The sequence below is a fragment of the Parvibaculum sp. genome, from assembly GCF_049671045.1.
Taxonomy (GTDB): domain Bacteria; phylum Pseudomonadota; class Alphaproteobacteria; order Parvibaculales; family Parvibaculaceae; genus Parvibaculum.
In genome coordinates, this window is the sequence record NZ_JBATUH010000111.1 from 1 (window position 1) to 55,916 (window position 55,916).

Genomic DNA, 55,916 nt, shown 5'->3' on the forward strand with positions numbered 1-55,916 from the left:
CGAATTACCGTGTTGGCCTCGACGGCAATAGCAGAAGGAGAACCTTCCATGTCCGTTCAGCTGGGCGACACCGCCCCCGATTTCGAGGCCGACACGACCGAAGGCCACATCAAATTCCATGACTGGATCGGCGACAAATGGGCAATTCTGTTTTCCCATCCGCGCGACTTCACGCCCGTCTGCACGACCGAGCTTGGCTATGTGGCGCGGCTGAAGCCGGAATTCGACAAGCGCAATGTGAAGGCGATCGGACTTTCGATCGATCCGGTCGACTCGCACAAGAAATGGTCGGAGGATATTCGCGAGACGCAGGGCTCCGCGCTCAACTTCCCCATCATCGCCGACCCCGACCGCAAGGTCGCTGGCCTCTACGGCATGATGCATCCGAAGCATGACGAGGTTTACACCGTCCGCACCGTCTTCGTGATCGATCCGGCAAAGAAGATCCGCCTGACCATCACCTATCCGCAGACGACGGGGAGAAATTTCGATGAGATCCTCCGCGTGATCGACAGCCTTCAGATGACCGACGGTTATGCGGTTGCGACGCCGGTGAACTGGAAGCCGGGCGATGACGTCATCATCGTCAACTCGGTTACCGATGAAGCGGCCAAGACGAAATTTCCGAAAGGCTGGAAGGCGCTGAAGCCCTATCTCAGGCTGACGCCAGATCCGCGCCGCTGAACCCGTCTCGTCGGGCAATCGACAGGGGCCGGCCGCTCGCGCCGGCCCTTTTCTTTCCTCATTCCGGCACGGTGCGCGTCATTATCGATTCAGTGGGCTGCGATAATGCTCTAGTCTCCCGCAAAAGGGACGAACCCTGGCGAAGAAACCGTTGGAGAGGGGCGATGCCGACACCCAAGGATGCCACAGAAGCCACCTGTCGCGCGCATGCGCATGTGCGCGCATCGCTACCCGCAGACACGGGCGCCGATTTTGAAAATTCGAGGCGCGGTTTCATCGACACCATCCCCGATGCGAAGTCGCTCAACGAGGCGGGCTTTCCGGTGTGGGATATGGGGCAGTTCGCCTTCGAGGTGGAAGGAAGCGAAGCGCCCGATACGGTCAATCCGAGCCTCTGGCGGCAGGCGCAGCTCAATTCGATCCACGGCCTCTTCAAGGTGACGGACGGCATCTATCAGGTCAGGAATTTCGATCTTTCGAACATCACTTTCATCGAGGGCGAGAAGGGCATCATCGTCATCGATCCGCTGATCTCGTCGGAGACGGCGCGCTCGAGCCTCGATCTCTATCGCAAGCACAGGGGCGAGAGGCCCGTCACCGCCGTCATCTACACGCATTCCCATGTCGACCATTATGGCGGCGTGAAGGGCGTGCTCACCGACGATGACCTTGCGCGCGGGGACGTGCGCATCATCGCGCCGGAAGGTTTTCTCGAACATGCGGTGAGCGAGAACGTGCTTGCCGGCAACGCGATGGGCCGCCGCGCAACCTATATGTATGGCGCGCTCCTGCCGCGCGGGCCGAAGGGGCATGTCGATGCGGGCCTCGGCAAGACCGTCTCTCTCGGTCAGGTCAGCCTCGTGCCGCCAAACGAGATCATCCGGCGCACGGGCGAGAAGCTCGTCGTCGACGGCGTTGAGATCGTCTTCCAGATGACACCCGACACCGAAGCGCCAGCGGAAATGAATTTCTTCTTCCCCGGCATGAAGGCGCTCTGCATGGCGGAGAACTGCTCCTGCCACCTGCACAACATCTACACGCCGCGCGGCGCGCAGGTGCGCGATGCGAAAAGCTGGAGCTACTACATCAACGAGGCGATCGAGCTTTTCGGTGGCGACACGGATGTGCTCTTCGCCAGCCATCACTGGCCGCGCTGGAGCCGTGGCGAGGTCATCACCTATCTCGAAAAGCAGCGCGATCTCTACAAATACATTCACGACCAGACGCTGCGCCTCGCCAATCACGGCCTGACGCCGCTCGAGATCGCAGAGGAAATCGCCCTGCCGCCGACGCTCGCGAGCGAGTGGTACACGCGCGATTATTACGGAACGCTGAGCCACAATGCGAAGGCCGTCTATCAGCGCTATCTCGGCTGGTTCGATGGCAACCCGGCCCATCTCCGTCCCCTGCCGCCTGTCGAGGCGGCGAACCGCTATGTCGAGTTCATGGGCGGCGCGGATGCGCTTCTTAGCAAGGCGCGGGTCTCCTACGACAAGGGCGACTATCGCTGGGTTGCGGAAGTCGTGAACCATCTGGTCTTCGCCGACCCCGCCAATGCAGAGGCGCGGCACCTTCAGGCCGATGCGCTGGAACAGCTTGGCTATCAGGCGGAGTCGGGTCCCTGGCGCGGTTTCTATCTCACCGCGGCGATGGAGCTTCGCAATCCGCGTCCGCCCTCGCCGACGCCGCGCCCGGGCGCAAGCGGCCAGGTGCGCGCGCTGCCCGCCGAGCAGCTTCTCGACTCGCTCTCCGTCCGCCTCAACGGGCCGAGGGCGGGCGCGAAGCGCTATGTCTTCAATGTGAGCTTCACCGATAGCGGCGAGACCTTTCTCCTTTCGCTCGAAAACGCCGTCCTCCATCACGCCAGGGGCAAGAAGAGCGCGAAGCCCGATGCGAGCCTCAGCATCGCGAAGCCTGCTTTCGCCGAACTCGTCCTCCACGAAAAGAAGCTCGATGCGCTGATCGCGGCGAAGCTTGCAAGCGTGGACGGCGATGCGGCGGCGCTCGCCGATTTCGTCGAGCTGCTCGACATCTTCGACTTCTGGTTTGAAATCGTAATGCCGTAATGGAAAGGCCGAACATGAAGAACGATGTGAACCGCCAATTCCGCCTGAAGTCGCGCCCCTCGGGCAGGATCAAGACTTCGGACTTTGATCTCGTGCGCGAGCCGCTGCCCGAGCCGGGACCGGGCGAGGCGCTGGTGCGGGTCGTCTATCTCAGCCTCGATCCGACGAACCGGATCTGGATGAGCGACATGGATCAGTACATGCCGCCGGTCGAGCTTGGCGAGGTCATGCGCGGCGGCGGCATCGGCGTCGTAGTGAAGTCGAATTCTCCGCGCTACAAGGCCGGCGATCATGTGTCGGGCCTCACCGGCTGGCAGGACTACTGCATCGCCGATGAAGGCGCGCGCGCCATGAGCGTACTCCCTCAGGGCCTGCCCGTGCCGCTGACGGCGATGCTCGGCGCCTGCGGCATGACGGGCCTCACCGCCTATTTCGGCCTGCTTGAGCTTGGCAAGCCGAAGCCGGGCGAAACGGTCGTCGTCTCGGCGGCGGCGGGCGCGGTCGGTTCGGTCGTCGGCCAGATCGCGAAGATCAAGGGCTGCCGCGCGGTCGGTATCGCAGGCGGGCCGGAGAAGTGCCGCTTCATCACCGAGGAACTGGGCTTCGATGCGGCGATCGACTACAAGCGGCCGGACTGGAAGGAGCGGCTCGCCGAGGCGACGCCCAACGGCATCGACGTCAATTTCGAGAATGTCGGCGGCGAGATCATGGAAGCCGTCATGGCACGGATGAACCTCTTCAGCCGCATGCCGCTTTGCGGAATGATCTCCGGCTATAACACCGATCAGCCGATGCGCGCCGACTATTCCCCGATCCTGATGCGCCGCATCACCGTTCGCGGCTTCATCGTCGTCGACTTCATGGAGAAATTCGCGGAAGGCGCGATGCAGCTCGCCCAATGGGTCGCCGAAGGCAAGATCCGGCATCGCGAAACCATTGTCGATGGCCTGGAGGCGGCGCCCACCGCCGTCAACAAGCTTTTCGACGGCGAGAACATCGGCAAGCTCATCGTCAAGGTGGCCGACCCGGCAAGCCTTTGACGAGGCGGCGGCGTCACCTGATCAGAAGACCTGGCCGGTGACGTCGCGCCCCTCGGGCACGATATAGACGACCTCTCCGCTCGCATCCTTCACGGGCACGAGCGAAAGGTCGATCTTGTGCGTTTCGCCGTCCGTCCGGACCTCCGTGGTGTAGCGCACCGTCTCGCCGCGCGCGCAGGCGGCGATCGCAGCCTTGAGGCGCTGGCGGGCGAAGTCGTCGGTCGTGAACTCGCCGCCCGCCCATGGCAGATCCCAGAGCGCCAGACCCTCGAGCCTTGCCGTACCTTCCGTGAGCGCGCGGCCCGCGCGATTGATTTCGAGAACCGTGCCGTCGGGGCTGAGCAGGCCGATGGCCTCGAAGGCGTGATCGAAGATCGCGCGGAAGCGCCTCTCGCTTTCCCGCAGCCGCTCCTGCGCCCTCTTGCGCTCGGTGATGTCGCGCAAATGCGCCGTATAGGTGATGTTGCCGCCGACCGTGACCTTGGTGATCGTGGCCTCGAGCGGAAATTCCTCGCCATTCTTGCGCAGGCCCGTGATCTCACCGCGCTGGTTCATCAGCCGCGACGATATTTTCCCCGCGCCGAAAGTTTCGACCTGCTCGACATGGCGCTGGCGATAGCGCTCGGGCAGCAGCATTTCGAGGGGCTTGTCCAGAACCTCCTCCGCCTTGTAGCCGAATGTCTGCTCGGCCTTGAGGTTGAAGAAGGTGATCTTCTGCTCCGCATCGACGGAGACGATCGCGTCCTCCGCGATCATGAGAATGCGCGAGGCCTTGAGATGCGCTTCCTTGAAGGCGATCTGTTCCTGCCGCCGGGCGGTATTGTCGCGGAAGGTGATGAGAAAGCGCCGCTCGCCGCCGATTTCAGTCTCGGCCACGCGCACATCGACGGGCATTTCGTGGCCGGCCTTCGTCTTGCCGATGAGGTCAAGAAAGCGCGACTGCATATGGTCGGGCTCAGCGGCCCAGCGCGCGAGCCACTTCACCGGATCCGCGCGGCGGCCGGGTTGCTGCGGCACGAGCATGGTGATGGAGCGGCCGACGACTTCGTCCGCGCGATAGCCGAGAAGTTTCTCCGACGCCGGATTGAAATAGGTGATCTCGCCCTCGGGAGTGGCGATGATGATCGCCTCCGGCACATTCGCGACGATAGCGCGGAAGAAAGCGCCGCTCCGCGTATCGTCCATGCTGGTTTCGTTCATATCGGTCATGAGCCTTTCTGCCCGGCAGAAGGGAGATCCCGCCCCGGCGCCCCACCGGGGCGGGATCCGTGCCGTCACTCGGCCGCGGCCGCCTCGCCGGTCGGGTGACCGCCTTCCATGGCGATGAGGACGCGCGGATCGTCGAAGACGGGAATGCCCGCTTCCTCATATTTCTTGAGCACCGTCGGCGTGAGCAGGCCGACACGCGCGATGGCCGGCATCATCAGGTCCTTGAGCGCGTGAACCTGTCCGGGCGGCAGCGTCTGGGCGACGCCTTCGTCGGCCGCTTCCTGCAGGCCCTTGAAGAAGTCGTTCGGGTCGATGCCGCTATTCTCCAGCACCTGCATGAAGCCGGGGTCCACGCGATTGGCGATCGTGCCCGCCGTCTGCGCCTGAACGAGAATGTTGACAGCGTTGAAGGCGAACTCCGCGAGGTCCTCCACATCGTCCTTGTGCAGCTTCTTGATCACCGGTCCGAGGAACACATGGCCGAAGGATACGTGCCGCGACTCGTCGCGCATGACGTTGAAGGTGAGCTGCTTCAGAAGCGGGCAGGTGGTCGAGCGGTACATGTTGTTGAAGGCGCCGAGCGCGAGCCCCTCGACGACCATGTTCATGCCGATCATCACCTTCTCATAGCGGTCCGACTGCAGTGTGGCGTCGATCAGCGCCTTGAGCCAGGGCGACATCGGATAGACCATGGCGATCTTGTCGCAATATTTGGAATAGACCTCGACATGGCGGGCCTCGTCCATGGTCTGCGTCGCCGCATAGAGTTTCGCGCCCGCATCGGGCACCGAATGGGTGACGCAGGCCGCAGTCATCAGCGCGCCCTGTTCGCCATGCAGGAATTGCGAAAGGAGCTGCGCCGTCGAATGCGCGGTGAAGGTTTCCTGCTGCGACTTCGACAGCTTCTTGAAGAAGGGCATCTTGTGATAGATGTCCTGCTCATTGTTGATGAGGGGCTTCGAGGGGTCGACCGGCGTGTCCCAGGGCAGAAGATCGTCCGCATCCCACTGGTTCTGCTTCGCGCGCTTGTAGAGATCGGCGACCTTCTCCTCGCCGAAGATGTAGTCGAAATGCCAGGCGATATCCATGGGATGGCGGTAGATGTCGTCCGGCGTCATCGTGACTTTCCAGTCGCCCTTCCGGACGACCTTCTCTGTCTTCGCGTTCATTGCCTTTCCTCCGCTGTGGGGCCGCTCGTTGACGCGCGGCCGGTGAAGCCTTCTCGGATGCGCGGAGCCTGGGCGTCCGCGCGGAGCGCAACTCAGTACTGGCGGGCAGGCGTGCGCACGACGAGGCCGTCGAGCGTTTCGTCCACCTTGATCTGGCAGGACAGGCGGCTGTTTTCTTTGACGTCGAAGGCGAAATCGAGCATGTCGCGCTCGAGTTCTTCCATGGGCGGAACTTTTCCGGCCCATTCGCCTTCGACATAGACATGGCAGGTGGCGCAGGCACAGGCGCCGCCGCAATCGCCATCGATTCCCGGAATGGTGTAGCGCACGGCGCCTTCCATCACGGAAAGGCCGTTCGGTACATCGACCAGATGTTCGGTGCCGTCGAACTCGATATACTTGATCTTCGTCATGGGGCGCCGTCTTCCCGTCTCGTTCCTTGCCGCCTCTTTTTCGCGACCGTTCTGCCCGGTTGACCGGATCCCGGCGAGGCGGATACCCATGAAAAAACTGTACCTATTCCGGAGAGCCTGCCTCTGCGGCAGAGTGTCCAAAGCGGTTCCGCGGGGTGCGACAGATGGTCCGCGACAGGCGAGGGCCTGCTCGGATTGAATTTCATTCGCAGTCGGGCGGCCGCCTCGCGCCTACGCCGCCATCCTTTTTAATTCGTAAACTGAACAATTGGGGGCGGTTCCGCTTCCGGCCGCGAGGGCGGGAAAGTCACGGGGTGCGGGCAGTGGGTCTGCCGCCGGGGAGGGCCCGCTTGGGTTCGGCCGGATGGCCCGGAAAGTGGTCGAAATGCAACTATACGGGCGCGGCGGGCATTCCTATATTGAGGGCAACGGGTTGCCAGGAAAGGGCGCTGACACATGACATATCGGGTAACGAGGCCCTTGATGGCCATCGGCGCGGCGGCATTTCTGGCGGCCGCAATTGGCACGGCGGCCATGGCGGCGGATGCCGGCGGGTCGAGCCAGGCCCCGGAAAATGCCGCGCCGCAGCAGAGCGGCGATCAGACCTTTGAGATCCACGACGCGCCGGATTCGCCGCCCGTCAACTACCGCTCGAACGAGGACAAGCGCTACGCCACGCCGCAGCAGCACGATGCGGAGATGTATGCCGAACAATACGAGCAGAAGCGTCGCGAGGAAGCGCTTCGCCAGAAGAAGCTGCTGGACAACATGAACCGGATTCAGCCCCGTGGCGGCCGTCTCGACGGCACGAGCGGCGGGCGCGACGAAACCTACCCCTCCCGCTCGCCCTTCTGAGGCCGAAGGACGGCATGAAAAGGCCGGACGGCTTCGGCGCATGGAGAGGCGCTGAGGCCGTTCAGTAATCCCACTTCCAGTTGACGCCGACATCGCCGGAGGCGTCCTGCCCGATCCGGGTGTCGACGCTGATCTGGGGCGTGATCTCGATCTCGACCTTGACCGAGGAATCGCTGGCGAGCGTGCCCTGTTCGACGCCCACATAGACACCCTTCTGGATATATTTGCCCGCGGCGACGGTCGTCGCGCCCGACTGGGCCGTGCCGACCTGAAGCACGTCGAGGCCGAGCGATTTCTGGATCGCGTCGAGCACGCCCACCCCGCCGAGCCCGCCCTTGCCCGAAAGCTGCGCAAGCGTATTGGCGAGCTGCGCGGCTTCCATGGCTGTGAGTTCGCCCGCCCCCTTGTCGAAGAGAATCCGGGAGAGGATTTCGTCGCGCGGCAGATCGGGCGTCGAGGTAAACGCGATTTCCGGCGCCGAGCTTCGCCCGCTGACCGCGATTGTCGCCGTAAGGTCGCTGCGCGCATAGGCGAGGTTCACGTCGATGTCGGGGTCGATGGGCGCGCGGTCGAGAAAGCGCACCGCGCCCTTCTTGAGCGCGAAGCTCTTGCCTGCGAGATCGAAACTGCCGCGCAGGCTCGTGAGCGTGCCGCCTATGCGCGGATTTTCGGCGCGTCCGCCAATGGTGAGATCGCCCGTCCAGAGAGAGTCGAGATTGCGGCCGCTGACCCGGGCCGGGCTTCCAATCTTCACGCCGAGATCGAGCAGGAGCGGCAGCGGCGACGATTTCTCGGACGTTGCGCGTCGCGAGGGCGCGCCATTGATCTCGACGACGTCGATTTCGGCGACGCTGCCGGGCAGCCGATCGGGAATGTGGATTTCTGCCTGCGTCGTCGTCAGCGCGCCTTTGAGCGTGAGCGGCGTCTCCTCCGTCGGTGGAAAGGCGGGCCCCATGAGTTCGAGCTTGCCGTCGAAGGAGATGTCGGCCTCCGCGGTCTGCACGAGCCGCGCCTTGGCGAATGTGGCGTTGATGGAGATGGCCGGGAAGGCGCTCCGGGCGAGGCGCACATCGCCTGCGGCAGAAACGCGCCCCTTGCCGCCGTCGCTCGCCTCGAGCATGAAATGGAGGCTTTCGTCCTCGCGTCCCTCCAGATCGATCGAAAGGTTCCGGAGCATCGTGCCGCTGTCGAAATTCTCATAGACGCCATTGGCGACCGTGGCGCGGCCGCTGACGCGCGGCGCGGAAATGTCGCCGCCCGCGCTGAGCGCGATCTTCGCATCGCCGCTCAGTTGCTGGCCCTGCACATCGGCAAGCGCGACGAGCGAGGCGAGGGGGCCCTCCCAGTCGAGATTGGCCGAGACGGCGCCCTTCTGTGCGAGCATCGGCCATGCGCCCTCGGGATCGCGAATGAGCGGCAGCGACGCCTTCAGGTCGAAGGGCGATGTCGAAACGCCCTCGGCCCGCGCGGCAAGGTCGAGGCGGCCCTTCGCCCAGCTCCCGTCGAGCGTCGCGTTGAAGGCGGGCCGCTCGCGCTCATCGGCGCTTGCAAGCTGCACGCCATCGAAGCGCAGGCTCAATGCGCCCGTGCCCTTGGCGCTGTCGAGGTCCATCCTCCCGGCCGCCGTGCCATGCGCCGCTTGCGAGAGGAAGAGCGGCGTCACCAGCTCGAGTGGAAGATGTTCCGTATCGAGATGAAGCCGAACGGTCCGCGCGCCGAGCGCGATGTCGGCGCGGGTGCGCCCCGCGCCGGAGGGGCCTTTCATGTCGAAGCTCGCGCCGCTGATGGAAAGCCCCTTGCTCACATCGAGCGTGACGGGCTCGGCCAGTACCATCGAACTTTGGCCGATCGAGAAGGCGAGCGTGGAGACCGTGAGCCGGTCCCCGGCCGACGCGAAAAGCGCCGCCGCTTCGAGCGACACCGCTTCCGACTTGAAGCTCTCGCGCGTGCCGGAAACATTGGCCGTGAGTGCGAGCGCGGAGAGCGGCCCCTGAGCCGTCGCGCCGAAGGAGGTGAGCCGCGTCACCCCCGCCTGTCCCGATGCGGCCGCAAGCTTGCCGTCGATCTCGGCCTTGCCGTTGATATCGCTCGCCTTCGCCTTCAGGCTGACGCGATCGAGCGTCAGCATGTCCTCTTCTATCGTCATGCGCGGCGCGTCGAGGCTGAGAGAGATATTCTGCCGGCCCTTGTTCGCTTCGGCGTCGAGCGCCACTGTGCCCGTGCCTGCGAGGCCGAGGCCCGCGAAACGGGAGAGCGCCGCCAGCGGCGCGTTCTCGCCCTTAAGCGCGCCGGTGACGAGCCCGTCCGCGGTCATGGCGACATCGCCCGCGAGCGGAAGGCCGAAGAGATCGGCCCTGAGCGCCTCGAGCCGCGCGCCGCCTTCGGCCGGAAGCGCCAGCGTTGCGTCGAGCGCCGCCTTGCCGTCCGCGCCGTCGAGGCGGAAGGAGAGCGGCCCCGAACCGGCGACGGTCGCCGTCGCATCGAGCGTCGCGAGCTGCGCATCGAAGCCCGCAATGCTGCCCTTCGACAATTCGGCCTTCAGCGCGAGAGAGGGCGCGGCCAGCGTTCCGCCGATCGTCGCATCGGCCTTGAGCGCGCCGGAAACCTCCTCGCCGCCGGGAAGCTTCGTGGCATCGCCGGTTTCAAAATGCGCCTCGCCTGAAAGCATGTCAGTCGGACCACTGGCGAGATTTCCCCGGAGGTGGAAATGTCCCGATGCGGGCGTGACCGTGAAGGAGGGAAGGGCGAACCCGCCCTCCTTCGGCAGGATGATCGAGCCATCGGCGCCGAGCGCATTGCCCGCAAGCCGGTTGAGCGTCTCGTCGGCGAAGTCGAGCGAGCGTCCTTCCAGGGTGAAGTCGCCGGCGAATTCGCCTGCGGGATCGAGCGCAAAGGGAGAGAGCGCGATCTTCGCCTCGCCCGCGAGCTTCTGCCCCGCAAGCGCGCCGAAGGGAGCGAGATCGGAGATTGACGCATCTGCCTTGCCCTTGGCGGTGCTGCCGTCGAGCGCCGCCTCGCCCGAGAGGCGCATCTCACCCGCGGGCGCGCTGATCGTGGCTTCGGCGATGCGGGCGATGTTGGCGCGCATGTCGAGCGTCGCGCCGATGCGCCATGCGAGCGAGGCAAGCGCGGCATTGCCCGGCGCATCGAGAAGCCGGTCGAGACCGGCGAGCGTGCCTTCCGCGCGGAGGTCATGCGGCACGGCGGATGAGGCATTGGCGATGGCGGCCGATCCTTCGAGCCGGAGTTTGCCTGCGGCAACGGCGATATTGTCGAGCTTCAGCCTGTCGTCGCGGCCCCAGCCGATCTTCGCGGCGGCTTCGATGACGCGCGGCCGCCCGAGATCGGCGAGAAGCCGCGCCGCCATCTCGCCCTCCGCCCTGGCGCTCGCCTCGATGTCGAGGGCGCTGTCCCAGCGGCCTTCGGCGCGCGCCTTGATGGCAATGGCCTTGCCGCCGTCGATCCGCGCATTCCCGTTGACTTGGCCGTTCTCGTTTCGCGCAGCGGCATCGATGCTCAGGCGCTCGACGCCTTCGAGTTTCGCGAGCGTCGCGATGAGGCCGGGCTTTCCCGCCGCGCCATCCTCACCCTGCACACGAAGATCGAGCCCGCTATTGCGCCGGTCGAAGAAGATCCGCGCCTCGATCTTTCCGGGCGTGCGGTCCGTTCTCGCGGCGGCAAGCGAAAGATCGATCTGGCTCTGTGTGAGGAGGAGACGGGCATCGGCGTCGAGCGTTGCGAGCGTCCCTCGCGCCTGCGGGTCGGCGAGCGCTTTGCCGAGCGAGAGCTTCTCGAACTTCGCGTCATCTATCTCGATGGCGAAGGGAAGCACGGGCAGGCTGAAGCCGCTCGTCTCTTGCGCGGGTTCCGCGCTCCGGGGCGCGCGCGAAACATCGAGCCCGCTGACGGCAAGCCGCTCGATCCGGAATCTTGCTGCGAGGAGCGCCGCCGGCCGCCAGCGAAGCTCCGCGCTGTCGAGCGAGAGCCATTGGCCTTCGGCATCACTCACCGTGAGCCGTTTCACGAGGAGCGTGGTCGGCCAGCGGCCTTCCAGGTCGCCGATCGAGATCCTGGCGGCGCCGCGATTGACCTCCGCCAGCGCACGTTCGAGCGCGGCGTGGCGGAGCGGCGCGATGTTGAGCGCGGCAAGCGCGAGCGCCACGAACATGAGCGCGAGCGCGCCCGTGCCGAAGAAGACGGCGCCCGCGGCGCGCGCAATGCCGGTCGTGTCGCGAAGATCGGGTGATGCGCGCACTGCCATCAGAAAGCCTGCCCGAGCGAGAAATAGACCTGAAAGGCATCGTCGATGCCGTGCCGCCGGTTCAGCGGCACGCCGACATCGGCGCGTATGGGTCCGATCGGCGTGTAATAACGCAGACCCAGTCCCGCGCCCCATTGAAGCTGCCGGTTGAACTTCGGCGTCAGCGTCGAATAGGCATTGCCGCCGTCGAGAAATGCGACGACGCCGATCTCGCGGGTAATGCGATAGCGCGCCTCGGTGCTCGCCTCGAAAACGGACCTCGCGCCGAGCGGCTTGTTGTTGGCATCGAGCGGGCCGACGAGTTGGTAGGCATAGCCGCGGATGGAGCCGCCGCCGCCCGCGTAGAAGCGCACCGATCCCGGCACGTCGAGCGTCTTCTGCGCCAGCATGGTGCCGTAGCGCCCGCGAAATGCGAGCGTGAGGTCGGGTCGTGTGCCGAAGCTCCAATAGGCCGTGCCCGTCGTCTCGATCTTGGTGAAGGCGACGGGTGTGCCGCTCCGCCCGGCATAGGGCGTCAGCGCAAGCGCGAGGCGCGTTCCCTCCGTCGGGTCGAGAAGATTGTTGCTGCCGTCATATCGCATGGTGAGCGGAAGGCCGAAAAGTTCGTAGGCGTGGTAGCCGGTGCTGTCGTCGGTTCGCTCGATCTCGAAGGAGACGCCCGCGCTCGCATCGAGATTGGGACGCAGCTTCCGCGCAAGGCCGATTGCGGCCTTCACCCTGTTCTCGCGATAGGCGTCGGTGTCCTCATGCGCGATCTCGAAATCAGCGAGAAGGTTCTGATCGTCGCGCAGAAAATGCGGCTTGTTGAAATGAGCGCCCGCAAGCTGCTCGATCTCGGCGATGTTGAGATCGAGATGAAGCTTCTCGCCTGCTCCAAGGACATTCCGGTGCTCCCAGAAGCTGCGCACGCCCGGCCCCTCATTCGACGACCAGGTCGCGCCGACGCCGACCGAGCGGTGGGGGCGCTCGCTGAGCGTGAGCTTCTGGGGCACGGCGTCGCCTACCGCCTCGCCGGTTTCGAGCGAAACCTGATCGAAGAGGCCGGTCTTGCGCAGCGCGGCGACGGTCTCGTCCGCCTTTCTGCGATCATAGGCATCGCCCGGTTTGAACCTGGCGAGCGAGCGGACATAGTCCGGCTTCGTCCGACCCTTGTTCTCGATCTCGATTTCGCCGAAGCGGCGCGGCTCCCCCGCCTCGATGGCGAGCGTGACATCGGCCTCGTTCGCGGCAAGATCGACCACGACCTTGCGTTCCGCGAGTTTCGGGCGCGGATGGCCGCGATTTTCCAGTTGCGCCAGCGCCGCATTGGTGAGGTCGATCACACGTTGCGCGCGCGCGGCCCTGCCGGGTTTCAGTCCGAGCGCCGCCCCGTCATGCGGCAACGACGCCTCGTCCGACGGGTGATCTGGATAGGTGATGGCGAAGCTGCGGATCATGGTGCGCGGGCCGAGCGAGACGCGATAGACGACATCGAAGCGCCCGCCCGCTGCTTCCTGAATCACGGGCTCGGCGGTGCCGTTGTAATAGCTCTCGGACCGCAGGACCTGGATCATGCGATTGGCATCGCCGGTTGCCCGCCGCCGCAACTGGCCGAGCGTCGGCGGAGGCGGCGCCTTCCCCTTGCCGAGCGTGATGGCGTCTTCGAGAAGCGCGCGCAGTTCGTCCGGGATCTTCCTGCCTTCGATCCGCGTCGTGAATTCGAGCTCACCGGAGGGCTTCTCCGCATGCGCCTTTGCCGCCATGGGTTGCGAGCCGGCATGCGAAGGCGCCGCAGCGACGCCGAGCGCGGCGAGGAGGGCGAGGCTCAGCGGCGCGGCGGCGCCCCGCATGGGCGCGAAAGACGATGCGTCAACCCGCGCGTCGAACGCTCCCGCGACCCGTTGGAAGCGCGCCGCGGCCTCCACGAGCGGGTGACGTTGTGCACGGGAAAAACCCGGTTGGAACAGCCGGGAAAAGTTCGTACGAAGCATAAAGAGATCATAAGGTGCTTCGGAGATATGCCGAAGCTCTCTTGACCGGTTTAATGGTGTTCATTAGGTTCGTTGCATGACGACAAAGGATAATGTGGCCACCCGGCGCGGCGATACGCGAACGCGCCTCATCGTCGCTGCCGAGAAGCTTTTCGGCGAGCGCGGCATCCATGGTGTGACCCTGAAGGAGATCAACGCCGCGGCCGGACAGCGCAACGAATCCGCGCTTCACTATCATTTCGGATCGAAGCGCGCGCTCGTCGAAGCGATCATGCGCCACCGCGTAGCGGACGTCGATCTGCGCCGGCAGGAGATGCTCGACGAACTCGTGAAGGCCGGGCAGGAGGCCGATCTGCGCGCCCTGCTGCGCGCGACCTTCATGCCGCTCCTCGAACTTCTCGGTAGCGCGGAGGGCGTGCGCTTCATCCGCTTCATGGCGGAGATCCTTCATTCGTCCGATTTCGACCTGCCGACCGTCGCGCTTCGCAGCGACTTTCCGGGAATTACGCGCGCGAACGCGCTCATCGTCGCCGCTCTTGGCGATCTCGCGCCGGAGATCGCGATCCAGCGCCAGCGCTTCATGGTCGAAATGGCGCTGAGTTCGCTTGCCATCTGGACGCGGCATCACGATGCGGCCCATGAGGTGGCGGCGCGTGACCTTTTTATCGCCAATCTCTTCGACTCGATCGTCGGTTTCCTGACCGCGCCCGTCTCGCCCGAAACGCTCGATGCCTTGAAGCGCATGGCGAACACGCCGCGCAAGCGCGAACGGAAATAGCCGGCGGGCTCAGGGCCCCGGTGCCGCGAGCACCGTCCTGAAGCCGAGATGGCTCGTCGCCAGATCCGCTTCCTGGCCCTGGCGCGATCCGCTGCGGTAGCGCATGCAGTAATTGGGCGCGCAGAGATAGGAGCCGCCCTTGATGACGCGGCGGCTTGCATCGGCCTTTCCGTTCGCATGGTTCTCGCGGTAAGGGTCCGACGTCCACTCCCAGACATTGCCGATCATGTCGTGGAGCCCATAGGCGTTGGGCTCGAAGCATCCGGCAGGCGCAAGGCCGACAAAGCCGTCATCGGCCGTGTTGATGACCGGGAAGAGCCCCTGCCAGGTATTGGCCTGTTTCGGCTGTTCGTGATCGGGCGTGCCTGACCTGCCGCCGCGCGCCGCCCATTCCCATTGCGCCTCGGTCGGAATGCTACGGCCCTTCCAGCGCGCATAGGCTTCGATGTCATCATAGGCGAGCGCGACGACGGGGAAGTTTTCGTAACTCTCGATGGAACTGCCGGGTCCCGCCGGATGGCGCCAGTTCGCGCCCGGAACATATCGCCACCACTGGCTGATATCGCCCCTGCCGTCTATGTCGTTCGGCATGATGAAGACGACCGCGCCCGGCTCGCGCATCTCCGGCGGTAGGCCGGGATGCTTCGCGGGATCGACCGGCCGCTCGGCAACCGTGACATAGCCCGTCGCCGCGACGAAGGCGGCGAACTCGGCATTGGTGACTTCGTGGCGGTCCATCCAGAAGCCCGCAACCTCCGCGCGGCGCGCGGGCCCCTCCTCGGGATAGACATTGTCGCCCATCTCGAAACTTCCGCCCGGCACCCACACCATGCCGGGGTGAGAGCCCGAACGATCCGTGGACAGATCGAGGCAGGCGCGCGGCGCGGCTTCGGCGAGCCGTGCCGCTTCCCTGCCACCCGCGCCCCATATGGCGCCGAGCGCGGCGGCGACCGCGACGGCCGCCACGGCGGCGATAATGAGGCGGGGCCTCGTCATTCGGGGCTCGTCCCCGTTGGTGTTTCGCCCGGCATCAGTTCGCCCAGTAGATATATTCGTCATCGGGCTTCGCGGGCACGCCAAGCGGATGGTCGATGGCGATCGGGCCTTCGAGGAGCGCGGGCCAGATGGGTTTTGCCTGCTCGCTGTCGATGCCGTCGAGAACCTTTTTCAGCTCCGCCGCCTTTTCGGGCTGGCTCTCCGCAAGGTTGGTCTGCTCGGTCGGGTCGGTCTTGAGGTCGAAGAGCCAGATCTTGTCCGGACGCGCCGAGACCTGGAGCTTCCAGTCGCCATCGAGCAGTACCTTGTAGTCGCCGGAGCGCCAGAAGAGCGTCTTGTGCGGCCGCCCCTCGGCCTTGCCTTCGATGAAGGGAAGAAGATTGACACCGTCGAGCACGCGGTCCGTCGGCGTCGCCGCGCCCGCGGCCGCCGCAACGGTCGAGAAGATGTCGACATGGGCCGCCGGCTGCTCGTAGCGCATGCCGCGCGGCAGGCGGGCCGGCCATTTGATGAAATAGGGCACATGGATGCCGCCTTCGAAGAAGGTCGCCTTCCAGCCGCGATAGGGCTTGTTGATATCGGGCAGGCCGATGTAGTGCGCGCCGCCATTGTCGCTGGTGAAGATGACGAGCGTGTTCTCGTCGAGGCCGTTCGCCTTGAGCGCTTCCAGAACCTTGCCGACATTGCGGTCGAGCGAGCGGATCATCGCCGCATAGACGCGCAGCCTGTGATCCTTGATCTGCGGTAGTGCGTCATAGTCGGACTTCAGCGCCTGAAGCGGCGTGTGCGGCGCGTTGAAGGAGAGATACATGAAGAACGGCCGGTTCCTGTTCGCTTCGATGACGCGCACGGCTTCATCGCCGAGATAGTCGGTCATGTAATGCGAGGGCCGGAAGCTCGGGCCGTTATTGTAGGTCACGGAGAAGGGCAGCGCCGTCCAGAGGAAGATGTCGATCGGATCAAAATCCTGCTTGGAGTTCACAACGCTCGGATCGCCGTCGCGGATATATTTCTGCGCGCCGATGAGGAAGCCGAGCCACTCGTCGAAGCCGACATCATTGGGCGTCTTGCCCGGCGTCTCGCCGAGATGCCACTTGCCGAGCATTGTCGTGTGATAGCCCTGTCCCTGCAGCAGCCGGGCGACCGTAATCTCGCTCGAGGGAAGTCCGATCCTGTCGATCGGCGGCACGTCCTTCTCGCGTTCGGCATGATAGATCGGCGCGCGCGGCTGGCCGGGCGAGCGGAAGGTGCCGACGAGCTTCTCGAAGGCGGGATGGGCGGGCGTGAACTCATAGCCGAAGCGCGTCGCATAGCGCCCGGTCATGATCGCCGCGCGCGAGGGCGCGCAGGTCGCATTGCCCGCATAGCCCTGGCTCAGCACCACGCCGTCATGCGCGATGGAGTCGATATAGGGCGTCGGCACGGCGCCGCCCGCGACGCCGCCGCCATTGAAGGTGAGATCGTTGAAGCCGAGATCGTCGGCGAGAATGACGACGACGTTCGGCTTGCGCTCGCTCGCCGCCACCTCGGCCGTCGCCGGCCCCTGCTGCCAGACGACGGGCTGGCTCGGCTTGAGGCGGAAATCGCGCAGGGTCGCGATGACGCGAACCACCAGCAGCGGGTTCGATTTGATGGCGATATAGGCGCCGCCCGCCACGATGACGGCCGCGGCGGCAATGCCGATGGCGAGATTTCTGAGCTTCACGGTTCCCCCCGTTTCGCGATGGCGGCCCGATGGGCGTGCGGGGTCGCAGCCCGGCCGGTCATGGATTAATGGTATACATTAATCCATGACCGCTGAAAAGCCGTCGCGAGGGGGAAGGCGCTCCGGGTGCGGCCTTCTCAGGCGGCGAGGAACTCGTTGGTGAGCGCCATGAATTCCTCGAGCTTGTCGTGGTGGACCCAGTGTCCGGCCCCTTCCACGGCGACGACGCGCGCATTGCGGAAATGGCGCGCCCGGCCGTCGGCGATGGGATCGCTCGCCCAGCTCTCCGTGCCGCGAATGAGCAGCGTCGGGCAGGTGATGCGCGACCAGAGATGCGTCGTCGTCTTCTCGTCGAAGCCCGCGGGCGAGAAGGCGCGGACGTAATTGTCGAACTTCCAGCTATAGCTGCCGTCCTCGTTCTGGTTGATGCCGTGGACGGTGAGATGGCGCGCCCGTTCGGGCGAAAGATGCGGGTTTTCGTCCTGCATGCGCTTCAGCGCCTCGCCGACCGAGGCATAGCGGCGCGGCTGCCGGGCGGCGAGCCCCCGCATCTCCTGAACCCATTTGTCCAGACGCTCCTCGACGCTGCCCTTCATCCGCTCGGCGATCATCTTGGGCGACGGGCCGAGGCCCTCGATGGCGATGATCTTCTTCACCGTTTCCGGATAGAGCCCCGCATAGCGCAGCGCGATGGCGCCGCCCATGGAATGGGCGATGATGGTGAGCGGCGCAAGGCCCCGCTGATGGATGAGCTGGGCGATGTCGTAGAGAAAATCGTTGATGTCATATGTACCGCCCAGCGACCATGCGCTGTCGCCATGGCCGCGCAGGTCGGGCGCGATGACGTGATAGCGGTCCTTGAGCTCGGAGGCGACCCAGTCCCAGTTGCGGCAATGGTCGCGCCCGCCATGGATGAGAAGCAGTGGCGGCGCGCCCTCATTGCCCCAATCGACATAGTGAAGCCTGAGGCGCTGCGAGAAGTAGAATTGCGACGAGGGCCCGGTCGCGCGGGGGTCTGATGGCGACATGAATGGTCCGGCAGGTTTGAGTTGCTGTGTTCGCCAGACTAACGCATCGCTCTCAGGGGCCCAAATCCGTCCGTGTCGCCGGGCGGGCTTATCGGGCCGGTCTTGTCGGGCCGGGCCTATCGTTCGGCCGCCTCGTTCTCCGTGAGGGCGCCGATGCCGGTCCGCCCGCGAAAGAGGATGCTGCCATAGGAGGCGGGCATCAGCCGCTGGATGATGTCGAGGATCTTCGCGTCGGTGCCGATCAGTATGCGGCCCTTGTTCTTCCTGATGCCGGAAATGATGACATCGGCGGCGCGCTCGGGCGTCGTCCGCGCGAGCCGGTCGAAGCCCGTCGCCGCCTCCTCGCGCACCGTCTGCTGCACGCTCTGGAGAAACCGCGCATTGCGCATGATGTTGGTCTTGATGCCGCCCGGATGGACGCAGGAGACGACGATGCCGGAGCCGCGCATTTCATGGCGGAGCGCCTCGGTGAAGCCGCGCACCGCGAATTTGGCGGAATTATAGGCGGCCTGCGTCGGCACGGCGAAAAGGCCGAAAACGCTCGATACATTGACGATATGCCCCTCGCCCTTTGCGCGGAGCTGCGGCAGGAACGCCTTGGTGCCATAGACGACGCCCCAGAAGTCGATGTTCATCAGCCACTCGAAATCCTCGAATGAGAGTTCTTCGACCCGGGCCACCTGCGCCACGCCCGCATTGTTGATGACGATGTCGGCGCCGCCAAAGGCGCTTTCGATCTCCTGGGCGAAGGCATGGACGGCATCGCGCGAGGCGACATCGACGAGATAGGTCGAAACCTGTCCCCCCGCCCTGGCGATCTGCGCCGCCGTCTCGGCAAGCCCCTCGCGGTCGACATCGACGGCGGCGACGCGAGCGCCTTCCCGCGCCAGCGCGAGCGCCGTTGCCCGGCCGATGCCGCTTGCAGCCCCCGTTATCACCGCGGTCTTGCCCCTGATTTCCGTCATTGTTCGACCCTTTGCCAACACTCATGCCGCCGGTCCGCCGGGCTCCGGCTCAAGCGGCATAAACTAAGGCAAATCGGAGGAAAGTCATCAACCGCCCATTGGGGCGTGAGGCTTGCGAACCTTTGGGGCTGGCCCGGCGCTCCCGCCTCGGAGATATTTGGCGAAGAGGGAAATGAGGGAGGAGGACGAAATGCAGGTGCAGCCGATACCGGGACTGGGCGAGGACATCAACGAGATCAGGCTTCGGACCGCGAAGATCGTGTCGGAGGAGATCATTCCCGCCGAGCCGGTTCTCTTCAAGGGCGGCGAGGAGGCGAAGGAAACGCGCCGGCGCATCGCCGCCCTTGTGAAGGAGGACGGGCTCTGGGCGCCGCACCTCCCGGAAGAATATGGCGGCATGGGCATCGGCTTTCTGAAGCATGCCTATATGAACGAGATTCTCGCCTGGTCGCCCTTTTCGGCCCGGCTTTTCGGCGTCGTCGCGCCCAATTCCGGCAATCAGAAGATCCTGCTCAAATACGGCACGCCCGACCAGAAGCGGAAATGGCTCGAGCCGCTCATTCGCGGCGAGATCGAAAGCTGCTTCTCGATGACCGAGCCGAACCAGCCGGGGTCCGATCCTTATGCGATCCAGACCCGCGCCGTGCGGGATGGCGATCATTGGGTCATCAATGGGCACAAATGGTTCACGTCGAACGCGCGCGCGGCCAACTTCGCCATCGTCATGTGCCGCACCGAGGCCTCGGACGGGAAGGGCGGCACCAAGGACAAGATGACCCAGATCATTGTCCCCATGGACACGCCGGGCGTGAACATCATCCGTTCGGTGCCCGTCTGGGGGCATACCGGCGGCGACCACTGCGAGATCAGATATGAGAATGTCCGTGTGCCGCTCGAAAACCAGCTAGGCCGCACCGGGTCGGGCCATCAGGCGGCGCAGGACCGGCTCGGCGAAGGCCGGGTCTTCCACTGCATGAACTCGATCGGCCAGATGTGGCGGGCCTTCGATCTCATGTGCAAGCGCGCCATCACGCGCGAGGTGCATGGCGGCAGGCTTGAGACCAAGCAGTTCGTGCAGGGCTTCATCGCCGACAGCTACATGGACATTCAGGCCGCGCGGCTCATGACCATTCACTGCGCCCACAAGATGGAAGATGGCCAGGACGCGCGCGTCGATATTTCGGCGATCAAGGTTTTCGTGCCGGCAGCCTTCGAGCGCGTCGTCGACCGCGCGATCCAGGTGCATGGCGCGCTCGGCGTCTCGGGCGATACGCCGCTTGCGGGCATGTATATGGGCGCGCGCACGCTCAGGATCGCCGACGGGCCGGACGAGGTTCATCGTATTGTCATCGCGAAGAACATACTTAAATGCTACCACGAAGGCGCAAACTGGGATTTCGGCGTCTAGGCTCAACCGGATTGCGGCGCGGGGACTGCTCCCGCGCCCGGAGGAGGGTGACAGAACAATGACGGCGGCGGATGGAGGGAGCGGTCTCATGAGGCAACGTGCCCTTGGTCTCGTCGATCGCTGGACGGGGACGCGAACTTTCATCATCGCATCCGCCCTCGTCTTTCTCGTCCTGGTGTTCGCGGGCGCGATCGGCGCCCTGCCTGCCATCCTTGCCTTCCTCGCGCTTGCGGGCATCGCCGTGCTGCGGGGCACGCTGACCGGCGAGACGAAGGTCGTCACCCGTGCGCCGATGGCCGAGCCCGTTTCCGCCGCGGCGATCCTCGGCGCTGGCGCGGGCCAGGCCATTCTCAACCAGTTGCCCGACCCCGTCGTCGTGCTCGACGGCACGGGCCGCGTCATTCTGACGAACCGGGCTGCGAACGCGCTCATCGGCGAGGCCGCGCTCGGCAAGCATGTCGCCACCGTGCTGCGCATAGCCCCGCTCATGACAGCGCTCCAGGGCGTGTCGAGGGGAGGGGAAGGCGTTGCGGTCGAATACAGCGTCCCCGTTCCCGTCGAGCGGCATTACAACGCGATCATCCGCCCGATCGAGATCGAGGCCCCCGGCACGGGCCCCGCGGGCGACCCCCTACGCCGCCGCAAGGGCAGCCCCGTGCTTCTGCTCCTGCGCGACATCACCGAGATGCGGCGCGTAGAGGCGATGCGCGTCGATTTCATCGCCAATGCCAGCCACGAGCTGAAAACGCCGCTCGCTTCGCTGTCGGGTTTCATCGAGACGCTGAAGGGCCACGCCAAGGATGATCCGGAGGCGCAGGCGCGCTTCCTCGACATCATGGCCGATCAGGCCGGCCGGATGCGCCGGCTGATCGAGGGCCTGCTCTCGCTCTCGCGCATCGAGCTGCGCGAGCATATGCGTCCGGTCAACGTGGTCGATCTGCATGGCGTGGTGAACGATGTGGTCGACGGGCTGACGCCTCTTGCCGAGAAGAGCGGCGTCGAAATCGCCGTGTCGGCGCCCGAGGGCCTGCCGAGTGTCAGGGGTGACCGCGACGAGCTTGTCCAGGTGGTCCAGAACCTCGTGGACAATGCGCTCCGCTATGGCCGGAGCGGCAAGCGGATCGAGATCGCGCTGGCGCCGGACAGCCGGGCCGGCAAGCCCGCCGTCCGGCTCTCCGTCCGCGATTTCGGCCCCGGCATCGCGCGCGAGGACCTGCCGCGCCTGACCGAGCGCTTCTACCGCGTCGAGGCAACGGCGGGCCGCGTCAGCGGCGGCACCGGGCTCGGGCTCGCCATCGTGAAGCACATCGTGAACCGCCATGAAGGGACGCTCGCCATCGACAGCGAGCTTGGCGTGGGCTCTGTCTTCACGGTCACGCTCCCCGCCATCGCCTGAGCGCAGGCGGACCCTCGCCATGCCCGGCCATGCCGCAGCTCGGGATTGAGCGGATTGCCGGTTTCCGGGTTACTATGGCGACTGTCAGAAAAGTGACACAAAACCGTCACGAACAATTCGCACCCGGGCATTAGCTTCCGCGCGTGATTACGGAAGTGGCCGACGACGCCCCGGAATGGCGAGGCCCGGCGGGCGCCGCCGAGATCAGCGGCACAGCAGAGGCTCTATCAAGGCCAAGAGGAGACCAGGCGTGACCGACCATACAGTTAAGTCCTTCCAGGAAGAACTCGACTCCATTGCCGCGAGCATCGCCCAGATGGGCGGGATGACCGAAGCCCAGCTCACCAATGCGATCGAGGCGGTGTCGCGCCGCGACAGCGGGCTGGCCGAGCGCACGGTCCAGGAGGACCGCCGGATCGACGCGCTCGAAGCCGAGATCGAGGCGCGCGCCATCCGCATCATCGCGCTGCGCCAGCCCATGGCGTCCGACCTGCGCGAAGCCATTTCTGCGATCAAGATTTCGACCGATCTCGAGCGTATCGGCGATCTTGCGAAGAACATCGCGAAGCGCGCCCTCGTCATTCAGGGCGATTTCGATACGCCCGTCCGCCTCATTCAGGGCATCGCCCGCATGGGGCGTCTCGCGCAGCACCAGCTCAAGCTCGTGCTCGACGCCTTCTCGAACCGCGACGCGCACGCGGCGATGGAGGTCTGGCGCGGCGATGAGGAGATCGACGAGATGTACAACTCGGTCTTCCGCGAGCTTCTGACCTACATGATGGAAGATCCGCGCACGATCGGCGTCTGCACGCATCTTCTCTTCATTGCCAAGAATATCGAGCGCATCGGCGACCATGCGACCAACGTCGCCGAGACGGTGACCTATTTCGTGACCGGCGAGCGCGTCGTCGATGACAGGCCGAAGGGCGACAAGACAAGCTCGACGCCCGTTGGCGCCTAGAAGCCGGCGCATGGAAGGATGAGTGTGAGGTTCGGATGGCGATGACTGAAGGGCGCGAGCAGGCCGGTGCGGTCTTCGAGCGCCGCATGAAGCCGACGGTGATGATCGTCGAGGACGAGGAAGCGCTTCTGACGCTCCTCCAGTACAACCTCGAAAAGGAGGGCTATCGCGTCCTTGTCGCCGCCGATGGCGATGAGGCCGCGATGCTGATCCGCGAGGAAACGCCGGACCTCGTGCTTCTCGACTGGATGCTGCCCGGCATTTCCGGCATCGAGCTTTGCCGGCGCCTGCGCGGCCGCTCCGAAACCCGCAACCTTCCGATCATCATGATCACGGCGCGGGGCGAGGAGGCCGATCGCATCCGCGGCCTCGATACGGGCGCCGACGACTATGTGACGAAGCCCTTTTCGATGACGGAGCTTCTCGCGCGCATCCGCGCCGTGATGCGCCGCATCCGCCCCGCGCTTACGGAGGATCTCGTCACTTTCGGCGACATTGTGATCGACCGCGCCGCCCACCGCGTGCGGCGCGGCGCGCGCGAGGTGCATCTCGGCCCGACCGAATACCGCCTGCTCGATCACCTGATCCAGCATCCCGGCCGCGTCTTCAGCCGCGAACAGCTTCTCGACGCCGTCTGGGGCTCGGATGTCTATGTCGAGGCCCGCACCGTGGACGTGCATGTCGGCCGCCTTCGCAAGGCTCTCAACGACAAGGGCGAGAGGGACCCGATCCGCACCGTGCGCTCCGCCGGCTATTCGCTCGACGAGCAGTTCACGGCCTGAGGCGGCTTTAGCTGCCGTAGGGCTTCAGCAATGATTTGAGAGTGGGCGGCTGCGAACGCAGATACTGGTTCGGCGCATGCGCCTGCGCGCCGAGTTCCGCCGCCGCATGCCACGGCCAGCGCGGATCGTAGAGCACGCCGCGGGCGAGCGCGACGAGATCGGCTTTCCCCGAGGCGAGGATCTCCTCGGCCTGCCGCGCTTCGGTGATGAGGCCGACCGCGATGACGGGAAGCTTTGTTTCGCGCTTCAGCCTCTCGGCGAAAGGCACCTGATAGCCCGGCCCCGCGGCGATCTTCTGCGCGGGCGTGAGGCCGCCGCTTGACACGTGGATATAGGCAGCGCCCCGTTCCTCGAGCTTGCGGGTAAGCGCCGCGGTCTGGTCGACGTCCCATCCGCCCTCCGCCCAATCCGTCGCCGAGACGCGGATGCCGACCGGCATCCCGGCCGGAACGGCGGCGCGTATCGCCTCGAAGACCTCCAGCGGAAAGCGCATCCGGTTTTCAAGCGAGCCGCCATAGGCGTCGTCGCGGCGGTTGGAAAGCGGCGAGAGGAACTGGTGGAGCAGATAGCCATGGGCGGCGTGAAGCTCGATGGCGCAGAAGCCGAGGCGGTACGCGCGGACGGCTGAAGCCGCGAAAGCCTCCTTCACCCGCTGAAGCCCCGCGCGGTCGAGGGCCACGGGGGCGTCGTCCGTGGCGGCGAAGGGAAGGGCGCTCGGCGCGACGGTCCGCCAGCCGCCATCGCCGGCAGCGATCTGCTTGCCGCCTTCCCATGGCGCGCGGGTCGATGCCTTGCGGCCCGCATGGGCAAGCTGCAGCGCGATGGGGATGGGCGACCAGTCGCGGACGGCGCGAAGGACGCGGCCCAGCGCTTCCTCCGTCCGGTCAGACCAGAGGCCGAGATCGGCTGGCGAAATGCGTCCCTCGGGCTCCACCGCGGTTGCCTCGACGATGAGAAGCCCCGCGCCCGAAAGCGCCAGATTGCCGAGGTGAATGAGGTGCCAGTCGGTCGCCGCGCCCTCATCGGCCGAATACTGGCACATGGGCGCGATGACGATACGGTTTTCGAGGGTGAGCCCGTCGAGACTGACGGGCTGGAAGAGATGGCTCATCGGCAATCCTCTCGTCGGCAGATCATTGCGAATAGTGGCGAGATTAATGCCGGGACCGCGAAAGTCGAACTGCCACCCGTGCAACAAAAAACCGGCCTACCCGAAAATCGGGTTGCCGGTTTTTGTTCAGGCCCTCGCGATTGTCAGATCGCGTAGCTGTCCTTGCGCAGGCGGTCGCGATTGCGCCGCGGCTGCACGGGCTGGTAGGCGAGCCGTGAGTGTTCCGCGCAATAGGGCGAGTTGGAGTCCGCTCCGCGCCCGCAGAAGTGGAAGCCCGGCCGGCCCGGATCGCCAATCGGCCACTTGCAGGTGTGCTCGGTGAGCGTCAGAACCGTCGCCCTCTTGGCCGGGTCGATCACTTCCTCTGCCTCGACACGGGCGATCTCGGCCCGTTCGATGATCGGCGCCGCGCTGCGGACATCTTCCACCCTGCGCTCCGCGACCAGCGGATCGGGGCGCCCGCGCAGGGGCGGCATGGTCCGCGTGGTCTGCGTCCGGGGCCGTGCCGGGCGGCTCGGCGTCGCGCGGCCGGAAAGGCCCAGACGATGCACCTTGCCGATCACGGCGTTACGCGTCACCCCGCCAAGCTGCTTGGCGACCTGGCTTGCGCTCAGCCCGTCCGCCCAGAGCTTCTTCAACATTTCAACGCGTTCATCGGTCCACATTGAATCACCTTCCCCTCGCCTCGATGCTCATGCCGGCCCGCGTGACTCGCGGGATGCCGATCGAGGCCGATAAGGCGACGCCCGGAAGCGAGTGAGGACGGGACGTCGCAAAGGCCATTTTGCAGCACTAGATTTCGTAGGCCGTGAAAGTAAATATACAAGATGAGGGCATATTTCCGCAACCATGCCGTGCGGGCGTGCTACCCCTTATCCACAGGAATTCAGGCTTTTCCAGACAATTGCCTCCGCCATGCCGACGGCGTAAAGCTCACGGCCCGGCGAGAATAAAGCCCGACGAGAACAGGAAGACGGAGAACGCGATGACCACTGCTTCGGACGAGCCTTCGATCCCGCGCTTCCCCACGCGCGGCGCGCGCCGCTTCGGCGCGGTCAACTGGCTCGGCACCTGGACGCTCTACGTCAAGGAAGTGCGGCGCTTCTGGAAAGTCCTTGTGCAGACGATTGTCGCGCCCGTCATCACGACGCTTCTCTATCTTGCGATTTTCGCCCTTGCGGTCGGGCATCTGCGTCCCGCCGTTCACGGCGTTCCCTTCATCGAGTTTCTGGCGCCGGGCCTCATCATGATGACGATGATCCAGAACGCCTTCGCCAATACTTCTTCCTCCATCCTCATTTCCAAGGTGCAGGGCAATATCGTCGATCTGCTCATGCCCCCCCTTTCGCCCGGCGAACTCAATTTCGGGATCGCCATGGCAGGCGTCACGCGCGGCGTCGTCGTCGGGCTCGTCACGGCTGCGAGCATGCTGCCGTTCGTGGGCCTTCAGGTGGCGCATCTCTGGGCGGTTGTCTTCTTCGCGGTCGGCGCCTCGCTCATGCTCTCGCTTCTCGGCATGATTGGCGGCATCTGGTCGGAGAAGTTCGACCATCTCCAGGCGGTGACGAATTTCATCGTCCTGCCGCTCACCTTCCTGTCGGGCACCTTCTATTCGGTCGAGCAGCTTCCGGGCTTCGCCCGCACGATCACGCATTGGAACCCGGTCTTCTATCTGATCGACGGCTTCCGCTATGGCTTCACCGGGCAGGCGGACAGCTCCATCGAGACCGGCGTCGTCCTCACCATCGCCATCAATGCCGTGCTCTGGATCGTGAGCGACCGGCTCTTCCGGCGTGGCTACCGGCTGAAGGGGTAGGGCTGTAAATTATGGAACATGATGGCGGCGGGCGGATTGACAGCCCCCGCCTCGCTCCGTAATACTCCGATGCTTCTCGGATCGCCGCCCCCATAAGGCGGCTTTTTCTATTGGGCGCATGCCATCGGGCGCGAGAAATGCCCGGCCGCCCGGCGAGGGGACGGAGTGATCGAATGATCCTGAACGGGAAACGACGACGCTGACAGAGAGACCCCCGGCACCGGCGAGGTGCGCGGGAAGCCGCTCTTCGTCGTTTGCAATTCCCACCGTCGCCCGGCCAGCGATGCTCTCCCGGATTTAGAGAGCTCTGCGGCCCAGGAAGAAAAGAGAAGGATTTATCGTGATTACCCCAGTTTTGCCGACCTATGCGCGGGCCGATCTCGAATTCGAGAGGGGCGAAGGGCCCTATCTCTTCACCGCCAAGGGTGAGCGCTATCTCGATTTCGGCGCCGGCATCGCCGTCAATGCGCTCGGCCATGCCCATCCGGCGCTGGTGAAGGCGCTGACCGAGCAGGCGCAGAAGGTCTGGCACGTCTCCAATATCTACAGGATTCCGGGTCAGGAGAAGCTCGCCCGCAAGCTCGTGGATCTCACCTTCGCCGACACCGTCTTCTTCACCAATTCCGGCGCCGAGGCGCTCGAATGCGCGATCAAGATGGCGCGGCGCTATCATTACGCGGGCGGCAACCCCGAGCGGAACGAACTCATCACCTTCGAGGGCGCCTTCCACGGCCGCACGCTCGCCACCATCTCGGCGGGCGGCAACAGGAAATATATGGAAGGCTTCGGCCCCGACATGCCGGGCTTCCAGCACCTGCCTTTCGGCGACATGAAGGCGCTCGAGGCGGCGATCGGCCCGAAGACGGCGGGCATCCTCATCGAGCCGGTTCAGGGCGAGGGCGGCATCCGCGTCCTTCCGGGCGAGCAGCTGCGGCGCATCCGTGCGCTTTGCGACGAGGCGGGAATCCTTCTCGTGCTCGACGAGGTGCAGACGGGCTTCGGCCGCACGGGACGGCTCTTCGCCCATGAGCTTTCCGGCGTCACCCCCGACATCATGGCGGTGGCGAAGGCGCTGGGTGGCGGCTTTCCCGTCGGCGCCTGTCTTGCGACCGAAGCGGCCGCGCGCGGCATGACGGTCGGCACGCATGGCTCGACCTATGGTGGCAATCCGCTTGCCATGGCCGTGGCGGAGGCCGCCGTCGGCATGATGGCGGCGCCCGAATTCCTCGCCCATGTGCGCGCCATTGGCCTCAAGCTGCGCCAGAAGCTCGCCATGCTCGCCGACCGCCATCCGGCGATCATCGAGAGCGTGCGCGGCGAGGCGCTGATGCTCGGCATCAGGACCCATGTGCCCAATACCGATCTCGTTCAGGCGCTGCGCGACGAGCATCTGCTGACGGTCGGCGCGGGTGACAATGTGGTGCGCCTTCTCCCGCCGCTCATCATCGACGAGAGCCATCTCGACGAGGCGGTGGAAAAGATCGAGCGGGCCTGCACCGTGCTCGAAACGCAACTTGCAAAGACGGCAACCGCCGCACAGGGGGCCCAATGAGCGCCGCCAGCACGATGGAACGGCTGCAGCCGAGGCACTTTCTCGATCTGAGCGAGGTCAGGCCCGGCGAAATTCGCGCCATGCTCGACGACGCCACCCGGCGCAAGGCGTCGCGCGAGGGGCGGCCTCATGCGGAGCCCGATGAAGGCAGCCCCCTCAAGGGCAAGCTCCTCGCCATGATCTTCGAGAAGCCCTCGACCCGCACCCGCGTCTCCTTCGACGTCGCCATGCGCCAGCTCGGCGGCGAGACGCTGCTGCTCAACGGCAACGACACCCAGCTCGGCCGCGGCGAGACCATCGCCGACACGGCCCGCGTTCTCTCGCGCTATGTCGATGCGATCATGATCCGCACGACCGATCACAAGCATCTTCTCGATCTTGCGAAATATGCGAGCGTTCCCGTGATCAACGGGCTCACCGACAAGTCGCACCCCTGCCAGCTCATGGCCGATGTGATGACTTTCGAGGAGCACAAGGGGCCAATCAAAGGCCGCCGCATCGCCTGGGTGGGCGACGGCAACAACATGGTCACGTCCTGGATTCACGCGGCGGCCCAGCTCGAATTCGAGTTGCGCCTCGCCTGCCCGCCCGAGCTTGTGCCCGATGCCGAGGTGCTCGCCTGGGCCGAGGGCAAGGGCGCTAGGATCGTGCTCACCGCCGATCCTTTCGAGGCGGTGAAGGACGCCGACTGCGTGACCACCGACACCTGGGTGTCGATGGGAACGCCGGCGGAGAAGGCGCGCCATCGCCACAATCTGCTCGCGCCCTATCAGGTCAATTCCCGCCTCATGGCGGCGGCGAAGAAGGATGCGATCTTCATGCATTGCCTTCCCGCGCATCGCGACGAGGAAATGACGGCGGAAGTGATCGACGGGCCGCAATCGGTCGTCTGGGATGAAGCGGAAAATCGCCTCCATGCGCAGAAGAGCGTGCTTGCCTGGTGCTTTTCCCGATGAGTACCTCTCATGAGTGACACGGAGCCGCGCTCCCTGACCGGCCATTTTGAAATCGGCGCCGACGATCTCGTTCAGCCCTTCCAGATCGAGGGGCTGGGCATTCGCGGCCGCGTCGTGCGCCTCGGGCCGCTGGTCGATCGCGTGTTGACGCGCCATGCCTATCCCGAGCCCGTTTCGCGCCTTCTCGGCGAGGCGATCGCGCTCACCGCGATGATCGGCTCGGCGCTGAAATTCAAGGGACGCTTCACGCTCCAGACGCAGGGCAAGGGCCCCGTCCGCATGCTCGTCGCGGATTACGAGACGGGCGAGGAGGGCGGTGCGGGCCATGTACGCGGTTATGCGCAACTGGACGACGAGCGCCTCGCCGCCAACCTCGCTGACGGTCGCGTTTCTACGGCGGACCTGCTCGGCGAAGGCTATCTCGCCATGACGATCGATCAGGGCGAGGACATGGAGCGCTATCAGGGCATCGTCGCGCTCGACACCGAAGGGCTTTCCCACGCGGCGCATGAGTATTTCGCGAGCTCCGAGCAGGTGGCGACGCGCATCCGGCTCGCCGCCGGGCCGCTCTACCGGCGCGATGCGTCCGGCCATGCGGCGACCTCGTGGCGCGCAGGCGCGATCATGATCCAGCACATTGCGCGCGATGGCGGCCTGACCGGGCATCGCGAGGCCGAGGACCAGAGCCCGCTGAGCGACGAGGAAGAGAACTGGAACCGCGCCTCGATCCTGATCGACACGGTCGAGGATCACGAGCTTCTCGATCCGGAGCTTGCGCCGACCCGGCTTCTCTACCGCCTCTTCCATGAGGATGGCGTTCGCGCCTACGATCCCGCCGACATTTCCTTTGGCTGCCGCTGCTCGCGCGAGCGCATGGGTTCGGTCATCCGTTCCTTCGGACGCGATGAACTCGAGGAACTGGCGACCGAAGGGGTCATCGAGGCGACGTGCGAATTCTGCAGCGAGGTCTACCGCTTTGCGGCCGACGAACTGAAGGAGGGACTGGAATGATCTGGCGAGTGTCGATGCGCGGTGTTGCGGCCGCTATGCTTGTCGCTTCGGCGGCGCTGCTTGGCGCCTGCGCGAACGAACCGGCGCCGGCGCCCAAGGCCGATATCGGCTTCGTCGGCAAACCGGTCAAGCTCTCCGTCTCCTCGGTCGCTGTCGACGACCGCTACAACCCGCCCGGCCGCGCGCCGAATGTGGAACAGCTTCATGCGGTAACGCCCGCCGGTATCGCTCATCGCTGGGCCGATACGCGCCTCGTCGCCGTCGGCCAGCGCGGCATCGCGACGCTGACCATCCTCGATGGTAGCGTGGTCGAGACGAAGCTTCCGGTCAAAGGCGGCGTCGAGGGCTTCTTCGGCGATCAGGTTGACACGAAACTGACGGCGACGCTCAAGGCGAAGCTCAGCGTGGCGATCCAGGGCGACCAGCCGGGCAATTATGCGAACTACTCGGCGAATGTCGTTGCGACGGGCGAGAAGACGATCCTCCAGAGCGCCAATCTCAACGACCGCGATCGCGCCTATTTCGAGCTGATGAACATCATCGCGCAGAAATTCGACACGGCGCTCACCGCCGAGATCAATCGCACCATGTCGCCGGTGCTCGTGCCCTGACGGGCACGCTCGCGGGCGCCTCTATCCGCCCCTATGCGCCCCCGGCAAATTCGGCGAGCCGCATCATGAAGCGGTCGCACTCGGCGAGTTGCGAAAGCTCGATGAATTCGTCGGGCTTGTGCGCCTGGTCGATCGAGCCGGGGCCGCAGACGACGGTTGGAACATCGGCAAGCTGAAAGAGCCCGGCCTCCGTGTTGTAGGAGACGGCCTCGGCCGAATTGCATTGCGCAAGCTTCATCACCAGCGTTTCGGCGGGCGAGCCTTCCTCGGGCGCCAGCCCCGGCGAGCGGGCGCGCACCGACGTTTCGATGCTTGCCTTCGGATAGACGGCCTTCATGCGCGGCAGCACCTCTCGCTCGGCGAAGGCCATGAAGCGCGTGATGATCTCCTCCGGGTCGAGATCGGGAAGAGGCCGGCACTCCCATGCGAAGGTGCAGGAGCGGGGAACGATATTGACCGCGCTGCCGCCCTTGATGGTGCCGACGCTGATCGTCGTATAGGGCGGACGGAAGCGGCCTGTCGCATCGCCCCTTTCGCGCATCTCCTCCGCGAGCTTCATGAGATAGGTGATGAGTTCCGCCGCGTACTGGATGGCGCTCACGCCCTGATGGGTCTGGCTCGAATGGAATTCGAGGCCCGTCACCTTCGTCACATAGGACTGGATGCCCTTATGCGCGTTGACGACCTTCATGCTCGAAGGCTCGCCGACGATCACGACCTGCGGCTTCGGCAGTGTGCGGATGACCGCGTCGATCATCGGCCTGACGCCGAGACAGCCGACCTCCTCGTCATAGGAAAGCGCGAGGTGAACGGGGATCTGCGGCCCGCGCGCCAGAAATTCCGGCACATGGGCGAGCGCCGAGGCGATGAAGCCCTTCATGTCGCTCGTGCCGCGCCCGATGAGTCTGCCCTCGCGCTCGACAATGGCGAAGGGATCGCTCGTCCAGTCCTGCCCGTCTATGGGCACGACATCGGTGTGGCCCGAAAGCACGATGCCGCCCGCCCGGTCGGCCGGGCCGATCGTCGCGAAGAGATTGGCCTTGGTGTCGTCCTCATTGGCGATGAGCCGGCAGGATACGCCATGAGCCGAAAGATAGGTCTCGACGAAGGCGATGAGTTCGAGATTGGAATTGCGGCTCGTCGTGTCGAAGCCGACGAGCCTTTCGAGCATCTCGCGCGTGCTGAGGCGTTTGGCGGGCATTGGGCATCCTCTGCTTAAGGATGCCCAACATAGCCTGCCTCCCCCTTGAGGGGGAGAGCCGAACGAACGCTACCAGTGAAGGCCGCGGGTGAGCGCCGCGAGCGCCACCGCCTCGTTCGAGGCCTGCGCCTCGCTAGGCGCCGGCTTCTCGCCCTTTGCCGCCGCTGAATCCGGGAAGAGGCGGAACGTAGTGTTGAAAAGGATATTGGTGATGTTGGGAGCAAGCGCCCACAGCACCTCGCCGAACGTGCCGAGGCGCGTCGCGATCCGCTTCGGCCGTTCGATGATCCCTTCGCAGATGAGATCGGCGGCATCGTCGGGTGCCAGCGTCGGCACGCTGTCATAGATCTTGGTCGGCGCGATCATCGGCGTCTTCACCAGCGGCATGTAGATATTGGTGAAGGCGATATTGTTGTGATGGAACTCGGGCTGGGCGCAGCGGGCAAAGGCGCCGAGCGCCGCCTTGGACGCGACATAGGCCGAGAAGCGCGGCTGGTTCACCTGCACGCCGATGGAGAGAATGTTGATGATCTGGCCGCGGTTGCGCTCCACCATCGAGGGCAGGAAGCCCATGATGAGCCTGAGTGCGCCGAAATAATTGAGCTGCATCGTGCGCTCGAAATCGTGGAAGCGATCATAGGAGAGATGTACGGAGCGGCGGATCGAGCGGCCCGCATTGTTGACGAGAATGTCGACACCGCCATGATCCTTCAGCACCTGCTGCACGAGCCTGTCGCTGGAGGCCATGTCGGCGATGTCGGCGCTGTAGGTATGCGCCTCGCCGCCGGCGGCCTCGATCTCGGCCTTCGTCGCGGCGAGTTTTTCGACATCGCGCGCGACGATGAGCACCCGGCCGCCCGCCGCCGCGACCTTGAGCGCTGTTGCATGTCCGATGCCCGACGAGGCGCCGGTGATGAGCACGGTCTTCCCTCTGACCGCGCCCGAGAGCGAGCGGTCGCGGAAGAGATCGGGATCGAGGTTGCGCTCCCAGTAATCCCAGAGAAATCCCGCATAGGATTCGAGTGGCGGGCAGGTGATGCCGGAGCCCTTGAGCGCCTTTTCCGCATCGCGGGCGTCGAAGCGCGTCGGGTAGTTGAAGAATTTGAGCGTCGCACGCGGGATGCCGAGATCGCCGAGAACGCTTTCGATGATCGACTTCACCGGCGGCAGCCGCATCAGGCTGTCGCGGAGGCCCTTCGGAATGAAGGCGAACATGCGCGCATCGACGCGCACCGTGAATTGCGGCGCGTTCGCCGCCCGCGCGAACATGTTGAGCACTTGGCCGACGCGCAGATGCTCCGGGTTGGTGAGGTGGAATGTGTGCCCGTCGAGCTTCGGCTTGTGCGCGATGTGATCGAGCGCCCGGGTCACGAAATCGACCGGCACGATGTTGATGTAGCCACCTTCGATGCCGACGAGCGGAACCCAGGGCGGCAGCATGCGGCGCAGTTTCTTGAGCATGCGGAAGAAGACGTAAGGCCCGTCGATCTTGTCGATCTCGCCTGTCTTCGAATGCCCGACCACGATGCCGGGCCGGTAGATGCGCCAGGGCATCTTCGCCTCGTTGCGCACCACGGCTTCGGAGGCATGCTTGGTCGAGAAATAGGGATGCCTGCCGTTCTCCCATTCCTCGAACATGTCCTCGCGCCACCAGCCGGAAAAGAGCCCTGCCGCCGCGATCGAGCTGACATGATGGAAGCATTTGGCGCCGACCGCCTCGGCGAGTTCGAGCGCGTGCCGCGTGCCGTCCACATTGGCGGCCATCTGCGCGGCTTCGTCCTCATTGGCAATGTCGTAGATCGCGGCGAGATGGAAGACGTGATCGACCTTGCCCTTGAGCTTCGCGATCTCGGCAGGGGCGACGCCCATGCGCTTCTTCTCGATGTCGCCGGTCACGGCGACGACGCGCGCGGCCTCGGCCCCCCAGCGCTCGCTCAGGCGCTTCAGCTTTTCCTTCGAGCCCGGCCGCACAAGCACATAGATCGTGCCCTTGCGTTTCACGAGTTCGTCGATGAGGTGACGGCCGAGAAAGCCCGTCCCCCCGGTCACAAGATAGTTCATGGCTCCTCCCCTCGCCGGACCCTGGCGGTCCCGGGCGTTTTCTGCGGGGGGACGAAGCCCGGCCCATGAGACGGGAGGCCCCCCGCCTCCCGCAGTCATGCTACGCGAGATCGGGGAAAAAACGCCAGTTTGGTGAAGGGGGACGCTACGTCAGTTCGGCAGGGCCGTCACATGCGGGCAGTCGAGCGAGAAGGCCGGAATGTCGACGATGAAGGTTTCGCCCCTGTCCGTTTCCATCTGGTAGTTGCCGAACATGATGCCGAAGGGCGTCGCGAGGGGGGTGCCGCTCGTATATTCGAAGCGCTCGCCCGGCTTCAGCACGGGCTGCTCGCCGACGACGCCGGGACCACGCACTTCATGCACATGGCCGCTCGCATCGGTGATCTTCCAGTAGCGCGAGCGAAGCTGCACGGTCTTCTCGCCCCGGTTCTCGATCACGACGTGATAGGCCCAGACATAATAGTCCTGGTCGGGCTCGGACTGATCCTCGAGATAGGTCGGCTCGACCTTGATGTGGATGGAGTTGGTCTGGGAACTGTACATCGTGCTGTCCTTGCGCGAATGCATCATCCGCTGACGTTGAGTGAAGGCGACCTTGCGGGCGCTGCAGGAGATGCGGCCTCTACTTGCGAAAACCTGCACTCGCCCGCCAGGGGGCCTCCGATCGTTCACATTAAAGACAATCCGCTAAGGTTGCATTAACGCCGTGTGTCCGGGCGTCAGCATCGCGCAAGGGCGGGGATCTCAGATCCCCGCCAGCGCCGCGTCGAGGTCCTCCATCAGGTCCTGCGGATCTTCGAGCCCGATGGAAAGCCGCAACATGCCCTCGCTGATGCCGCTTGCCGCCCGCTGCTCGGGCGTGAGGCGCTGATGCGTGGTCGTCGCAGGGTGGGTGATGAGGCTTTTGGCGTCGCCGAGATTGTTTGAAATCTTGATGATTTCGAGCGCATTGGCGAAGCGGAAAGCGCCTTCCTTTCCGCCCTTCACGTCGAAGGCCATGACGTTGCCGCCCATCTCCATCTGGCTCATGGCTAGCTCGTGCTGCGGATGGCTCTTGAGCGCGGGATGGAGAACGCGCGTGACCTTGGGATGGTCTTCGAGAAAGCGGGCAACCGCCTCGCCGTTGCGCGCATGTTCGCGCACACGCAGATCGAGCGTCTCGAGGCTCTTGAGCATCACCCAGGCATTGAAGGGGCTGATCGCGGGGCCCGTCTGGCGCAGGAAATTGGCCAGATGGTCGGCGATCCATTGCTTCGACGACAGCACCACGCCGCCGAGGCAGCGACCCTGTCCGTCAATATGCTTGGTCGCCGAATAGACGACGATATCGGCGCCGAGTTCGAGCGGCCGCTGCAGAATGGGCGTCGCGAACACATTGTCCACGATGAGCAATGCGCCGGCCGCATGCGCGATCTCGGCGACGGCCCTGATGTCGATCACTTCGAGCGTCGGATTGGAGGGCGATTCGAGGAAGACGATCCGCGTATTGGGCCTGATCGCCTTCTTCCACTGGTCGAGATCGCGCCCGTCGACGAGCGTGGAGGAAATGCCGAAGCGTGGCGCCAGCGTCTCGACAATGAAGCGGCAGGAGCCGAAAACCGCCTGCGACGAAAGGATGTGATCGCCCGCCTTCAGCGAACAGAGGATCGCCGCGGTGACGGCCGCCATGCCGCTCGCGGTTGCGCGCGCATCCTCCGCCCCTTCCAGCAGCGCCATGCGTTCCTCGAACATGCGGACCGTCGGGTTCGCAAAGCGGCTATAGATGAAGCCCGGCTCCTCGCCGGTGAAGCGTTTCTCTGCCGCTTCCATGGATTCATAGGTGTAGCCGGAGGTGAGGAAGAGCGCTTCGCTGGTCTCGCCGAACTGGCTCCTGCGCGCACCGCCATGAACGAGGGCGGTACGGGGACGATAGGATTTGGTCATGATGACTTGCCTGCCTGAATGTCGGCCGGCCCGAGGGTCGCCGGAAACGAAAAACCCGACCGGCAGGTGGTCGGGGCTTCGCAAAACCCGACCTGTTTAGCGGGTTGTTTTACGTGGCCGCAAGCCGGTCGGCTAAAATCACCACGGGATTGGCGCGCATTTAATTCCCATTGCCGGGATGCGTCAAGCGCAGCCCTTGCTGCATCTGCGCGCGGCCTGCGGCTCCATTCGGGGATGACGAGCGCGCAAGCCGCGGCCCGAAACCCCGCCGGGCGCGTGGGCACATCATGGGAAAACCGGTACAAACGGGGAACAATTCCCGTTCGGCCTGCACAACGCCCTCGGTGCTTCCCGCTGGCGGCGCCTCGACCTATAACAGCGGGCGGCCCGATGGCCGTTCCTGAGGCAGGGTATGTCGATGACCAGTGCGGTGGACGATCTTTTTCCGAACTATGAAGATGCCGAGCCCCGTCGCGTCGGGCCGGGCCAGGCTTTTGCGACCGGCATTCTGCCGGCGCACGCCATTCAGGCGATGATCCGTGAACGCGAGATCTGGGCGACGCGCGAGATCGAGCGCGAGCAGATTCAGCCCGCAAGTCTCGACCTGCGGCTCGGAACGCAAGCCTACCGGCTGCGCGCGAGTTTCCTCCCCGGTCCCGATCGCGGCGTGATGGAGCGGGTCGAGGAGCTGACCCTCCACAAGATCGACCTTTCCGAAGGGGCGGTGCTCGAGACGGGCTGCGTCTATCTCGTGCCGCTCGTCGAGGCGCTGGCGCTTTCCGAGCGCACCTCGGCCGCCGCCAATCCGAAAAGCTCGACCGGCCGGCTCGATGTCTTCACGCGCGTCATCACGGATTTCTCGACCGAGTTCGATCAGGTGGCGGCGGGCTACAAGGGGCACCTCTATCTCGAAATCTCGCCGCGCAGCTTTCCCATTCTCGTGCGGCCCGGTTCGCGCCTCGCGCAGATCCGCTTTCGCCGCGGAACGGCAACGCATTCCGATGCGGAGATGCGGCGCCTCCATGATGAGGTCGGGCTTGTGGATGGCGACGCCGATATCGATGGCGGCCTCGGCCTCACCGTCAATCTTCAGCCGGAGCAGGAAGGGGGCATCGTCGGCTTTCGCGCCAAGAGTCATTCCGGCGTGATCGATGTCGACCGCCGCGCCGCCTATGACGTTCTCGATTTCTGGGACCCGCTTCACGTGCGCCCGGGCAAGGGACTCATTCTCGACCCGGATGAATTCTATATTCTCGCCTCCCGCGAGGCGGTCCATGTGCCGGCGAGCCATGCCGCCGAGATGGTGCCCTACAATCCGCTGGTGGGCGAGTTCCGCGTGCACTATGCGGGCTTCTTCGATCCCGGTTTCGGCGCGAAGGAGGCTGGCGGCCTCGGAAGCCGCGCGGTCCTCGAGGTCCGCAGCCATGACGTGCCCTTCATCCTGGAGCATGGCCAGATCATCGGCCGCCTCGTCTATGAACGCCTGACGGATCGGCCAGCCGTGCTATACGGCGAGCGCATGGGCTCGAACTATCAGCGTCAGGGGCTGAAGCTCTCGAAACATTTCAAGCCGCTCTGACGACATGCGGGCGCGCGGCGTCATTCCCTATGCGGCGGCCTTTCTCGTGCTCGTGCTCTGCAACTGGGCGGGCGGGCGCGTGGCCGCCCTGCTGCATCTTCCCGTGCCGGGAACGGTCATCGGCATATTGATCCTGCTTGGCGTGTTCGCCTTTCTCGGCCGCGTGCCGCAGCCCTTGCGCCGCATGGCCGAATTTCTGCTCCGGCATCTCAATCTTTTCTATATCCCGGCGGGCGTGGGCGTGATGGCCTATGCGGCGCTGGTGCGCCAGGACCTCCTTCCGATCGTCGTGGCGCTGACGGGCGGCACCTTCATCGCCCTCATTGCGGGCGCGCTCGCCTTTCACTGGGCCGCGCGGCTCACCGGACAACGGGGAAGCGACGAATGACGGCGCAGCATGTCTGGTTCGCCGGAGAGGGAATGCTGTGGCTCTGCGTGACGCTCGCGGCCTATCTGGGCGCGCGCTGGGTGCAGGAAAAACTCAACGGGCACCCGGCCGCCAATCCGGTCTTCATCGCCGCCGCTCCCATCATCGCGCTGCTCGTCTTTTCAGATGTGCCCTACACGGATTATTCGCGCGGCGGGTCGATCCTGCTCTGGCTGCTCGGACCGGCGACGGTGGGGCTTGCCGTTCCCCTCTATCTCAACTTCGCCGAGGTGAGGAGCGCGCTCGTGCCGATGGTGGTGGCGCTTGTCATCGGGTCGTCGGCGGCGGTTCTCTCCGCCGTCCTCATCGGCTATGCGATGGGCGCCGACATCGAGACGATCCGCTCCCTCGCGCCCAAATCGGTGACGACGCCCATCGCCATGGGCATCGCCTCCGAGATCGGCGGCATACCGGCGCTCACCGCCGCCTTCGTCATCATCACGGGCGGCATCGGAGCGATCTTCGGCAGCGCGCTTTTCAACATGGTTCGCGTCCGCGACGAGCGCGCCCGCGGCTTTGCCATGGGTATAGCCGCGCATGGCATGGGCACGGCGCGCGCTTTTCAGGTGAGCTGGCGGGCAGGCACATTCTCGGGCGTGGCCATGGCGCTGAACGGCATCGTCACGGCCATCGTGCTGCCGCTTCTCTGGATCGCCTTCGCGCATTGAAGCTGGAGGGTTGCGACGGCCGGCCCCGGGGGGTCAGGGGAAAACAGGCCGGCCGCGCAACGTCCGACGGAACTCAGAGATGATCCGGGTTTCCGTCATAGATCTTGAAGGTGAGGTCCGTGACGCCGGCCTCGTTCACGCGGCGCAGCGTGCCGGACTTGTCGATCTGGTAGTCGTAGCAGCCGTTCGGACGATTGGGCCCGAGCGTGATGCAGAACTTCCCGTCCTTGACCGCCCATGTGCCGCCATACTTGGTCCATGAGCCCTGAATGTTGCAGGGGCGCTCGCGGCCGCGAATGGTGCCGTTCTTCTCGTAATACTCCTGAAAGTCGTTCCGGCCCGCGCCGCACTCCCGGTACTGCCCCTCGATCGTCTTGCCGACGATGAGTTTGGCCACGTCTTCGCCCTTCATGTACACATCGGCGAATGCCGCGCCGGCGAAGAGACCGGCCACTGCAACACCCGCCAAAATCAGAGATTTCGCTGTCATTGTCCGTTCTCCTCGCTTCGAGGGCGCGCCCGTGCGGCGCGCCACTCTCAACAGGAGGCAAGATTGGATCAGGCGGCGGGGGCGTTCATTGATCGAGGTCAAAGCGGTTGGCGCCCCGCCCGGGGATGTCAGCCGGCGGAGCAGCTCCCGCCGCCCAGAACGCAGAATTTCGCGCAATGGCGGTGATTGAGTTTCACGGGCCGGAAGCTTTCGGCAAGCGTCTCTCCGAGATCGAATTGCGGATCGTCGGGAATGAGCGTGCAGGCAACGACGCGGGGGGAGGCGTCGCCCTTCCGCTTCACCACCATGCGGCTCGTCGCGCACATGACGGTCGCCGGATCGACATGGAGGATGCCCCAGCAGGCGGTGGTGATCTCCGGCACATCCGCCTTCTCGTCCATCTCCGGAAAGAGCACGAGAGCGCCGGGGTCGTTCGCCTCGACCGGGATTTTCTCGCGCGCAAAGAGCGCCGCAAAGCCCGCGCGCTCCGTTGCCTCGCCCTCGCCATGGATGGTGCGGCCCGCCACCGAGAACGCGAACCCCTCCCGCGCGAGAAAGCGCAAGCCCGCCATCGTCCGCGCGAAGCTGCCCGGTCCCCGCTCGCGGTCGTGCAGTTTCTCCGTATAATGATCGAGGCTCACCCGGAGCCGAAGCCTTGCGTCGTGAGCCTCCTTGAGGCGGAGAAGGCCCGCGCGCGGCGCAGGCCGCATCATGGGCTGCATCGCATTGGTGAGGATCAGCACCTCATGGCCGCGGCCGAGCGCGTCTGCGGCCATGGCGATGAGGTCCGGGTTCATGAAGGGCTCGCCGCCCGTGAACCCGATCTCGCGCGTGCCGAGCTTTTCGCGCCCGATCTCGTCGAGGAAGCGCGCGACCTCGGCGGCGGTGATGTAGGACAGCCGGTCCTCGGTCGGGCTCGAATGGATGTAGCAATGCGCGCACTCGATGTTGCAGAGCGTGCCCGTATTGATCCAGAGCGTTTCGAGGGAGCGGAAGGACACGGATGCGCGCCGCTCGCCCTTCGCCGTGATGTCGGGGTCCGAGAATTTTTCGAGCGGCAGGATGGTTCGGGACATGTCGGTCATACCGGCAGGTATAGCATTTCGGGCTGCGGGCGCTGTTCACAAAACGGCGAGGCCCGCTAGACTGCCTGCAAAGCGCGAGGGGGCAGGGGCATGCAGCATGAATTGACGGGCGGCGATCTTCTGGACGGGGCGGGCGCGCTCGCCGAACGGGGCTGGGCGCGCGCCGAAGTGAAGCGCTATCGCCGGGGCGCCATTCGCGCGCCCTGGTACCGCATCAAGGAATGGGACTATTACTGCATCCTCGCCGGGGATTACGGCCTCGCGCTGACCGTCGCGGACAATTCCTATATGGGCCTGCTCGCCGCTTCATGGCTCGACTTCCGCACGCCAGGGGCGCTCAACGACAGCGCGATGCTGGTCTTCCCGCGCGGGCGAATGGGGCTTCCCGAAAGCGCCGATGCGGGCGACATCGTGCAGCGCCATGCGAAGGTGTCGCTCGCCTTCCGCCACGAGCCGGGCGGGAGGCGGCTCAGCGTCGATTATCCGGGCTTTGCGGGCGGCAGGGGGCTCAAGGGGGAATTGTGGCTCGCCCAGCCTCCGATGGACCGCATGGTCATCGCGACGCCTTTCGCCGGAGCGCCGCGCGCCTTCTATTACAACCAGAAGATCAACTGCCTGCCGGCCGAGGGCGAGATCGTTTTCGACGGCCAGCGCTTCGCCTTCGAGCCGCATTCGGCCTTCGGCGTGCTCGATTGGGGCCGAGGCGTCTGGACCTATGACAACACCTGGTATTGGGGTTCGGCCTCGGGGCTCGTCGGCGGGCGGCCCTTCGGTTTCAACATCGGCTATGGCTTCGGCGACACCTCGGCGGCGAGCGAGAACATGCTCTTCGTCGACGGGCGCGCCCACAAGCTCGCCGATGTCGCCTTTCACATTCCCCAAGGGACCTATGACGGCGCGCCCTGGCGCTTCACGAGCAGCGACGGGCGGTTCGAAATGGAGTTCGAGCCGATCATCGACCGCAGCGCGAATTTCGATCTGAAGCTCCTGCGCTCCATTCAGCATCAGGTCTTCGGCCGCTTCACGGGGCAGGTGGTGCTCGACGATGGCAGCAGGCTCGAGGCGAGCCGGCTCCTCGGCTTTGCCGAGGAGGTGCGGAACCGCTGGTAGGCTCTTGCGCCGGGCGCGGGCCCCGCGCTACTAAAGGCGGGCGCGGGTGTAGCTCAATGGTAGAGCAGAAGCTTCCCAAGCTTACGACGAGGGTTCGATTCCCTTCACCCGCTCCAACGCTCCTCCGGGCCCTTTCGGCCGCGATTGCAGGAGCCCCTGCCGGCGTCACGCCTTGCGTTCGGTCGTCGGGTCGATCATTCCCTTGATCTCGGTGATCTTCGTAGCCGGAAAGCCGCTCATCTCCGCGTGCTTGCGGATCAGCGATTCATCCTTGGCGAGATAGACGCAGAAGGTCTTGTTGTCCGCGACATAGCTCTCCTGCCACTGGATGTCCGGGGCGAGCTTCTTCAGGACGTCGTTCGACTTGGCCGCGGCCTCGCGAAGCTGCTCGCGCTCGAAAGTGCCGACGGAGGGGATATCGCGTTCGATGATGAACTTGCGCAGTGCCATGCCGGGCCTCCCTTGAGAGAAACTGAACGAAATCCCCCGCCTGGGCACCCCCCGCCCCATGCCGAAAATCATAGGCTGGATAAGGGCGGCGGAAAAGCCTCTGAACCGGGCATTCTCCCGTCGGCCTTCAGGCGGGCCTTGCCGCCGCCGCCGGCAGGACGACGCGGGCACAGAGGCCGCCGAGCTCGCTTTCCTCCAGATGAAGCTCGCCTCCATAGCTCTCCACTATGTCGCCGACAATGGCGAGGCCGAGCCCGCTTCCGGGCGCACTTAGGTCGAGCCGCCCGCCGCGCCTCAGCGCCGCTTCGCGTTTGGCCTCGGGAATGCCCGGCCCGTCATCCTCGATCCGAAGGACGACGCCCCCAGGCGCTGCTCCGCCGGAAATGCGAACGCGCCCGCGCGCCCATTTCGCCGCATTCTCGATCAGGTTTCCGGCAAGCTCGATGAGGTCGCCCTCGTCGATGGCGGCGCGCGCATCCGCCGCTATGTCGCTTGCCCATTCGAGCGCCTCTCCCCGCGGCGTCTTGCGTATGGTCGCGACGAGCCGCGCGATAGCGGGCGCGAGCGCGACGGAGAGGCCGCGCCTCGGCCTCAGCCGCGTCTGGGCGATGGCGCGCTCGGCATGGCGGCGCATGGTTTCGGCGAGTTCGTCTATGTCGTCGGCGATCTCGCTTTCGCCTCTCGCGCGCAACAGCCGCGCATCGGCCGCAAGGACGGAGAGCGGCGTTCTGAGCCCATGCGCAAGATCGGCCGCCCGGCCGCGCGAGCGCTCGATGGCCTTTTCCTGCGCATCGAGAAGATCGTTGATTTCCTCCGCTAGCGGCAGCACCTCGTCCGGATAGTCGGAAGCGAGCCGCTTCAGCGTGCCTGCATGAATGGCCTCGACGCCGCGCCGCACGGCTTCGAGCGGCTGGAGGCCCACACGCACCTGCAGCCAGCCTGCCGCCAGAAGCGCGAGCCCGAGGAGCAGGAGCGAGGGCGCCATATCCGCGCCGAAATCCCGCGTCGCGCGCGCGATCTCCGCGCGATCAATGGCGACGGCGAGCCGCAGCGGCCGCTCCGCACCGCGATCGGGAAAGAGAACCTCGCGTTCCCGCACCACGAGCTGCGTTCCGGCGGGCCCCGGCAGCTCGTGCCGGTGAATGACGAGGCGGCCGAGACTGTCGGCGGGAAGCGTGAGAGCCGTGTCCCAGAGCGAGCGCGAGCGAAGCCTTTGCCCGCTCTTCTCGTCCTCGATCTGCCAGTAGAGCCCGCTCAGCGGCTGGTCGAAGCGGGGGTCGGCCGGTTGTGGCGAAAGGCGGATCGCGCCATCGGGGTCGAAGGCGATATTGCCGGCGATCTGGCGCAGATAGGTTTCAAGCTCGCCATCCACCCGCCTTTCGACATGGCGCTCGAACAGGAAAACGAGGCCGAGCCCCGCCAGCACCAGCGCCGCCGCGATCGAAAGGGCGGAGCCCGCGATGAGCCGCAGCCGGAGCGAGCGCCGGGTCATGACTTTGCTTCCGCGACGAAATAGCCGAAGCCGCGCCTCGTTTCGATGAGATCGACGCCGAGCTTCCGGCGCAGGCGCCCGACCAGCACCTCGATGGCGTTCGACTCGCGTTCATAATCCTGTGCGTAGAGATGCTCGGTCAGTTCGAGCTGGGGCACGACGCGGCCCGCATGATGGAGAAGATAGGAAAGGAGCCTGTATTCCTGCGGCGAAAGATGCACGGGCACTCCGTTCACCGTCACCTTCATCTGCCGCGGATCGAGCGTCACCGGACCGTTGACGAGAACGGGCGCCGCCTGCCCGGCGGAGCGCCTGATGATGGCGCGCAGCCGGGCCAGAAGCTCCTCCATGCGGAACGGCTTGGCGAGATAATCGTCGGCGCCCGCATCGATCCCCTCGACGCGCTCGACCCATGAGCCGCGCGCCGTCAGCACCAGCACGGGCATGCGCCGTCCCGCCGCCCGCCAGCGCTTGAGCACCGCAAGCCCGTCCATGGATGGCAGGCCGAGATCGAGGACGATGGCGTCGAAATCTTCCGTGTCGCCACGAAACCACGCTTCCTCGCCATCCTTTTCGCGCTCGGCCGCATAGCCGGCGGCGGCGAGCGCCGTCATGATGTCGTTCGCGATCCGGTCGTCATCCTCGACCACGAGAAGGCGCATCAGCGGCCCTCCGCCTCTATGATCTCGGCGCTGCGCGCATCGACATCGAGTTTGACGAGGCGCCCGTCCTTGCCGATGAGCTTGATCTCATAGATCCAGCGCCCGTCTTCCCGCTCGAGCTCGACCTTCACGATGTCGCCGGGATAGAGGCGGCTTATGCCGGGAAGTATGTCCTCCAGCGGCTTTATGTCGCCCCGTTCCCGCGCCTCGCGCGCGCGGTCGTGATCGCCCGCCCCGGCGCCCAGCGGCCAAATGAGGGCGACGAGCGCGAGCGCCGCCGCGGTTTTTCCTGGCGAAGGCTTGTGTTTTCTCATCGGCGCATCATCGCACGATCGAGGCTGACAGAATGCTGACAAAGCGTCTCAGCGATCGGTCAGCCGCCCGCGCCTAGGGTCGTCTCCATCGAGGCGATGCCGCCTCCCCATTGAAGGAGATCGAACGATGCGCGTGAAGACGATACTGGCCGCAGGCGCTCTTGCCACTCTCGCCCTGACTTCCGCCGCCCTGACCTCGGCGGCGATGACCTCAAGCGCCATGGCTGCGGACAAGGATGCCCGCTGCACCGATCAGCCCCGCGAGCAATGGATGAGCAAGGACGCGGCAAAGGCGAAGGCGACGGCGCTCGGCTATGAGGTGCGCCGCGTGAAGGTCGAGGATGGCTGCTACGAGATCTACGCTTTCGACAGCAACAAGGCGAAGGTCGAAATCTTCATGAACCCGGTGAGCGGCGAACTCGTCAACCGCAAGGATGACGACTGATGGCGGCTGAACTCACGACCGACAATGCCGGCCGCGCGATGCGGCCGGCCACGGTCAAGGTCTGGGACCCGCTGGTGCGGATCTTCCACTGGTCGCTGGTCCTCGCCTTCATCATTGCCTGGGCGACGGGCGACGAGGCCGAAAGCGTTCACATCGCCACCGGCTATGTCATCATGGGACTGCTCGGCTTCCGGCTCGTCTGGGGCCTGATCGGAACGAAGCATGCCCGCTTCACCGATTTCATCCGCTCGCCGCGAACCGTCATCGCCTATATGCGCGACATGCCGCGCTTCCGGGCGAAGCGCTATCTCGGCCACAACCCGGCCGGGGGAGCCATGGTGGCGGCGCTGCTGCTGATGCTCTCGGCGCTCTGCGCGACGGGCTTCATGATGACGACGGATGCCTTCTGGGGCGTCGAATGGGTCGAGGAAGTGCATGAGGCGCTGGCCAATCTCATGCTCGTCCTTGTCGGCCTCCATCTCGCGGGCGTCGCCTTTTCGAGCTTCGAGCACCGCGAAAATCTCGTGCGCGCCATGTTCACCGGGCGCAAACGAGCCTGACGACGGGGCGGGGGGCTCGCTGCCCCTCGTCCGCTCTTCGCATTGTCCATCGTGAAGGTGCATGCGCTATAAGTGGACATGCACTTTTGACGATGATGTGAGCGAGCGATGCCAACTTCCCTTTATTCCCTCATCGAAATGTCGTTTCCCGCAGATCGCAGCAAGGTGGCGATCGAGGTGCCGGACCGTGCGCGCGGCCGCGTGAGCTGGACCTTCGCGGAGCTTGCGGGCGCGACCGCGCGGGCCGCCTCGCTTTTCGCGGGCCTCGGGCTCAGGCATGGCGACCGTGTGGCCGTGCAGGCGGAAAAATCGCCCGAGGCGCTGATCGCCTATCTCGCCTGTCTGCGCGGCGGCTTCGTGTTCCTGCCGATGAACACGGCCTACCGGACGGACGAGGTCGATTATCTCGTGGGCAATGCAGAACCCGCCCTCATCATCTGCGATCCGGCGCGCGAGGCCGAGACGCACGAGATCGCCGCACGCCACGGGACGGCGCATGTCCTGACGCTCGATGCCGAGGGCTTCGGCAGCTTCAGCGAGGCGGCGGCGAAAGTGCGCGATGCCTTGCCCGTCGCCGACTGCGCTTCATCGGATCTCGCGGCGATCCTCTATACCTCCGGCACGACGGGCAAGCCCAAGGGCGCGATGCTGAGCCACGGCAATCTCGCCGCGAACGGCATCGCGCTGCGCGATTCCTGGCGCTTCACGGAAGAGGATGTGTTGCTTCACGCGCTGCCGATCTTCCATGCGCATGGGCTCTTCGTCGCCTGCCACTGCGCGCTTCTCTCCGGCGCGCGCATGATCTGGCTTTCGAAATTCGACCGCGCCGAGGTGTTGCGCCAGCTTCCGCGCGCGAGCACCTTCATGGGCGTGCCGACCTTCTACACCCGGCTCCTCGCGGGCGAGGATTTCAACGCGAGGCTCGTCGCGCATATGCGGCTTTTCACCAGCGGTTCGGCGCCGCTGCTCGCCGAGACCTTCGAGGAATTCAGATCGCGCACCGGGCTTGCCATTCTCGAACGCTACGGCATGACCGAAACCGGCATGAACACATCGAATCCCTATGATGGCGAGCGCCGCGCCGGCACGGTGGGCTTTCCGCTTCCGGGCGTCGAGGTTCGCGTCATGGGCGAGGACGGGCGCGAATTGCCGCGAGGCGAGATCGGCGGCCTCGAAGTGCGCGGACCGAATGTCTTCAGTGGCTATTGGCGCATGCCCGAAAAGACGGCCGAGGAATTTGCGGAAGGCGGCTGGTTCAGGACCGGCGACGTCGCGATGATCGACGCGGACGGTTACGTTCACCTCGTCGGCCGCGCCAAGGACCTCATCATTTCGGGCGGCTACAACGTCTATCCGAAGGAGATCGAGACGCTGATCGACGAAATGCCGGAGGTCGACGAATCCGCGATCGTCGGCGTTCCCCACAAGGATTTCGGCGAGGCGGGCGTCGCGGTCGTGGTGCTGCGCGAGGGGAGTGCGCTTGACGAGGCGGCGCTGATCGCGCGGCTCAAGGAGAAGATCGCCAATTACAAGGTGCCGAAGCACGCTTTCTTCGTCGAAAGCCTGCCGCGCAACACCATGGGCAAGGTCCAGAAGAACCTGCTGCGCGATCGCTATCGCGACGCCTGCGCGTGACCCCCGAAAAAGGCGCCGCCGGGCTTTCTACTCGGCGTGGCGGTCGCTGGCGCGCTTCTTTTCGGGCGCGGCCTTGACTTGCCGGCGCCGGTCGGGCCCGTCGAAATCGCCGCTGTGAATGAGCGGGCGGGGCCTGCGCAGAACGGATTCGATCCGCGTCATGAGCTGCGTGGCCGAGAAGGGCTTGGACAGTACTTCCGTCGCGCCGCTGTCGCGGACGGCGATGACGTTTGTCTTGAACGGCCGCTCCGTCATGAAGATGACGGGCACATGGTTCGGCAATCCCGAGTCGGGCTTGCGCAGCGTCTTCACGACCGTGCGGCCGTCGAGCGGCGGCTCGAGATCGTCCACGAGAACCACATGCACGCGCTGATGGGCGAGAATGTGGAGCGCGTCCTCGCCGTTGCGCGCGGGATAGATTTTCCCGATGCCGAAGGATTTGAGAATGCCCGCGACGATCCCCGCGAATTGCGGGGCGTCCTCGACGACGAGAACGGAAACCTCGTGAAACGGAAATTTTTCCGTGAGCGATTCGCTTGGGAATGGCGTCGGAAGTTGATTGGCGGGCATGCCGGGGAACCTCGAATCTCCATCGCCGCGAGTTTCATCCGAAACCCTTAGAGACTCGTTAGGAACTCTCGTCCCTTTCGGATTAAGCCATCGGTCTATCGCTCTCCGTCATCGTGCGGGCGAGCTGATCCGGGATGAGGCGGCTGATGCCATGTTCCGTCTTCTCCCAGTGAAACGGCCGCGTCACCAACTGCTGGAGCGCCTTGTAGGCTCCGGCCGAAATCAGGAGCCAGTAGGCCGGCATCATCAGCGCGTCGAAGACGAGCGATTTCCGGCCGCGCGCGCCTGCGGCGGTCATGCCCGCAAGAATGGTGATGCCGTAGCCGGAGACGAGCACGGCGAGATTGAAGATGGCGACCGGCAGGTCGCGCGCGAGATCGGCAAGCGAGTCCGACGCGATCAGCGCCGCGATGGCGGCGAGGTAGAAGAGCGGATGAACGAGGTTTGAAAGCGAGAAGCCGCCAATGACGATCTGGAATCCGAGAAAGCCCTTCAGCCCCAGCGCGCGATAGAGCCTGACGGGGTGGCGCATGCGGACGAGATAGGTCTGGACCCATCCCTTGACCCAGCGCGAGCGCTGCCGGAGCCAGTTGTCGAGGCGGCAATTGGCCTCTTCTTCCGTGGTCGAGCGGATGATGCTCGTGCGATAGCCGAGCATGGCGAGGCGGATGCCGAGATCGGCGTCTTCCGTTACATTGAACGGGTCCCAGGCGCCCGCGCGGCGCAGCACATCGGTGCGGAAATGGGTCGAGGTGCCGCCAAGCGGCACCGGCAGGCCGAGCTTCGCCAGCGTCGGCAGCAGGAGGTCGAAGAACGAGGCATATTCGATGGCGAATTGGCGCGTGAGCCAGTTCTCGAACCAGTTGTAATAGTTGAGCTGCGCCTGCACGCAGGCGAGCTTCGGATCGCCGAGCCTGAAGGCGGCGACAGCGCGGCGAAGCTGGTCGGGCGCAGGTATGTCTTCCGCGTCATAGACGACCAGGAACTCGCCCCGCGCGAAGGGGAGCGCGAAATTGCAGGCTTTCGGCTTCGTCAGCGGCAGCGTGCGCGGCACACGGATGAATTCGAAATTGCCCGGCAGGCCGAGTTTCCGCGCGGCTTCATAGGTCGCCTCGTCCGTCTCCTCGAAGACGAGCTTTATGTCGAGCTTCGAGGCCGGATAGTCGAGCTTCTTCAGCGCATCGGCGAGGATCGGCACAACCTCCGCTTCCTTGAAGAGCGGCACGATGACGGTATAGACGGGCAGATCCATGTCGCTTGAGGGGATGGACGCGTCGAAGGCGCGTTCTTCCTTCGTCGGCGGGGAGAGCAGGCCGATGAAGATCGAGGCGAAGCGCAGCCCCGCAACGGTGAGGAAGCAGAGCCCCGTCAGCACATTGATGGCGAATGCGGTTCCGAGCGGCGCAAGCCAGAAGGCGAGGCTGGCCGCGAGAAGAAGCAGGGCAGCCACCCGTATCTGGGGCACGGTCATGCGCTCATGCGCGGAGCTTTCCGGAAATTCCGTGGCGAGCGCGAAGCGCGCGCGCTCGTTCAGTTCCTCGCGGAAGCGCTCGCGCAGTGCCCGGTCGATATCATGGGATGAGGCGACGAAGATGGCGCAGGGTCTGCCTTCATGGGCTTCAATCGCGGCCCGTGCGCGCTCGGGATCGGCGGCCACATAGACGGGCTCGCGCTTGATCCATCGCCAGGGCATGCAGCGCGCGGCGATGTAGAAATCGAGAGCGCTCGCCCGCGCCAGCGTCGGGTCCGCCGGGTCCTGTCTGAGGTCGATATAGCGGATGCTGCTCTGCGCGGCGACGAGCCGGGCGATCTCGGCGGGCCGGGCTTTACCCTGCGCGATCAGAATGTCGCCGAACCTCGTGCCGCAGCGGCGCTGATGGGCGAGGACGACCTGCACCGTGTCGGCGCCGATGAGGCCTGCATCGACGGCCAGTTCGCCCAGGAGTGGCACACGCCAGCGCGAGCCGGCGGGCTGATGGATGAAGCCCGGCAGGGCAGGCGCCTCGCCAAATCCTGGCCGAGCGAACTCTTCCCCTTCGGGCCCCACGGCCGAAGGGGTATCCCCCGCCTCGCTCATTTTTCCCCCCACCCCAGAAGGTGCCTCGCGCGGCGTAAATGCAGCCGCCCCGATATTCCGGAAAATGATAATTTTAGTATTCGCACACGGAAATAGTCCGAAAGGTGGGCATGGGCCTTGCTCGGACCCTTCAAGAGGCCCGCTTCCCGTGCCCGGCCGGCACATGGCGGCGGGCAGACCGTCCCAGACCGGCACACGCCGGCAGAAAGAAGGCGACCCGCGCTCATGCGGCTGCTGCTTTTCGTCAATCTGATCGCGATCGTCGTCCTCGCAGGCGCGCTCGCCCACACCTATGAGGGAGCGCCGCTGCCCTGGCGGCTCGCCGCGGCGCCCGCGATCGATGCGAGCCCGGAGCTTTCTTCCGCGCCCGCCGAAACCCCTCCTCATGAAATGAAGGAGGAGCCGCTCCGCATTCTGACGGAAGGGGCCTATCCGCCCTTCAACTACCGCGACGCGGCGGGGCGACTCACCGGTTTCGATGTCGATATTGCCGAGGCTCTCTGCGCGCGCCTGAAGCGGAATTGCACGCTCGACACCCGGCCCTGGGCGGCGCTTCTCCCGGCGCTTGCGGACGGAAAGGCCGACGCTGTCGTCGCCTCCATGCTCATTCCCTCGCCGGGCAGGCAGGCTCCGCCCGCCGATGACCGCGTCGCCTTCACCGCGAGCTATTATTCGACCCCCGGCCGCTTTGCCGCGCGAAAGTCAGGCGCGTTGGCGCAGGCGAGCGCCGCTTCCATGGCCGGAAAGCGCGTCGCCGTGCAGAAGGGATCGGTCCATGAGGCGTTTCTTGCGCGCCGTTTTCCGGGCGTCGTGGCCGTGCCCCTGCCGACACTGGACGAGGCCGAGGCCGCGCTTTCCGAGGGGCGCGCGGATTTTCTCTTCGCCGACCGCAATGCGCTGCTGCACTGGCTGAAGGGCGCGCGCGGCGCGGATTGCTGCCGCCTCGTCGGCTCCGACTATTCGGACCCCGCCTTTTTCGGCGCCGGAGCCGGTATCGCCTACAGGGCCAAAGACCGGGCGCTGGGCGCAAGACTCGACGAGGCGCTGGCGGCGATGGCTGCCGACGGCACCCATGCCGAAATCAGCCGCCGCTATTTCGGGCAGGACATTCGCTGATCAATGTTTCTTCGCCGCCGCCATGAGGTCGCGCGGCCTGCCGAAGAAGATGACGCGGCCAGCCCCCTCCTCGATTTCCTTCCAGCTTTCGACGTCGAACTCGAAAACGATGAAGCCGCCGGTCGGCACGCCATGCGCGACCTTGAGCGCGAGTTCCTCGTCCGGGTCCTCCGCAAGCGCCATGGCGAGCAGAACGAGGCCGGGATTATGCGCGACGACGAGCAGCGTTTCGGCGCTCGCCGGAGCCTTGTGGATTTCCTCGAGCATGACATCAGGCATGGCGTGATAAAGCTCGTCGCGGTGGATGACGGGAACCTCCTTCGGCAGCTTCCTGGCGAGCGGAAGGAAGGTCTCGTTCGCGCGCCGCGCCGTCGAGCAGAGCACCGCATCGGGGACGTAAGGCGAGTGGGCGATGAAATCCGCCATGAAATCGGCGGCCGTGCTGCCGCGCGCATTGAGAGGGCGGCTGAAATCGTCCTTGGACGGATCGCTCCAATCCGATTTCGCGTGACGCATGAGGCAGAGCCGTTTCATTCTGTCTTCTCCCGGCCTGTCGCGCCTGCTGGGGAGGGAGCTCGCGCCGCGCCGACAAAGGGGAGCGCGAGGCTCCAGAGCAGTCTTGTGGGCTCGCTGCCGGGATAGGCGTCGAGGCCGATCCTCATGGAGCGCTGCTCCTCGCGAGGGCTCTTGCGATAAGTGCCGAAGAGCCGGTCCCAGATGGACAGGTTGAAGCCGAAATTCATGTCGTGTTCGTCCCGAAAGATCGAATGATGCACGCGGTGCATGTCGGGTGTCACGAGGGCGAGCCGCATGAGAGGGTCGATCCTTTTCCCGAGAGAGATATTCGCATGATTGAAGAGAGAGGTCGCATTGAGCGCGATCTCGAAAACGACGACGGCCGCGACGGGCGCTCCGAGCAGGGCCACCGCCAGCATCTTGACGAGCATGCTGACGAGAATTTCCGCCGGGTGGAAGCGGATGCCCGTCGTCGTGTCGATGTCGGGATCGGCATGATGCACCCTGTGCATCCGCCACAGCAGATCAAAACGATGAAAGGCGACATGCTGGCCGTAGATCGTGAGGTCGAGCGCGACGAGCGTCAGCAGGAAGGCGAGGGGCGCGGGCGCCTCGATCCGGTTGAAAAGGCCGAACCCGGCCTCGGCGGCCCAATGGGCGGTGCCGACGGCGGCGACGGGAAGGCTGAGGCGCACAAGCGCCGTGCCGGCTGCGCTCATGGCGATATTCGTCCACCACCGCGCGCGCCGCTCGAAACGGCGCGCCCGGCAGGGCGCGGCGGCTTCCCAGACTGCCATGGCCAGCAGCACGCCGCCAAAGGCGGCAAGCCGGATCAACGACTCATGGGCGAGAAAGAAGGCGCTCATCGGAACCTGTCTGCATAGCCCTCACGGCCACCCGGCGGAGGGAGCCGGCGAAGCGGGTGCGCTGGACTATAAGGCGGCTTTGCGCGAGAGAAAAAGGGGGCGCCGTGGCGGGCAGCGCCGAGCGAGCCTGCCGCTGCGGAAGGTTCCCCCACTGCGCTTTGCCCAAGGCTCGGCTAGACTGTGCGGGGACGGTGATTTCCGGGCGGCGGGAACGCGGCAGGGGCGGACGAATGGTGAAGGGGAAGCATCTCGCGCTGGCGGCGGGCGTCATGATGGCGGCCGCGGCTGGCGCTTTCACGGCGGCGGGCGCCGAACCCGCGGGCGATGAAACCTTTGAAGGCTCGTTCAGTTGCCTGAGGCCGTCATCGTCGTCCGATCGGAGCCCCGTCCTCTGCCAGAGCCAGATCAACCCAGGCCTTCCCGTGCTCGACCTCACGATCTTCTGGCAGGACGCGGGCGCGGGCGGCGGGCGCCGCATCGAGCGCATCGAAATTCGCCGCTCGGGCGAGGCCGAACTTCTCCAGACGATCGCCGGCATCGATTCCCCCGTGGCTGACGAGGCCGAGAATGCCGGGCTCGAAATGCTCGATCTCAACTTTGACGGCTTCCTCGACCTGCGTGTCATGCGCGCAGCACCCGCTGGAACGCATGCGCTCTATCGCAACTGGCTCTGGTCGGCGGAGGACGGAATTTTCGCCGCAAGCCCGGCGCTCGATGAAATCGCGTCGCCCGAGTTCAATGCCGAGGATCAGGAAATCATGAGCCGCTGGCGTTCGGGCGCCACGCGCGGAACCGATGTCTATTCCTACGAGGGAGCGCTGCCGGTTCTCATTCACCGGGAGACGGATGCCGATGATGCGCATGGCGCATGCGTGCGATCGTTCTATGACCGCATCGACGACGAGCTGAAGAAGACCGGCACGGGTGCCTGCGAGGCGGAATAGGGTCAGACCGTCATGTGCCTTGCGCGCGCGCCGCGCTCGATCGCTGCGGCGACGAGCTTCTCGATGTCGAGCGCATCGCGCAGAAGCTGCAGGAGACGGATTTCCTCCTGTCCGACCGCGAGATCGGCGGAGGCTATCTCGACCGCGAGCGCATAGGCCGTTTCGCGCAGATGCGGCGGCAGGGCATCCTTCACGAGCCCGAAGACGGCATCGAGGCCGCCATCTTCCTGAAGGATCGAGGCGCATTCCCTGGCGATCGGGATGAGCCGTTCCGTATCGAACTTACGGAAGGCGGGCGCCTGTTTCACGATGTCCCCGATCGTCCGGAGCTCATTGTCGCTCATGGCGCGGTCCACGGCGCTCATGGTGACCATGACATAGATGAGGGCGGTCTCGGGTGCGATCGTCGACATGCGAACTGTCCCTGATTGAAGACGGGGCGAGCTTAGGGACTGGAAGCGGGTGCGGCAAGGCCCTGTCCCGGTCCCTGTCCGACCTCCTCGCCGCCGAAAAATGCCCGCGCGCCCGCAACGGCCTCGGCGAGCCCGACACGCTCGACGGTGACGCCGGGCGGAAAGGCCGATGTGAGCCGGGTGGGCAGGCGCGAATCGAGCATGACGAAGACGCCCCTGTCGCGGCCCGAGCGGATGAGGCGGCCGAATGCCTGTTTGAGCCTCAGCCTCGTCAGCATGTCGTCATAGCGCGCGGCGCCGAACACTTCGCGGCGTGCCTTGTGCAGAATATCCGGGCGCGGCCATGGCGTGCGGTCGAACACGATCATCCGGAGCGAGTCTCCCGGCACGTCGACGCCGTCGCGCACCGCATCCGTGCCGAGAAGGCAGGCATGGCGCTCGGCGCGGAAGATGTCGACGAGCGTGCTGGTGTCGAGCGCATCGACATGCTGCGAGTAAAGCGCAAGGCCCGCTTCCTCAAGCGGCGAGACGAGCCGCTCATGCACCGCGCGCAGACGATGGATGGCGGTGAAAAGGCCGAGCGCGCCGCCTCCCGCCGCGAGGAAGAGCGCGCGATAGGCCGATGCGATCTCGTCCATGTTGTTGCGGCTCACATCGCGCACGACGAAGATGCGCGACTGCGCGGCATAGTCGAAGGGCGAGACCATGAAGGCGCGCCGCGCGGGCAGGGCCAGATGGGAGATGCCCGTGCGGATTTCCGCGGAACTCCAGCTCTCCTCTCCGTCCCCGTCGTCGACGAGCCGGTCGCGCAGCGTCGCGGAGGTGATAACGACGCCGTGCGCGGGCTCGAGAACGGCGGCCGAGAAGGGGATCGTCGGATCGCGCCAGTGCCGGTGCATGCCGATATCGGCCTCATGGCCCTGAATGCGCTCGATGGAGAACCAGTCGACGAAATCCTCCGGCGTCGGACCGCCGAGCGAGGCGAGCATCGAGCGCCATGAGGGAATGAGAAGCTTCGCTCGCCTTTCGAGCCCGCGCGCCGCCGCATCCATGCGGATGCGTGTCGATGTGTCGAGATCCTCGGCCTCCGCGTCGAGGCGGGCGCGCAGCCGTTCCGCGATCCGCATCAGCGGTTGCGCGATCCGCTCAAGCGCCGTGTCGAGCGCCCGCGCCGCATCCTCGAGCCCCGGCACCGGCGGTTCCGTCGCCGCCTCGAGCGAGAACATCTGCTCGGCTTCGCTCGCCCGCGCGTAAACCTGCTGGCGCACGAGAGCGAGGAATTTCTCGGCCGCTCCCCGTCCCGCGCCGTCATTGAGGCGCGTGGCCCAGCCGGGTGCGGGCAATGCGCCTGCGGCGTCGATGGCGACCGCGAGCGCGTCTTCCGCCTCGCCATCGCCGGTGACGAGATCGCCGACACGCTCCTCGAGCCCGCGCCCGCGCCGTCCGCGCTGGCCTTCGGCGCCGCGGATCCAGCGCCGGAGCTCGGCCGTTTCGCTCGCCGACAGCTGGGCGGAGAAGGCGCTGTCCGCCGCATCGAAAATGTGATGCCCCTCGTCGAAGACGAAGCGCGAGCGCGCCTCGCGCCCCGTCGGCTCCTCATCCTCGGCATTGCCCGCCGCCTCGACGCTCCGTTCGGCATTTTTGAGCGCTTCCGGCGCAAGGAGCGCGCCCGCCTGTTCGAGCGCGGCCTGTCGCATCACGAGTGCATGATTGGCGACGACGAACTCGGCGCGCCTGGCCTTGCGGATCGCCTTTTCGATGAAGCATTTCCTGAAATGCGGGCAGGCGCTGTAGACGCATTCGCCGCGCCGGTCGGTGAGCGCCGAGCGGCCCTGGCCGCCTGTGGCCGCGCTGCCGAGGCGCTGCATGAGCCAGGCGGGAAAGTCGCCGCCCACCATGTCGCCGTCGCGGCTTGCCCTTGCCCAGCGCGCGACGAGGCCGACGGCCACCGCCCCGCCCGAGAGCACGGCGCGATCCGCGATCTCGGCGAAGTTCAGAAGGCAGAGATAGTTTTCGCGCCCCTTGCGGATGACGGCCTTCTCCGCCTTTTCCGCCGGGTCCGGATAGAGCCGCGTCAATTCCTGATCGAGCTGGCGCTGGAGGTTCTTCGTATAGGTGGAGAGCCAGACCGTGCCCTTGTTGCGCTGGGCCCAGAGGCTCGACGGCGCGATATAGCCGAGCGTCTTGCCGATGCCCGTGCCCGCTTCCGCAAGAACGATATTGGGCGCGCCCGCCATGTTGCGCGGGCCGAAGGCATGCGAGGTTTCGGCGGCGAAATCGGACTGGCCCGCGCGTCGTTCCGCATCGGGGCCGACGAGTTCGGCGAGCCTGCCGCGCGCTTCCTCTTCGCTGACCGGCATCTGGCCGGGCGCGGGCCGGGGCGCGCGCTCCTCCCATTCGGGCAGGTCGTTCCAGACATCGAAGCCCTGGCCGGCGCGCGGCTTGCCCTCGCGCGCGAAGACATCGCGAAGCGCGGCAACGACGCCCGGCCCCCAGGACCAGCCCGCCTCCGCCATGCGCCAGGCGACGCGGGCGGCGGCCGGGCGGTCGGGATAGGCGGGCGATTGCA

Annotated in this window: 50 protein-coding genes, 1 tRNA gene and 1 riboswitch (1 of these 52 running past the window's edge); of the genes, 24 read left to right on the forward strand and 27 right to left on the reverse strand. The window is 65.5% G+C overall.

Going from position 1 to position 55,916, the window contains the following annotated elements; all coding sequences use genetic code 11:
- Positions 1-48: 48 nt before the first annotated feature.
- The 3 genes from WBG82_RS12515 to WBG82_RS12525 all read left to right on the forward strand — a co-directional run bounded on the left by WBG82_RS12515 (position 49) and on the right by WBG82_RS12525 (position 3,790).
- Positions 49-684, forward strand: a complete 636-nt coding sequence (locus WBG82_RS12515; RefSeq protein WP_324300330.1) for a peroxiredoxin — start codon at positions 49-51, stop codon at positions 682-684.
- 164 nt (positions 685-848) lie between these two features.
- Positions 849-2,750: an alkyl/aryl-sulfatase gene (locus tag WBG82_RS12520; RefSeq protein WP_424424850.1), complete on the forward strand. Its 1,902-nt coding sequence runs from the start codon at positions 849-851 to the stop codon at positions 2,748-2,750.
- A 14-nt stretch (positions 2,751-2,764) separates the two neighbouring features.
- Positions 2,765-3,790, forward strand: a complete 1,026-nt coding sequence (locus tag WBG82_RS12525; protein ID WP_424424851.1) for an NADP-dependent oxidoreductase — start codon at positions 2,765-2,767, stop codon at positions 3,788-3,790.
- 21 nt (positions 3,791-3,811) lie between these two features.
- Here the strand turns inward: WBG82_RS12525 and WBG82_RS12530 are convergent, their stop codons facing one another.
- The 3 genes from WBG82_RS12530 to WBG82_RS12540 form a co-directional block, all read right to left on the reverse strand.
- On the reverse strand, positions 3,812-4,999 hold the full coding sequence (locus tag WBG82_RS12530; protein WP_424424852.1) for a PAS domain S-box protein: 1,188 nt from the start codon (positions 4,997-4,999) through the stop codon (positions 3,812-3,814).
- 65 nt (positions 5,000-5,064) lie between these two features.
- The gene (locus WBG82_RS12535; protein WP_424424853.1) at positions 5,065-6,168 is read right to left on the reverse strand and encodes a ferritin-like domain-containing protein; all 1,104 of its coding nucleotides are present in this window, start codon (positions 6,166-6,168) and stop codon (positions 5,065-5,067) included.
- Positions 6,169-6,260: 92 nt separating this feature from the next.
- The gene (locus tag WBG82_RS12540) at positions 6,261-6,581 is read right to left on the reverse strand and encodes a 2Fe-2S iron-sulfur cluster-binding protein (protein WP_424424854.1); all 321 of its coding nucleotides are present in this window, start codon (positions 6,579-6,581) and stop codon (positions 6,261-6,263) included.
- Between the two features lie 483 nt (positions 6,582-7,064).
- Between WBG82_RS12540 and WBG82_RS12545 the strand changes: the two genes are divergently transcribed.
- On the forward strand, positions 7,065-7,436 hold the full coding sequence (locus tag WBG82_RS12545; RefSeq protein ID WP_424424855.1) for a hypothetical protein: 372 nt from the start codon (positions 7,065-7,067) through the stop codon (positions 7,434-7,436).
- A gap of 61 nt (positions 7,437-7,497) precedes the next feature.
- On the opposite strand, the gene WBG82_RS12550 is transcribed toward WBG82_RS12545, so the two are convergent.
- Positions 7,498-11,697, reverse strand: a complete 4,200-nt coding sequence (locus WBG82_RS12550) for a translocation/assembly module TamB domain-containing protein (protein WP_424424856.1) — start codon at positions 11,695-11,697, stop codon at positions 7,498-7,500.
- Positions 11,697-13,526, reverse strand: coding sequence for an autotransporter assembly complex protein TamA (locus WBG82_RS12555; RefSeq protein WP_424424857.1), 1,830 nt, complete (start codon positions 13,524-13,526; stop codon positions 11,697-11,699). Before WBG82_RS12555 ends, WBG82_RS12550 begins: the two co-directional genes overlap by 1 nt.
- Positions 13,527-13,743: 217 nt before the next feature.
- On the opposite strand from WBG82_RS12555, the gene WBG82_RS12560 reads away from it, so the two are divergent.
- Positions 13,744-14,445, forward strand: a complete 702-nt coding sequence (locus tag WBG82_RS12560; protein WP_424424858.1) for a TetR/AcrR family transcriptional regulator — start codon at positions 13,744-13,746, stop codon at positions 14,443-14,445.
- A 9-nt stretch (positions 14,446-14,454) separates the two neighbouring features.
- Here the strand turns inward: WBG82_RS12560 and WBG82_RS12565 are convergent, their stop codons facing one another.
- The 4 genes from WBG82_RS12565 to WBG82_RS12580 all read right to left on the reverse strand — a co-directional run bounded on the left by WBG82_RS12565 (position 14,455) and on the right by WBG82_RS12580 (position 19,139).
- Positions 14,455-15,441 (reverse strand): formylglycine-generating enzyme family protein, encoded by a 987-nt coding sequence (locus WBG82_RS12565; RefSeq protein WP_424424859.1) that lies wholly within the window; start codon positions 15,439-15,441, stop codon positions 14,455-14,457.
- Positions 15,442-15,475: 34 nt separating this feature from the next.
- Complete coding sequence (locus WBG82_RS12570) at positions 15,476-17,146, reverse strand: sulfatase-like hydrolase/transferase (protein ID WP_424424860.1); 1,671 nt, start codon at positions 17,144-17,146, stop codon at positions 15,476-15,478.
- Between the two features lie 137 nt (positions 17,147-17,283).
- Positions 17,284-18,174: an alpha/beta fold hydrolase gene (locus WBG82_RS12575; protein WP_424424861.1), complete on the reverse strand. Its 891-nt coding sequence runs from the start codon at positions 18,172-18,174 to the stop codon at positions 17,284-17,286.
- A 116-nt stretch (positions 18,175-18,290) separates the two neighbouring features.
- On the reverse strand, positions 18,291-19,139 hold the full coding sequence (locus tag WBG82_RS12580) for an SDR family NAD(P)-dependent oxidoreductase (protein WP_424424862.1): 849 nt from the start codon (positions 19,137-19,139) through the stop codon (positions 18,291-18,293).
- Positions 19,140-19,329: 190 nt separating this feature from the next.
- On the opposite strand from WBG82_RS12580, the gene WBG82_RS12585 reads away from it, so the two are divergent.
- From WBG82_RS12585 to phoB, 4 genes are all read left to right on the forward strand, one after another.
- Positions 19,330-20,547, forward strand: coding sequence for an acyl-CoA dehydrogenase family protein (locus tag WBG82_RS12585; protein WP_424424863.1), 1,218 nt, complete (start codon positions 19,330-19,332; stop codon positions 20,545-20,547).
- A gap of 88 nt (positions 20,548-20,635) precedes the next feature.
- On the forward strand, positions 20,636-21,943 hold the full coding sequence (locus tag WBG82_RS12590) for an ATP-binding protein (RefSeq protein WP_424424864.1): 1,308 nt from the start codon (positions 20,636-20,638) through the stop codon (positions 21,941-21,943).
- A gap of 250 nt (positions 21,944-22,193) precedes the next feature.
- A complete protein-coding gene (phoU, locus tag WBG82_RS12595; protein WP_424424865.1) occupies positions 22,194-22,904 on the forward strand; it encodes a phosphate signaling complex protein PhoU in 711 nt (236 codons plus the stop codon).
- Between the two features lie 86 nt (positions 22,905-22,990).
- Positions 22,991-23,686 (forward strand): phosphate regulon transcriptional regulator PhoB, encoded by a 696-nt coding sequence (gene phoB, locus WBG82_RS12600; protein WP_424424912.1) that lies wholly within the window; start codon positions 22,991-22,993, stop codon positions 23,684-23,686.
- A 7-nt stretch (positions 23,687-23,693) separates the two neighbouring features.
- On the opposite strand, the gene WBG82_RS12605 is transcribed toward phoB, so the two are convergent.
- Positions 23,694-24,797 carry an NADH:flavin oxidoreductase/NADH oxidase gene (locus tag WBG82_RS12605; protein ID WP_424424866.1) on the reverse strand — a complete coding sequence of 368 codons (1,104 nt, stop codon included), beginning with the start codon at positions 24,795-24,797 and terminating at the stop codon, positions 23,694-23,696.
- Positions 24,798-24,940: 143 nt separating this feature from the next.
- A complete protein-coding gene (locus WBG82_RS12610) occupies positions 24,941-25,462 on the reverse strand; it encodes a GcrA family cell cycle regulator (RefSeq protein WP_424424867.1) in 522 nt (173 codons plus the stop codon).
- Positions 25,463-25,782: 320 nt separating this feature from the next.
- Here WBG82_RS12610 and WBG82_RS12615 point away from each other — a divergent pair, with 320 nt between their 5' ends.
- The 5 genes from WBG82_RS12615 to WBG82_RS12635 all read left to right on the forward strand — a co-directional run bounded on the left by WBG82_RS12615 (position 25,783) and on the right by WBG82_RS12635 (position 30,743).
- A complete protein-coding gene (locus tag WBG82_RS12615) occupies positions 25,783-26,613 on the forward strand; it encodes an ABC transporter permease (RefSeq protein WP_424424868.1) in 831 nt (276 codons plus the stop codon).
- Between the two features lie 340 nt (positions 26,614-26,953).
- The gene (locus WBG82_RS12620) at positions 26,954-28,165 is read left to right on the forward strand and encodes an aspartate aminotransferase family protein (protein ID WP_424424869.1); all 1,212 of its coding nucleotides are present in this window, start codon (positions 26,954-26,956) and stop codon (positions 28,163-28,165) included.
- Positions 28,162-29,121 carry an ornithine carbamoyltransferase gene (gene argF, locus WBG82_RS12625; RefSeq protein ID WP_424424870.1) on the forward strand — a complete coding sequence of 320 codons (960 nt, stop codon included), beginning with the start codon at positions 28,162-28,164 and terminating at the stop codon, positions 29,119-29,121. Before WBG82_RS12620 ends, argF begins: the two co-directional genes overlap by 4 nt.
- Before the next feature lie 9 nt (positions 29,122-29,130).
- Positions 29,131-30,132 (forward strand): Hsp33 family molecular chaperone, encoded by a 1,002-nt coding sequence (locus tag WBG82_RS12630; RefSeq protein WP_424424871.1) that lies wholly within the window; start codon positions 29,131-29,133, stop codon positions 30,130-30,132.
- Positions 30,129-30,743, forward strand: coding sequence for a hypothetical protein (locus tag WBG82_RS12635; protein ID WP_424424872.1), 615 nt, complete (start codon positions 30,129-30,131; stop codon positions 30,741-30,743). The genes WBG82_RS12630 and WBG82_RS12635 overlap by 4 nt, the downstream gene beginning before the upstream one ends.
- 31 nt (positions 30,744-30,774) lie before the next feature.
- On the opposite strand, the gene argE is transcribed toward WBG82_RS12635, so the two are convergent.
- From argE to WBG82_RS12655, 4 genes are all read right to left on the reverse strand, one after another.
- A complete protein-coding gene (gene argE, locus WBG82_RS12640; protein WP_424424873.1) occupies positions 30,775-31,944 on the reverse strand; it encodes an acetylornithine deacetylase in 1,170 nt (389 codons plus the stop codon).
- A gap of 69 nt (positions 31,945-32,013) precedes the next feature.
- The gene (locus tag WBG82_RS12645; protein ID WP_424424874.1) at positions 32,014-34,005 is read right to left on the reverse strand and encodes an SDR family oxidoreductase; all 1,992 of its coding nucleotides are present in this window, start codon (positions 34,003-34,005) and stop codon (positions 32,014-32,016) included.
- Positions 34,006-34,155: 150 nt separating this feature from the next.
- A complete protein-coding gene (gene apaG / locus WBG82_RS12650; RefSeq protein ID WP_324300278.1) occupies positions 34,156-34,548 on the reverse strand; it encodes a Co2+/Mg2+ efflux protein ApaG in 393 nt (130 codons plus the stop codon).
- Positions 34,549-34,749: 201 nt separating this feature from the next.
- Positions 34,750-35,928, reverse strand: coding sequence for an O-succinylhomoserine sulfhydrylase (locus tag WBG82_RS12655; protein ID WP_424424875.1), 1,179 nt, complete (start codon positions 35,926-35,928; stop codon positions 34,750-34,752).
- 75 nt (positions 35,929-36,003) lie between these two features.
- Positions 36,004-36,083: riboswitch (SAM riboswitch) on the reverse strand.
- Between the two features lie 263 nt (positions 36,084-36,346).
- Between WBG82_RS12655 and WBG82_RS12660 the strand changes: the two genes are divergently transcribed.
- Genes WBG82_RS12660 through WBG82_RS12670 form a run of 3 tightly spaced genes read left to right on the forward strand, consistent with a single transcriptional unit; the run spans position 36,347 to position 38,602 of the window.
- Positions 36,347-37,507: a 2'-deoxycytidine 5'-triphosphate deaminase gene (locus WBG82_RS12660; protein WP_424424913.1), complete on the forward strand. Its 1,161-nt coding sequence runs from the start codon at positions 36,347-36,349 to the stop codon at positions 37,505-37,507.
- Between the two features lie 4 nt (positions 37,508-37,511).
- Complete coding sequence (locus tag WBG82_RS12665; protein ID WP_424424876.1) at positions 37,512-37,895, forward strand: CidA/LrgA family protein; 384 nt, start codon at positions 37,512-37,514, stop codon at positions 37,893-37,895.
- Positions 37,892-38,602 (forward strand): LrgB family protein, encoded by a 711-nt coding sequence (locus tag WBG82_RS12670; RefSeq protein ID WP_424424877.1) that lies wholly within the window; start codon positions 37,892-37,894, stop codon positions 38,600-38,602. Before WBG82_RS12665 ends, WBG82_RS12670 begins: the two co-directional genes overlap by 4 nt.
- A 73-nt stretch (positions 38,603-38,675) precedes the next feature.
- Here WBG82_RS12670 and WBG82_RS12675 read toward each other — a convergent pair whose 3' ends face one another.
- Positions 38,676-39,092 (reverse strand): hypothetical protein, encoded by a 417-nt coding sequence (locus WBG82_RS12675; RefSeq protein ID WP_424424878.1) that lies wholly within the window; start codon positions 39,090-39,092, stop codon positions 38,676-38,678.
- A 128-nt stretch (positions 39,093-39,220) separates the two neighbouring features.
- The gene (locus tag WBG82_RS12680) at positions 39,221-40,168 is read right to left on the reverse strand and encodes a radical SAM protein (protein WP_424424879.1); all 948 of its coding nucleotides are present in this window, start codon (positions 40,166-40,168) and stop codon (positions 39,221-39,223) included.
- Positions 40,169-40,267: 99 nt separating this feature from the next.
- On the opposite strand from WBG82_RS12680, the gene WBG82_RS12685 reads away from it, so the two are divergent.
- Complete coding sequence (locus WBG82_RS12685) at positions 40,268-41,287, forward strand: DUF2804 domain-containing protein (protein WP_424424880.1); 1,020 nt, start codon at positions 40,268-40,270, stop codon at positions 41,285-41,287.
- A gap of 42 nt (positions 41,288-41,329) precedes the next feature.
- Positions 41,330-41,403, forward strand: a tRNA-Gly gene (locus tag WBG82_RS12690).
- 49 nt (positions 41,404-41,452) lie between these two features.
- Here WBG82_RS12690 and WBG82_RS12695 read toward each other — a convergent pair.
- The 4 genes from WBG82_RS12695 to WBG82_RS12710 all read right to left on the reverse strand — a co-directional run bounded on the left by WBG82_RS12695 (position 41,453) and on the right by WBG82_RS12710 (position 44,205).
- Positions 41,453-41,737: a DUF4242 domain-containing protein gene (locus tag WBG82_RS12695; protein WP_424424881.1), complete on the reverse strand. Its 285-nt coding sequence runs from the start codon at positions 41,735-41,737 to the stop codon at positions 41,453-41,455.
- Between the two features lie 127 nt (positions 41,738-41,864).
- Positions 41,865-43,229: a sensor histidine kinase gene (locus WBG82_RS12700; protein WP_424424882.1), complete on the reverse strand. Its 1,365-nt coding sequence runs from the start codon at positions 43,227-43,229 to the stop codon at positions 41,865-41,867.
- A complete protein-coding gene (locus WBG82_RS12705; RefSeq protein ID WP_424424883.1) occupies positions 43,226-43,891 on the reverse strand; it encodes a response regulator transcription factor in 666 nt (221 codons plus the stop codon). The genes WBG82_RS12700 and WBG82_RS12705 overlap by 4 nt, the downstream gene beginning before the upstream one ends.
- A complete protein-coding gene (locus tag WBG82_RS12710; protein ID WP_424424884.1) occupies positions 43,891-44,205 on the reverse strand; it encodes a PepSY domain-containing protein in 315 nt (104 codons plus the stop codon). The genes WBG82_RS12705 and WBG82_RS12710 overlap by 1 nt, the downstream gene beginning before the upstream one ends.
- Positions 44,206-44,332: 127 nt before the next feature.
- Between WBG82_RS12710 and WBG82_RS12715 the strand changes: the two genes are divergently transcribed.
- The 3 genes from WBG82_RS12715 to WBG82_RS12725 all read left to right on the forward strand — a co-directional run bounded on the left by WBG82_RS12715 (position 44,333) and on the right by WBG82_RS12725 (position 46,845).
- A complete protein-coding gene (locus tag WBG82_RS12715; protein WP_424424885.1) occupies positions 44,333-44,650 on the forward strand; it encodes a PepSY domain-containing protein in 318 nt (105 codons plus the stop codon).
- Positions 44,650-45,210, forward strand: coding sequence for a cytochrome b/b6 domain-containing protein (locus WBG82_RS12720; RefSeq protein ID WP_424424886.1), 561 nt, complete (start codon positions 44,650-44,652; stop codon positions 45,208-45,210). The genes WBG82_RS12715 and WBG82_RS12720 overlap by 1 nt, the downstream gene beginning before the upstream one ends.
- A 108-nt stretch (positions 45,211-45,318) precedes the next feature.
- On the forward strand, positions 45,319-46,845 hold the full coding sequence (locus tag WBG82_RS12725; RefSeq protein ID WP_424424887.1) for a malonate--CoA ligase: 1,527 nt from the start codon (positions 45,319-45,321) through the stop codon (positions 46,843-46,845).
- 27 nt (positions 46,846-46,872) lie between these two features.
- Here WBG82_RS12725 and WBG82_RS12730 read toward each other — a convergent pair whose 3' ends face one another.
- Positions 46,873-47,415, reverse strand: a complete 543-nt coding sequence (locus WBG82_RS12730; RefSeq protein WP_424424888.1) for a response regulator transcription factor — start codon at positions 47,413-47,415, stop codon at positions 46,873-46,875.
- A gap of 82 nt (positions 47,416-47,497) precedes the next feature.
- A complete protein-coding gene (locus WBG82_RS12735) occupies positions 47,498-49,492 on the reverse strand; it encodes a glycosyltransferase family 2 protein (protein WP_424424889.1) in 1,995 nt (664 codons plus the stop codon).
- Between the two features lie 225 nt (positions 49,493-49,717).
- Here WBG82_RS12735 and WBG82_RS12740 point away from each other — a divergent pair, with 225 nt between their 5' ends.
- On the forward strand, positions 49,718-50,608 hold the full coding sequence (locus WBG82_RS12740) for a transporter substrate-binding domain-containing protein (protein ID WP_424424890.1): 891 nt from the start codon (positions 49,718-49,720) through the stop codon (positions 50,606-50,608).
- Here WBG82_RS12740 and WBG82_RS12745 read toward each other — a convergent pair whose 3' ends face one another.
- Both WBG82_RS12745 and WBG82_RS12750 read right to left on the reverse strand, forming a co-directional pair.
- On the reverse strand, positions 50,609-51,142 hold the full coding sequence (locus WBG82_RS12745; protein ID WP_424424891.1) for a SixA phosphatase family protein: 534 nt from the start codon (positions 51,140-51,142) through the stop codon (positions 50,609-50,611).
- Complete coding sequence (locus WBG82_RS12750; RefSeq protein WP_424424892.1) at positions 51,139-51,990, reverse strand: sterol desaturase family protein; 852 nt, start codon at positions 51,988-51,990, stop codon at positions 51,139-51,141. The genes WBG82_RS12745 and WBG82_RS12750 overlap by 4 nt, the downstream gene beginning before the upstream one ends.
- A 230-nt stretch (positions 51,991-52,220) precedes the next feature.
- On the opposite strand from WBG82_RS12750, the gene WBG82_RS12755 reads away from it, so the two are divergent.
- Positions 52,221-52,934: an XAC2610-related protein gene (locus WBG82_RS12755; RefSeq protein WP_424424893.1), complete on the forward strand. Its 714-nt coding sequence runs from the start codon at positions 52,221-52,223 to the stop codon at positions 52,932-52,934.
- A 2-nt stretch (positions 52,935-52,936) separates the two neighbouring features.
- On the opposite strand, the gene WBG82_RS12760 is transcribed toward WBG82_RS12755, so the two are convergent.
- Complete coding sequence (locus WBG82_RS12760; protein WP_424424894.1) at positions 52,937-53,347, reverse strand: tellurite resistance TerB family protein; 411 nt, start codon at positions 53,345-53,347, stop codon at positions 52,937-52,939.
- 32 nt (positions 53,348-53,379) lie between these two features.
- On the reverse strand, positions 53,380-55,916 hold the 3' portion of the coding sequence (locus tag WBG82_RS12765) for an ATP-dependent DNA helicase (protein WP_424424895.1). It continues 445 nt past the right edge of the window; 2,537 of the gene's 2,982 nt are visible here — the last part of the coding sequence; its start codon lies beyond the right edge, outside the window; it ends in the stop codon at positions 53,380-53,382.

Coding starts and splice junctions, on each gene's coding strand:
- WBG82_RS12515 (WP_324300330.1), top strand. CDS start 49: ATGTCCGTTCAGCTGGGCGACACCGCCCCCGATTTCGAGGCCGACACG.
- WBG82_RS12520 (WP_424424850.1), top strand. CDS start 849: ATGCCGACACCCAAGGATGCCACAGAAGCCACCTGTCGCGCGCATGCG.
- WBG82_RS12525 (WP_424424851.1), top strand. CDS start 2,765: ATGAAGAACGATGTGAACCGCCAATTCCGCCTGAAGTCGCGCCCCTCG.
- WBG82_RS12530 (WP_424424852.1), bottom strand. CDS start 4,999: ATGACCGATATGAACGAAACCAGCATGGACGATACGCGGAGCGGCGCT.
- WBG82_RS12535 (WP_424424853.1), bottom strand. CDS start 6,168: ATGAACGCGAAGACAGAGAAGGTCGTCCGGAAGGGCGACTGGAAAGTC.
- WBG82_RS12540 (WP_424424854.1), bottom strand. CDS start 6,581: ATGACGAAGATCAAGTATATCGAGTTCGACGGCACCGAACATCTGGTC.
- WBG82_RS12545 (WP_424424855.1), top strand. CDS start 7,065: ATGGCCATCGGCGCGGCGGCATTTCTGGCGGCCGCAATTGGCACGGCG.
- WBG82_RS12550 (WP_424424856.1), bottom strand. CDS start 11,697: ATGGCAGTGCGCGCATCACCCGATCTTCGCGACACGACCGGCATTGCG.
- WBG82_RS12555 (WP_424424857.1), bottom strand. CDS start 13,526: ATGCGGGGCGCCGCCGCGCCGCTGAGCCTCGCCCTCCTCGCCGCGCTC.
- WBG82_RS12560 (WP_424424858.1), top strand. CDS start 13,744: ATGACGACAAAGGATAATGTGGCCACCCGGCGCGGCGATACGCGAACG.
- WBG82_RS12565 (WP_424424859.1), bottom strand. CDS start 15,441: ATGACGAGGCCCCGCCTCATTATCGCCGCCGTGGCGGCCGTCGCGGTC.
- WBG82_RS12575 (WP_424424861.1), bottom strand. CDS start 18,174: ATGTCGCCATCAGACCCCCGCGCGACCGGGCCCTCGTCGCAATTCTAC.
- WBG82_RS12580 (WP_424424862.1), bottom strand. CDS start 19,139: ATGACGGAAATCAGGGGCAAGACCGCGGTGATAACGGGGGCTGCAAGC.
- WBG82_RS12585 (WP_424424863.1), top strand. CDS start 19,330: ATGCAGGTGCAGCCGATACCGGGACTGGGCGAGGACATCAACGAGATC.
- WBG82_RS12590 (WP_424424864.1), top strand. CDS start 20,636: ATGAGGCAACGTGCCCTTGGTCTCGTCGATCGCTGGACGGGGACGCGA.
- phoB (WP_424424912.1), top strand. CDS start 22,991: ATGAAGCCGACGGTGATGATCGTCGAGGACGAGGAAGCGCTTCTGACG.
- WBG82_RS12605 (WP_424424866.1), bottom strand. CDS start 24,797: ATGAGCCATCTCTTCCAGCCCGTCAGTCTCGACGGGCTCACCCTCGAA.
- WBG82_RS12610 (WP_424424867.1), bottom strand. CDS start 25,462: ATGTGGACCGATGAACGCGTTGAAATGTTGAAGAAGCTCTGGGCGGAC.
- WBG82_RS12615 (WP_424424868.1), top strand. CDS start 25,783: ATGACCACTGCTTCGGACGAGCCTTCGATCCCGCGCTTCCCCACGCGC.
- argF (WP_424424870.1), top strand. CDS start 28,162: ATGAGCGCCGCCAGCACGATGGAACGGCTGCAGCCGAGGCACTTTCTC.
- WBG82_RS12630 (WP_424424871.1), top strand. CDS start 29,131: ATGAGTGACACGGAGCCGCGCTCCCTGACCGGCCATTTTGAAATCGGC.
- WBG82_RS12635 (WP_424424872.1), top strand. CDS start 30,129: ATGATCTGGCGAGTGTCGATGCGCGGTGTTGCGGCCGCTATGCTTGTC.
- argE (WP_424424873.1), bottom strand. CDS start 31,944: ATGCCCGCCAAACGCCTCAGCACGCGCGAGATGCTCGAAAGGCTCGTC.
- WBG82_RS12645 (WP_424424874.1), bottom strand. CDS start 34,005: ATGAACTATCTTGTGACCGGGGGGACGGGCTTTCTCGGCCGTCACCTC.
- apaG (WP_324300278.1), bottom strand. CDS start 34,548: ATGTACAGTTCCCAGACCAACTCCATCCACATCAAGGTCGAGCCGACC.
- WBG82_RS12655 (WP_424424875.1), bottom strand. CDS start 35,928: ATGACCAAATCCTATCGTCCCCGTACCGCCCTCGTTCATGGCGGTGCG.
- WBG82_RS12660 (WP_424424913.1), top strand. CDS start 36,347: ATGACCAGTGCGGTGGACGATCTTTTTCCGAACTATGAAGATGCCGAG.
- WBG82_RS12665 (WP_424424876.1), top strand. CDS start 37,512: ATGCGGGCGCGCGGCGTCATTCCCTATGCGGCGGCCTTTCTCGTGCTC.
- WBG82_RS12670 (WP_424424877.1), top strand. CDS start 37,892: ATGACGGCGCAGCATGTCTGGTTCGCCGGAGAGGGAATGCTGTGGCTC.
- WBG82_RS12675 (WP_424424878.1), bottom strand. CDS start 39,092: ATGACAGCGAAATCTCTGATTTTGGCGGGTGTTGCAGTGGCCGGTCTC.
- WBG82_RS12680 (WP_424424879.1), bottom strand. CDS start 40,168: ATGTCCCGAACCATCCTGCCGCTCGAAAAATTCTCGGACCCCGACATC.
- WBG82_RS12685 (WP_424424880.1), top strand. CDS start 40,268: ATGCAGCATGAATTGACGGGCGGCGATCTTCTGGACGGGGCGGGCGCG.
- WBG82_RS12695 (WP_424424881.1), bottom strand. CDS start 41,737: ATGGCACTGCGCAAGTTCATCATCGAACGCGATATCCCCTCCGTCGGC.
- WBG82_RS12700 (WP_424424882.1), bottom strand. CDS start 43,229: ATGACCCGGCGCTCGCTCCGGCTGCGGCTCATCGCGGGCTCCGCCCTT.
- WBG82_RS12705 (WP_424424883.1), bottom strand. CDS start 43,891: ATGCGCCTTCTCGTGGTCGAGGATGACGACCGGATCGCGAACGACATC.
- WBG82_RS12710 (WP_424424884.1), bottom strand. CDS start 44,205: ATGAGAAAACACAAGCCTTCGCCAGGAAAAACCGCGGCGGCGCTCGCG.
- WBG82_RS12715 (WP_424424885.1), top strand. CDS start 44,333: ATGCGCGTGAAGACGATACTGGCCGCAGGCGCTCTTGCCACTCTCGCC.
- WBG82_RS12720 (WP_424424886.1), top strand. CDS start 44,650: ATGGCGGCTGAACTCACGACCGACAATGCCGGCCGCGCGATGCGGCCG.
- WBG82_RS12725 (WP_424424887.1), top strand. CDS start 45,319: ATGCCAACTTCCCTTTATTCCCTCATCGAAATGTCGTTTCCCGCAGAT.
- WBG82_RS12730 (WP_424424888.1), bottom strand. CDS start 47,415: ATGCCCGCCAATCAACTTCCGACGCCATTCCCAAGCGAATCGCTCACG.
- WBG82_RS12735 (WP_424424889.1), bottom strand. CDS start 49,492: ATGAGCGAGGCGGGGGATACCCCTTCGGCCGTGGGGCCCGAAGGGGAA.
- WBG82_RS12740 (WP_424424890.1), top strand. CDS start 49,718: ATGCGGCTGCTGCTTTTCGTCAATCTGATCGCGATCGTCGTCCTCGCA.
- WBG82_RS12745 (WP_424424891.1), bottom strand. CDS start 51,142: ATGAAACGGCTCTGCCTCATGCGTCACGCGAAATCGGATTGGAGCGAT.
- WBG82_RS12750 (WP_424424892.1), bottom strand. CDS start 51,990: ATGAGCGCCTTCTTTCTCGCCCATGAGTCGTTGATCCGGCTTGCCGCC.
- WBG82_RS12755 (WP_424424893.1), top strand. CDS start 52,221: ATGGTGAAGGGGAAGCATCTCGCGCTGGCGGCGGGCGTCATGATGGCG.
- WBG82_RS12760 (WP_424424894.1), bottom strand. CDS start 53,347: ATGTCGACGATCGCACCCGAGACCGCCCTCATCTATGTCATGGTCACC.